The sequence below is a fragment of the Marinobacterium weihaiense genome, from assembly GCF_019061305.1.
GTDB classification, from domain to species: domain Bacteria; phylum Pseudomonadota; class Gammaproteobacteria; order Pseudomonadales; family Balneatricaceae; genus Marinobacterium; species Marinobacterium weihaiense.
This window is the reverse complement of the sequence record NZ_JAHQZT010000003.1, coordinates 114119-170836: the sequence shown is the minus strand read 5'-3', so window position 1 is coordinate 170836 and position 56718 is coordinate 114119. Positions and strand designations below refer to the sequence as shown.

At 60.5% G+C, this 56718-nt stretch carries 58 protein-coding genes and 1 other RNA gene (2 of these 59 only partly in view); 12 read left to right on the top strand and 47 right to left on the bottom strand.

Annotated features, from left to right (window positions below; all coding sequences use genetic code 11):
* Positions 1-291, bottom strand: partial view of a glutamate-5-semialdehyde dehydrogenase gene (locus KTN04_RS03620; protein WP_217333854.1) — the 5' end (the start) only. 966 nt of this gene lie to the left of the window's left edge; 291 of the gene's 1257 nt are visible here — the first part of the coding sequence; its start codon is at positions 289-291; its stop codon lies beyond the left edge, outside the window.
* A gap of 164 nt (positions 292-455) precedes the next feature.
* Between KTN04_RS03620 and KTN04_RS03615 the strand changes: the two genes are divergently transcribed.
* Positions 456-2159, top strand: coding sequence for a hypothetical protein (locus KTN04_RS03615; RefSeq protein WP_217333853.1), 1704 nt, complete (start codon positions 456-458; stop codon positions 2157-2159).
* 21 nt (positions 2160-2180) lie between these two features.
* Here KTN04_RS03615 and parC read toward each other — a convergent pair whose 3' ends face one another.
* The gene (gene parC / locus KTN04_RS03610) at positions 2181-4427 is read right to left on the bottom strand and encodes a DNA topoisomerase IV subunit A (protein ID WP_217333852.1); all 2247 of its coding nucleotides are present in this window, start codon (positions 4425-4427) and stop codon (positions 2181-2183) included.
* A 253-nt stretch (positions 4428-4680) separates the two neighbouring features.
* Here parC and KTN04_RS03605 point away from each other — a divergent pair, with 253 nt between their 5' ends.
* Together KTN04_RS03605 and KTN04_RS03600 are read left to right on the top strand one after the other, a co-directional pair.
* The gene (locus KTN04_RS03605; protein WP_217333851.1) at positions 4681-5010 is read left to right on the top strand and encodes a hypothetical protein; all 330 of its coding nucleotides are present in this window, start codon (positions 4681-4683) and stop codon (positions 5008-5010) included.
* Positions 5007-5885: a ChaN family lipoprotein gene (locus KTN04_RS03600; protein WP_217333850.1), complete on the top strand. Its 879-nt coding sequence runs from the start codon at positions 5007-5009 to the stop codon at positions 5883-5885. The genes KTN04_RS03605 and KTN04_RS03600 overlap by 4 nt, the downstream gene beginning before the upstream one ends.
* Here KTN04_RS03600 and KTN04_RS03595 read toward each other — a convergent pair.
* A complete protein-coding gene (locus KTN04_RS03595; protein ID WP_217333849.1) occupies positions 5882-6358 on the bottom strand; it encodes an LEA type 2 family protein in 477 nt (158 codons plus the stop codon). The genes KTN04_RS03600 and KTN04_RS03595 overlap by 4 nt on opposite strands.
* A 160-nt stretch (positions 6359-6518) precedes the next feature.
* Between KTN04_RS03595 and KTN04_RS03590 the strand changes: the two genes are divergently transcribed.
* Positions 6519-7340, top strand: coding sequence for a TlpA disulfide reductase family protein (locus KTN04_RS03590; protein ID WP_217333848.1), 822 nt, complete (start codon positions 6519-6521; stop codon positions 7338-7340).
* On the opposite strand, the gene KTN04_RS03585 is transcribed toward KTN04_RS03590, so the two are convergent.
* Complete coding sequence (locus KTN04_RS03585; RefSeq protein WP_217333847.1) at positions 7325-7915, bottom strand: DUF882 domain-containing protein; 591 nt, start codon at positions 7913-7915, stop codon at positions 7325-7327. The two genes, KTN04_RS03590 and KTN04_RS03585, sit on opposite strands and share 16 nt — an antisense overlap.
* A 76-nt stretch (positions 7916-7991) precedes the next feature.
* Entirely contained in the window at positions 7992-9650 is a 1659-nt protein-coding gene (locus KTN04_RS03580) for a L,D-transpeptidase family protein (protein WP_217333846.1), read from the bottom strand.
* Positions 9651-9782: 132 nt separating this feature from the next.
* On the opposite strand from KTN04_RS03580, the gene KTN04_RS03575 reads away from it, so the two are divergent.
* Positions 9783-11876 carry a hypothetical protein gene (locus tag KTN04_RS03575; RefSeq protein ID WP_217333845.1) on the top strand — a complete coding sequence of 698 codons (2094 nt, stop codon included), beginning with the start codon at positions 9783-9785 and terminating at the stop codon, positions 11874-11876.
* A gap of 69 nt (positions 11877-11945) precedes the next feature.
* Here the strand turns inward: KTN04_RS03575 and parE are convergent, their stop codons facing one another.
* The 19 genes from parE to ffh form a co-directional block, all read right to left on the bottom strand.
* Positions 11946-13841 carry a DNA topoisomerase IV subunit B gene (gene parE, locus KTN04_RS03570; protein WP_217333844.1) on the bottom strand — a complete coding sequence of 632 codons (1896 nt, stop codon included), beginning with the start codon at positions 13839-13841 and terminating at the stop codon, positions 11946-11948.
* A gap of 13 nt (positions 13842-13854) precedes the next feature.
* Complete coding sequence (locus KTN04_RS03565; RefSeq protein WP_217333843.1) at positions 13855-14478, bottom strand: YqiA/YcfP family alpha/beta fold hydrolase; 624 nt, start codon at positions 14476-14478, stop codon at positions 13855-13857.
* On the bottom strand, positions 14475-15263 hold the full coding sequence (locus KTN04_RS03560; protein WP_217333842.1) for a metallophosphoesterase: 789 nt from the start codon (positions 15261-15263) through the stop codon (positions 14475-14477). The genes KTN04_RS03565 and KTN04_RS03560 overlap by 4 nt, the downstream gene beginning before the upstream one ends.
* A complete protein-coding gene (locus KTN04_RS03555) occupies positions 15260-15703 on the bottom strand; it encodes a DUF1249 domain-containing protein (RefSeq protein WP_217333841.1) in 444 nt (147 codons plus the stop codon). The genes KTN04_RS03560 and KTN04_RS03555 overlap by 4 nt, the downstream gene beginning before the upstream one ends.
* Positions 15693-16325 carry an NUDIX domain-containing protein gene (locus KTN04_RS03550; protein WP_217333840.1) on the bottom strand — a complete coding sequence of 211 codons (633 nt, stop codon included), beginning with the start codon at positions 16323-16325 and terminating at the stop codon, positions 15693-15695. Before KTN04_RS03550 ends, KTN04_RS03555 begins: the two co-directional genes overlap by 11 nt.
* A gap of 77 nt (positions 16326-16402) precedes the next feature.
* Entirely contained in the window at positions 16403-17251 is an 849-nt protein-coding gene (locus tag KTN04_RS03545; RefSeq protein WP_217333839.1) for an EAL domain-containing protein, read from the bottom strand.
* Between the two features lie 67 nt (positions 17252-17318).
* Positions 17319-18164, bottom strand: a complete 846-nt coding sequence (gene nfo / locus KTN04_RS03540) for a deoxyribonuclease IV (protein WP_217333838.1) — start codon at positions 18162-18164, stop codon at positions 17319-17321.
* Positions 18165-18175: 11 nt separating this feature from the next.
* On the bottom strand, positions 18176-18355 hold the full coding sequence (locus KTN04_RS03535; protein ID WP_217333837.1) for a hypothetical protein: 180 nt from the start codon (positions 18353-18355) through the stop codon (positions 18176-18178).
* Between the two features lie 149 nt (positions 18356-18504).
* Complete coding sequence (gene recJ / locus KTN04_RS03530) at positions 18505-20238, bottom strand: single-stranded-DNA-specific exonuclease RecJ (RefSeq protein ID WP_217333836.1); 1734 nt, start codon at positions 20236-20238, stop codon at positions 18505-18507.
* A gap of 107 nt (positions 20239-20345) precedes the next feature.
* The gene (gene thrC, locus KTN04_RS03525) at positions 20346-21740 is read right to left on the bottom strand and encodes a threonine synthase (protein WP_217333835.1); all 1395 of its coding nucleotides are present in this window, start codon (positions 21738-21740) and stop codon (positions 20346-20348) included.
* A 10-nt stretch (positions 21741-21750) separates the two neighbouring features.
* Positions 21751-23052, bottom strand: coding sequence for a homoserine dehydrogenase (locus tag KTN04_RS03520; RefSeq protein WP_217333834.1), 1302 nt, complete (start codon positions 23050-23052; stop codon positions 21751-21753).
* Positions 23053-23184: 132 nt separating this feature from the next.
* Complete coding sequence (locus KTN04_RS03515) at positions 23185-23919, bottom strand: DsbC family protein (protein ID WP_217333833.1); 735 nt, start codon at positions 23917-23919, stop codon at positions 23185-23187.
* Between the two features lie 60 nt (positions 23920-23979).
* Entirely contained in the window at positions 23980-24909 is a 930-nt protein-coding gene (xerD, locus tag KTN04_RS03510; RefSeq protein WP_217333832.1) for a site-specific tyrosine recombinase XerD, read from the bottom strand.
* A complete protein-coding gene (locus KTN04_RS03505; RefSeq protein ID WP_217333831.1) occupies positions 24906-26309 on the bottom strand; it encodes a hypothetical protein in 1404 nt (467 codons plus the stop codon). The genes xerD and KTN04_RS03505 overlap by 4 nt, the downstream gene beginning before the upstream one ends.
* Before the next feature lie 142 nt (positions 26310-26451).
* A complete protein-coding gene (gene rplS / locus KTN04_RS03500) occupies positions 26452-26808 on the bottom strand; it encodes a 50S ribosomal protein L19 (protein WP_217333830.1) in 357 nt (118 codons plus the stop codon).
* Between the two features lie 9 nt (positions 26809-26817).
* Positions 26818-27576 carry a tRNA (guanosine(37)-N1)-methyltransferase TrmD gene (gene trmD, locus KTN04_RS03495; RefSeq protein ID WP_217333829.1) on the bottom strand — a complete coding sequence of 253 codons (759 nt, stop codon included), beginning with the start codon at positions 27574-27576 and terminating at the stop codon, positions 26818-26820.
* 3 nt (positions 27577-27579) lie between these two features.
* On the bottom strand, positions 27580-28119 hold the full coding sequence (rimM, locus tag KTN04_RS03490; protein WP_217333828.1) for a ribosome maturation factor RimM: 540 nt from the start codon (positions 28117-28119) through the stop codon (positions 27580-27582).
* A gap of 15 nt (positions 28120-28134) precedes the next feature.
* Complete coding sequence (rpsP, locus tag KTN04_RS03485; RefSeq protein ID WP_217333827.1) at positions 28135-28386, bottom strand: 30S ribosomal protein S16; 252 nt, start codon at positions 28384-28386, stop codon at positions 28135-28137.
* A gap of 180 nt (positions 28387-28566) precedes the next feature.
* On the bottom strand, positions 28567-29949 hold the full coding sequence (ffh, locus tag KTN04_RS03480) for a signal recognition particle protein (RefSeq protein WP_217333826.1): 1383 nt from the start codon (positions 29947-29949) through the stop codon (positions 28567-28569).
* A gap of 151 nt (positions 29950-30100) precedes the next feature.
* On the opposite strand from ffh, the gene KTN04_RS03475 reads away from it, so the two are divergent.
* A complete protein-coding gene (locus KTN04_RS03475; protein ID WP_217333825.1) occupies positions 30101-30898 on the top strand; it encodes a cytochrome C assembly family protein in 798 nt (265 codons plus the stop codon).
* 86 nt (positions 30899-30984) lie between these two features.
* The gene (locus KTN04_RS03470) at positions 30985-32259 is read left to right on the top strand and encodes an HlyC/CorC family transporter (RefSeq protein ID WP_217333824.1); all 1275 of its coding nucleotides are present in this window, start codon (positions 30985-30987) and stop codon (positions 32257-32259) included.
* 20 nt (positions 32260-32279) lie between these two features.
* Here KTN04_RS03470 and KTN04_RS03465 read toward each other — a convergent pair whose 3' ends face one another.
* Both KTN04_RS03465 and KTN04_RS03460 read right to left on the bottom strand, forming a co-directional pair.
* Positions 32280-32471, bottom strand: a complete 192-nt coding sequence (locus KTN04_RS03465) for a DUF1289 domain-containing protein (RefSeq protein WP_217333823.1) — start codon at positions 32469-32471, stop codon at positions 32280-32282.
* Positions 32455-33066 carry a CoA pyrophosphatase gene (locus tag KTN04_RS03460; protein WP_217333822.1) on the bottom strand — a complete coding sequence of 204 codons (612 nt, stop codon included), beginning with the start codon at positions 33064-33066 and terminating at the stop codon, positions 32455-32457. Before KTN04_RS03460 ends, KTN04_RS03465 begins: the two co-directional genes overlap by 17 nt.
* A 121-nt stretch (positions 33067-33187) precedes the next feature.
* On the opposite strand from KTN04_RS03460, the gene KTN04_RS03455 reads away from it, so the two are divergent.
* Entirely contained in the window at positions 33188-33751 is a 564-nt protein-coding gene (locus KTN04_RS03455) for an NUDIX hydrolase (RefSeq protein ID WP_217333821.1), read from the top strand.
* Positions 33752-33754: 3 nt separating this feature from the next.
* Here KTN04_RS03455 and KTN04_RS03450 read toward each other — a convergent pair whose 3' ends face one another.
* The 12 genes from KTN04_RS03450 to grpE all read right to left on the bottom strand — a co-directional run bounded on the left by KTN04_RS03450 (position 33755) and on the right by grpE (position 46401).
* A complete protein-coding gene (locus tag KTN04_RS03450; RefSeq protein WP_217333820.1) occupies positions 33755-35566 on the bottom strand; it encodes a V-type ATP synthase subunit A in 1812 nt (603 codons plus the stop codon).
* Complete coding sequence (locus tag KTN04_RS03445) at positions 35563-36279, bottom strand: hypothetical protein (protein WP_217333819.1); 717 nt, start codon at positions 36277-36279, stop codon at positions 35563-35565. The genes KTN04_RS03450 and KTN04_RS03445 overlap by 4 nt, the downstream gene beginning before the upstream one ends.
* Positions 36279-36959, bottom strand: coding sequence for an ATPase (locus KTN04_RS03440; RefSeq protein ID WP_217333818.1), 681 nt, complete (start codon positions 36957-36959; stop codon positions 36279-36281). The genes KTN04_RS03445 and KTN04_RS03440 overlap by 1 nt, the downstream gene beginning before the upstream one ends.
* An 11-nt stretch (positions 36960-36970) precedes the next feature.
* Positions 36971-37417, bottom strand: coding sequence for an ATP synthase subunit C (locus tag KTN04_RS03435; protein WP_217333817.1), 447 nt, complete (start codon positions 37415-37417; stop codon positions 36971-36973).
* Positions 37405-39198: a V-type ATP synthase subunit I gene (locus KTN04_RS03430; protein ID WP_217333816.1), complete on the bottom strand. Its 1794-nt coding sequence runs from the start codon at positions 39196-39198 to the stop codon at positions 37405-37407. Before KTN04_RS03430 ends, KTN04_RS03435 begins: the two co-directional genes overlap by 13 nt.
* Positions 39195-39800, bottom strand: a complete 606-nt coding sequence (locus KTN04_RS03425) for a V-type ATP synthase subunit D (RefSeq protein WP_217333815.1) — start codon at positions 39798-39800, stop codon at positions 39195-39197. The genes KTN04_RS03430 and KTN04_RS03425 overlap by 4 nt, the downstream gene beginning before the upstream one ends.
* A gap of 6 nt (positions 39801-39806) precedes the next feature.
* Positions 39807-41168 (bottom strand): V-type ATP synthase subunit B, encoded by a 1362-nt coding sequence (locus KTN04_RS03420; RefSeq protein ID WP_217333814.1) that lies wholly within the window; start codon positions 41166-41168, stop codon positions 39807-39809.
* Between the two features lie 27 nt (positions 41169-41195).
* Positions 41196-41507 (bottom strand): NGG1p interacting factor NIF3, encoded by a 312-nt coding sequence (locus KTN04_RS03415; protein ID WP_217333813.1) that lies wholly within the window; start codon positions 41505-41507, stop codon positions 41196-41198.
* Between the two features lie 161 nt (positions 41508-41668).
* Positions 41669-42478 (bottom strand): 4-hydroxy-tetrahydrodipicolinate reductase, encoded by an 810-nt coding sequence (gene dapB, locus KTN04_RS03410; RefSeq protein WP_217333812.1) that lies wholly within the window; start codon positions 42476-42478, stop codon positions 41669-41671.
* A 49-nt stretch (positions 42479-42527) separates the two neighbouring features.
* Positions 42528-43667 (bottom strand): molecular chaperone DnaJ, encoded by a 1140-nt coding sequence (dnaJ, locus tag KTN04_RS03405; protein ID WP_217333811.1) that lies wholly within the window; start codon positions 43665-43667, stop codon positions 42528-42530.
* 113 nt (positions 43668-43780) lie between these two features.
* Positions 43781-45700: a molecular chaperone DnaK gene (dnaK, locus tag KTN04_RS03400; RefSeq protein WP_217333810.1), complete on the bottom strand. Its 1920-nt coding sequence runs from the start codon at positions 45698-45700 to the stop codon at positions 43781-43783.
* 116 nt (positions 45701-45816) lie between these two features.
* Positions 45817-46401: a nucleotide exchange factor GrpE gene (grpE, locus tag KTN04_RS03395; protein WP_217333809.1), complete on the bottom strand. Its 585-nt coding sequence runs from the start codon at positions 46399-46401 to the stop codon at positions 45817-45819.
* A 194-nt stretch (positions 46402-46595) separates the two neighbouring features.
* On the opposite strand from grpE, the gene recN reads away from it, so the two are divergent.
* Positions 46596-48263: a DNA repair protein RecN gene (gene recN / locus KTN04_RS03390; protein ID WP_217333808.1), complete on the top strand. Its 1668-nt coding sequence runs from the start codon at positions 46596-46598 to the stop codon at positions 48261-48263.
* Positions 48264-48282: 19 nt separating this feature from the next.
* Here recN and fur read toward each other — a convergent pair whose 3' ends face one another.
* Positions 48283-48717, bottom strand: coding sequence for a ferric iron uptake transcriptional regulator (gene fur, locus KTN04_RS03385; RefSeq protein WP_217333807.1), 435 nt, complete (start codon positions 48715-48717; stop codon positions 48283-48285).
* Positions 48718-48805: 88 nt separating this feature from the next.
* On the opposite strand from fur, the gene KTN04_RS03380 reads away from it, so the two are divergent.
* A complete protein-coding gene (locus KTN04_RS03380; protein ID WP_217333806.1) occupies positions 48806-49144 on the top strand; it encodes an outer membrane protein assembly factor BamE in 339 nt (112 codons plus the stop codon).
* Between the two features lie 27 nt (positions 49145-49171).
* On the opposite strand, the gene KTN04_RS03375 is transcribed toward KTN04_RS03380, so the two are convergent.
* Genes KTN04_RS03375 through KTN04_RS03365 form a run of 3 tightly spaced genes read right to left on the bottom strand, consistent with a single transcriptional unit; the run spans position 49172 to position 51324 of the window.
* On the bottom strand, positions 49172-49492 hold the full coding sequence (locus KTN04_RS03375; protein WP_217333805.1) for an RnfH family protein: 321 nt from the start codon (positions 49490-49492) through the stop codon (positions 49172-49174).
* A gap of 8 nt (positions 49493-49500) precedes the next feature.
* Positions 49501-49932: a type II toxin-antitoxin system RatA family toxin gene (locus KTN04_RS03370; RefSeq protein WP_217333804.1), complete on the bottom strand. Its 432-nt coding sequence runs from the start codon at positions 49930-49932 to the stop codon at positions 49501-49503.
* A gap of 27 nt (positions 49933-49959) precedes the next feature.
* Positions 49960-51324, bottom strand: coding sequence for a sodium-dependent transporter (locus KTN04_RS03365; protein ID WP_217333803.1), 1365 nt, complete (start codon positions 51322-51324; stop codon positions 49960-49962).
* Between the two features lie 164 nt (positions 51325-51488).
* Between KTN04_RS03365 and smpB the strand changes: the two genes are divergently transcribed.
* Together smpB and ssrA are read left to right on the top strand one after the other, a co-directional pair.
* Positions 51489-51968 (top strand): SsrA-binding protein SmpB, encoded by a 480-nt coding sequence (gene smpB / locus KTN04_RS03360; RefSeq protein WP_217333802.1) that lies wholly within the window; start codon positions 51489-51491, stop codon positions 51966-51968.
* Positions 51969-52022: 54 nt separating this feature from the next.
* Positions 52023-52381, top strand: a transfer-messenger RNA (tmRNA) gene (gene ssrA / locus KTN04_RS03355).
* A 500-nt stretch (positions 52382-52881) separates the two neighbouring features.
* On the opposite strand, the gene KTN04_RS03350 is transcribed toward ssrA, so the two are convergent.
* From KTN04_RS03350 to KTN04_RS03330, 5 genes are all read right to left on the bottom strand, one after another.
* Positions 52882-53316 carry a helix-turn-helix domain-containing protein gene (locus KTN04_RS03350; protein ID WP_217333801.1) on the bottom strand — a complete coding sequence of 145 codons (435 nt, stop codon included), beginning with the start codon at positions 53314-53316 and terminating at the stop codon, positions 52882-52884.
* A gap of 50 nt (positions 53317-53366) precedes the next feature.
* Positions 53367-53693, bottom strand: a complete 327-nt coding sequence (locus KTN04_RS17365) for a DUF4258 domain-containing protein (RefSeq protein WP_217333800.1) — start codon at positions 53691-53693, stop codon at positions 53367-53369.
* Positions 53694-54098: 405 nt separating this feature from the next.
* Complete coding sequence (locus tag KTN04_RS03340; protein WP_217333799.1) at positions 54099-55121, bottom strand: coiled-coil domain-containing protein; 1023 nt, start codon at positions 55119-55121, stop codon at positions 54099-54101.
* 113 nt (positions 55122-55234) lie between these two features.
* Positions 55235-56374, bottom strand: a complete 1140-nt coding sequence (locus tag KTN04_RS03335) for a DnaT-like ssDNA-binding domain-containing protein (protein ID WP_217333798.1) — start codon at positions 56372-56374, stop codon at positions 55235-55237.
* Between the two features lie 107 nt (positions 56375-56481).
* A protein-coding gene (locus tag KTN04_RS03330; RefSeq protein WP_217333797.1) for a hypothetical protein crosses the window boundary here: on the bottom strand, positions 56482-56718 show its 3' portion. 162 nt of this gene lie beyond the right edge of the window; 237 of the gene's 399 nt are visible here — the last part of the coding sequence; its start codon lies off the right edge, out of view; it ends in the stop codon at positions 56482-56484.

Here is a 56718-nt window from a genome sequence, read left to right as displayed (position 1 = left end):
ACCGCCGATTGGGTCCGGCAACGCCGCCACCTGGCGCAATCCCTCGATCATGCCGTCGATGCGCCCCGGGGTCAGTTCCAGACGGTCCAGCATGGCCGCATCCAGGCCCTTGTCACGGCCGTTCTGCATATCCTGCGCGTTGGCGGCAGCCAGTGCTTCGCGGCTGGCATCAATGGCATCGGCCATGGCAGCCAGCGCCTTGTTCTTGCGGGCAGTATCGGCACGCGCGATCAGGCGCGAAGCAGTCCGGGCACGCTGCCCCAGTTCGGTCATGTAAGTTTCTACATTCATCTCATCTATCCGGGTCGATGATTTAAGCGGTACAGTATAACCTTAACCCGGATCAAAGATCTTTGAGATCCATGCAAATTCGGCAACACTGTGCCCAAAACAGAAGTGTTGCTATTATAAAACACCCTAATAAAGCATCTGCCTGTTTCGGATGTGGAGCCCCGATGGAGCCGACTGACGACACCGTGTCCTGTACGCCTGTTTTGCCCCTGCGCACCCTGATCTCCGTGCTGCTCATCCTGCTGCTCGGCTTGGCAATGGGCGGCGCCCTGGAGTATCTGCGCCTGCAAACCCGCGCCGCCGAACAAGCCGCCGAGATCAGCCGCGGACTGGGGCGCAGCAGTGCCATCCTGATTCAACCCCTGGTACTGTCGGATGACCGCATCAGCCTCAACTATCTGCTCAACGAGCTGGTGGACCAGCCGCTGATCAATGGCCTGCGCCTGAGCACACCGGACCAGACCCTGATCGCGCTGGCCGGGTCCCAGCAGGGGCGCACGCACACGCTGGAGCTGGTACAGGGTGAGATGCCCATTGGTCGGCTGACCCTATGGAGCAACCCGGCGCCCCTGCGTGCCGCCTTGCAACAACAGTTGCTTGAGATCGCCCTGCTGGTCATGCTGTGTCTGGGCATTGCCGCGGTACTGTTGTCCCTGAGCCTGCGGCGACAGCGGGACCTGGCCGCCGCCGCTGTCGCCGCGCCGGCGCCAAACACAGCGGATCGCCCGGCGCCTCCCTTCAGCCTGCCTCAGGACAGTGATAGCATTCCGGATTTCAACTTCAGCGCTCTGCCCCCAGAGCCTGCCTCACCGCCGGCACCCGCTGAAACGGGCCGGTATGCCGCGCCGACCGCCAGCCGCTCGAGACCGGTCACGCCCGCTCCGCAGGCCGACAGCGCACCCGCGAGCCCCCCGATCGACGAACCGCCGACACCGCCCGCTGAGCCGCAGCCAGAGCAACCACCGGTTCCCGATATCACGCCGGCACCGCTAGCGGAGAGGACACCGGACGCGGACAGCCGGTCGCCACTGGACGCCGATGACCTGGTCTCGCTGCTCAAGCCCGCACCGGACCACCATCAGGTTCCGCGTTTCACCCCTCGCTCGGCCGATCAGGATGAGTCGGACGCTGCCCTGGTGCCGGACCTGGACGAGCTGACCTTCAGCCAGCCGGATGTCCCACCTGATGAACCATCCCCCACCGAATGGACCAACCCGCTCAGTCTGGTGGAACCCGATGCCGGCGGGCTGTATACCCTGGAACAGGAACTGGAGCTGACGCTGACACCGGAGGATGCGGGCTACCTGCTGCTGATCGATACCCGTAGCGCACACTCCGACAATGTGGATGAAGAGGAGCGGGAACACCTGCTGCGCAATTACCGAACCCTGGCGGCGTCCGCGGCACGCATCTACAACGGCGACATCGAAACCCTGCGCAACGGTGATCTGCAGATCCGCTTCTGCCACAGCGATGACAAGGACAGCCACGGCATCAATGCCCTGTGTTGCGCCATGCTCTTCACTTGGCTGTACACGCAATACAACCAGCAGCAGATTCGGGCCTTCCAACCGGTGATGAATCTGCACATGGCACTGGTGCGCGGCCCCCGGGAAGGCATCGAACGCATGCAGGAGGAAGCAGCCTTCCTGACCCGCACCACCCAAAGCAACGCCCTGATCAGCCATACCGCCGTGACCGAGGCACCGCTGTTGAAAGCGAACCCGCTGGAGCAGGCGGATATTCGCCGCGAAGATGAAGACAAAGTGCTGATTCTGAGCATCAGCCCGTCATACCAGGCGCTGCTGGAGAAACAGGCAGATCACCTGATGCAGAAGCTCAACGAGCGCGAACGCGGGAGCGCCTGAGCAAGGCACTCCCGCGCGGGATCAGCCGGCCAGAATCTCAAGGCTGTCGACCTTCTGATAGCCCCGTGGCAGCTTGCTGCCGCGACGGCCACGCTCGCCACGATACTGATCCAGCTCCGCCCCCTTGAGCTTCAGATGCTGGCGCCCGGCATTGACCACCAGGGTATCGCCCGGATTCAGCAGGATCACCTGGGTCATCAGTTCTTCCCCTGTGGCCGCCTTGGCGCCGGGGATATTGATCACCTTGTTGCCTTTCCCGCGGGCCAGCTCCGGCAGTTCTGCCACCGGGAACACCAGCAGGCGCCCTTCGCTGCTGACAGCCGCCAGCAGCGCATCCTCACCCGGCACCAGTACCGGCGGTAACACCCGGGCCGCTTTGGGCAAGGTCAGTGCCGCCTTGCCGTTCTTGGTTTTACTGGTGAGTTGCTCGATGCGGGTGATGAAACCGTATCCGGCGTCGGATGCCAGCAGCACCGCGGCCTGTTCGGGGCCACATACCAGCGCATCCACCATCGCGCCCTTGGGCAGGCTGACGTGACCGGTGACCGGCTCACCCTGGCCCCGGGCCGAGGGCAGCTTATGAGTTTCCAGCGTGTAGCTGCGGCCGGTGGAGTCGAGCAAAATGCAGGGCTGATTCATGCGCCCGGCGCTGGCCAGCTTGAAACCGTCGCCGGACTTATAGCTGAGCCCTTCGGCATCAATGTCATGGCCCTTGGCCGCCCGGATCCAGCCCTGCTTGGACAGCACTACGGTCACCGGGTCGGCACTGAGCAGATCCTTCTCGCTGAACGCCTGGGCCTCGCCGCGTTCCACCAGCGGCGAGCGCCGCGCATCTCCGAACTCCTCGGCGGTGGCTTCGATCTCTTCACGAATCAGTGCCCGCATCCGCGCGTCGGACCCCAGAGTGTCTTCCAGGTACTGGCGTTCTTCGTTGAGTTCGTCCTGTTCGCCCCGGATCCTGATCTCTTCGAGCCGGGCCAGATGGCGCAGCTTGAGATCCAGAATCGCATCAGCCTGGACATCGCTCAGTTCAAAGCGGCGCATCAGCTCTTCTTTCGGCTTGTCTTCCTCACGGATGATGGCTATGACCTCGTCGATATTGAGGTAGGCCACCATCAGACCTTCGAGCACATGCAGACGGTCGCGCACCTTCTGCAGGCGGTATTCGAGACGGCGACGCACCACGCTGGTGCGCCAGCTCAACCATTCCACCAGAATCTGGCGCAGATCCTTCACCTGCGGGCGGCCGTCAATGCCGATCATGTTCAGGTTGACGCGGTAACTGCGCTCCAGATCCGTGGTGGCGAACAGGTGCGCCATCAGGGCATCCAGATCCTTGCCCCGCTTGGGCACGATCACCAGCCGGGTCGGGTTTTCATGGTCCGATTCGTCACGCAGGTCCACCACCATCGGCAGTTTTTTCTGCTGCATCTGTGCGGCGACCTGCTCCAGCACCTTGGCCCCGGACACCTGGGCCGGCAAAGCCGTAATCACGATTCCGCCCTCTTCCCGACTCCAGATCGCACGCATGCGGAAGCTGCCCTTGCCGCTGGTATAGAGCTTTTTCAACTCGGCCGCCGGCGTGATGATTTCGGCTTCGGTGGCCATGTCCGGCCCGGGAATCAGCGCACAGAGGTCATCCAGCGTGGCTCCGGGGCTGTCCAGCAGATGACAGCAGGCCGCAGCCACCTCACGCAGGTTGTGCGAGGGAATGTCCGTGGCCATGCCCACGGCAATGCCGGTGCCGCCATTGAGCAGCACGTTGGGAAGCCGTGCCGGCAGCACCTCCGGTTCGTTCATCGTGCCGTCAAAGTTGGGGACCCAGTTGACTGTACCCTGAGCCAGCTCCTTGAGCAGCACCTCGGCATAGGGCGCCAGCCGTGACTCGGTGTAACGCATGGCCGCAAACGATTTGGGATCATCCGGCGACCCCCAGTTGCCCTGACCATCAATCAGCGGATAGCGGTAGCTGAACGGCTGTGCCATCAGCACCATCGCCTCGTAGCAGGCGGAATCCCCGTGCGGATGGAACTTGCCCAGCACGTCACCGACGGTACGCGCCGACTTCTTGTACTTAGCCGTGGCCTTGAGCCCCAGCTCGGACATAGCATAGACGATACGCCGCTGCACCGGCTTCATGCCGTCGCCCAGATGCGGCAGGGCGCGGTCGAGAATCACGTACATGGAATAGTCCAGGTACGCCTTTTCGGTAAAGTCGCGAAGTGACAGCTGCTCGGTATCGCCGTCAAAAGTGGTTTCTACACTCATCAACTGGTCCTTGAACACTGGATGCCGCCAGCACGGGCAAGCCCCCGAAACGGATGCCGTACCGGCCAGCCGGTTAGGGCAGGAGTATGCCAGCTCGGTGCCTGTTGCGCATCCGTTCACCGGCCCCGGCTGCAGCAAGTGATCGAATACCCGGCCTGCATCAGTACATTGATTGTCCGCCCACACAGCAGGGCTCCTCGGCGGGCGTCTCCATGTGCTAGATTCAGATCAGGACCTTAGCGAGGATACCGCCATGTCAACCGATAACAACCGCCTACTGCTGGAGTTGGACCGGCAGCGCCGCGACATCAACCGTGACATCATCAACCCGAGATTCCCCCAGCTCAGTCTGGAGGATCTCAAGCCGGTCCTGACGCTGGTTGCGCATGCGCGGGCCGAATATGTGGCAGAGCTACTGGCGCTGGCCAATGAAGCCGATGGCCAGATGCCCTCGCCGGAGCAGGTGGCGGCCCTCAGGCAGCGCCGTGAAACCTTTGACGAGCTGGTCGCCGCCGTCAACGCCTTGGAAAGCGTGATTTCCCGTGACTACCTGGATGTCTCCAGCTCTCGGGGGGCTTCATGAAAACACGCCTGTCGGCTCTGTTGATGCTGCTGATCGTACCTCTGGCAGTACCTCTGGCTCACGCCGATGCCACACTGGAGGGACGCTTGTGGTCCGTGGCCCAACAGCAGTTTGTCAGCCAGCACGACCTGCTGGAGCAACTGCCCCGCGGCGGCTGGGTACTGTTGGGCGAGCAGCACGACCATCCCGAGCATCATCGTATTCAGGCAGACTGGATACAGGCCCTGTCACAGCGTGACCAACTCGGCGCGGTGGCGCTGGAAATGGCCGATCACAGCCAGCAGCGCCTGCTGGATGCGGCCCTGGGACGCGACGACGTCCTGCCCGAGGCTCTGCAGTGGCAACCGGGCTGGCCTTGGCGCCTGTATGGCGAGGTGGTCAACACGGCCCTGGCCCGCGCCACCGCCGTGGTTGGTGCCGACCTGACCCGCGACGAGCAGCGTCAGGCCTATGCCGAAGGTGCTCCCCGGGGTGATCTGGGCGAGTCACACGCGGTGTACATGCGCGACCTGCTGTTCGAAAGCCACTGTGGACAGCTGCCGCGCCAGTCACTGAACGGTATGCGCCAAGTCCAGCTGGCACGCGACCAACAAATGGCAGCACAGCTTATCAAGCACCAGCAGCCACAACGCATCGGCATCATGCTGACCGGTACCATCCATGCCCGTCGGGATCTGGGCATTCCCCGCTGGCTACAGCAGGTACCGGCCCTCAGTATCCTGATGATCCCAGTCGACAACGGCACTGATCCGCTCCACTACGTGCCGAATGCCGTGGACGGCCTGCCGCCGGCCGATTACCTGCTGTTCACGACGGCGCTGCCCGTCAAGGATTACTGTGCCGAACTGGCCGCCCAGGGACACGGCAAGGGTTAACGCGCGGTCGGCCCCAGCGACAGCCGGCCCCTGTCCTCAACCCGCACCGGCCACTGCAGCCCGCCGCCATCGAGCTTGGCCTCAACCCGATATTCCAACGCGTCCAGCTGCGGCTGATTCATCAGATCCACCAGCAGGCGCATGCTGCCGAACAGGGCAGGCGAGGCGGCCACCTCGAAATTTCGATCACTGTAGCCCGCCACCTGCGGGATCTTTGAACTCACCCCGCTGAGCACACGCTGATTCTGCAGGTACAGGTTATAGCTGACACCGTCCAGCTGCAGCGCCCGGCGGTTGGGGTTGATCACGCGCAGCCCGATCAGGAAACGGGGCATGCCCGACGCGGCCTCAGGGTCCAAGCGCACGCCCGTCACTTCCAGAGTGGGCGCATCATAACCGGGCTGCAGTCCGGCACAACCGGACAGAAGTACGGCAAACAGCATCAAGGGCAATAACTGAAATCGCGGCCACATGCGGATATCCTCGTTGACAACAAAACGGTATTGGACCGGCCAACGGCTGAAGCCCGACTGAACGCAGTCCGACTGAACGCAGTCCGACTGAACGCAGCCCGACTGAACATCCGCGCCGGCACGGGGTCAACCTCTGTGCCCGTATTATAGGAGACATACCATGCAATCCCTGGCCCTGGGGCCCTTTGCCCTGTCACTGGACCGCCTGTTGATCATGATCGCCGTGGCCGTTGCCCTTTTCGCCGGTTGGATCAGCAGCCGGCGCGGAGGTCGCAACCCGGAAGCGGCACTGATCACTATCGTGTTGCTGGCGCTGGTCGGCGCCCGTCTCGGCTTTGTGCTGCGCTTTGGCAGCGACTATCTGGCCGATCCGCTGCAGATCATCGACATTCGCGATGGCGGTTTCTGGTGGCTCAGTGGTGTACTGACCGGAGCGCTGGCTGCCTTGGTTTACACCTGGCGTCAGCCGGAGCTGCGCCGCTCGCTTGGCATTGCGCTGCTGTGTGGCGGAATCACTTGGGGCAGCACGGCCATTCCCCTGGCGCAGATCCAAAGCAGTACCCGCGCCTTGCCGGACATGGCACTGATGACGCCCCAGGGGCTGCCCGTCAATCTGCAGGATTTTGCCGGCCGGCCCATCGTGCTCAATGTTTGGGCCAGCTGGTGCCCCCCCTGCGTGCGCGAGATGCCGGTGCTGGAACAGGCCCAGCATGATTACCCGCAGGTCACTTTCCTGTTTGCCAATCTGGGGGAGGATGGCGCCACGGTCAACGCGTTCTTGCGGGAGCTGGAAGTGGAACTGGAGCATGTGCTGCTCGATCAACAGAACCTGCTCGGCGAGCACTACGGCTCGCGTGCCCTGCCCACCACGCTGTTCATTGATGCCAGCGGACAGTTGCGCGATTCGCACCTGGGCGAGCTGTCGGTGGCCAGCCTGAAGGACCGCCTGGCCACCATTCGGGAGCCTCAGCCGCCCCAGTAGCGCACCCGCCCGGTATCGATGTGGATGAAGTTGGAACGGGTGTACAGCCCGACCCCGCCCACCTTGGCATCACAGGCCAGACGGTGCAGCTCCTTGAGCGGCGTGCCGGGCAGGCGAATGTCCAGCGCCTGGCCCTGCATGTGCAGACTCTTCTGGGCCACGCCGTTGCTGGCAGCTCGCAACCGGGCATTGGTGCGGGGCGAACGGTAGCCAGAGATGATCTGGAACGGGTTGTCGTTGCCGCTTTGCTGCTTGAGTCGGTGCAGCAGGTCCAGCAGACGCGGATCAATCGGGTGCTCCTCGCCGGTCCGGAAGTCACGCAGCAGGTGGTTGATGTCCGCCAGGCTGTCGCGGACGTAATCGCCTTGGGCCCAGTAGGTGGTGTGCAGCCGCTCACCGGTATGCAGATGGTCGAAGCGCAGCTCGCGACCAAACAGCGGCTGGATGTTGGCATGCGCCTTGGGCAGATGCAGCAGGGTCGCGGCTCCGGCGATGCCGCCCAGCAGACGTCGGCGCTGACGGCAGCGCGGCTCCGCAGTGGCACCCGGCTTGCGCCGGCGGGGGGTTAACAGCATGGTCACCTCAGATGTTTACAGCTGTACACAATACAAACAGATCTGTGTGGATTTTACCCAGCTGTACACAGCCTGACTAGTGTTTCAGTACCCTTTGCGCCATGTGCATGAGCTGTTGAGCCGGCGGTGGTGGCGGCGGTCCCAGCACCGCCGCCAGACGGGCATCCAGCCCGTAGATATCACGATGGTAATGCACTCCACCCGCTTCATCGACCCACAGCGTCAAGTACACCAGGTGCACTGGCAGCGGGTGCTTCAACTGCAGCGTGTGAGTCTCCTCCCCGTTTACCGCCTCTGCCAGCGCGTCTTCATCGACCAGACGGGCCGCCAACTGCTCGATGGCCTCGACCCGAATACACCCGGAACTGAACGCCCGGCTGGGCGCCGAAAACAGGGATTGCTGAGGTGTATCGTGCAGAAAAATGCTGTGCGGATTGGGCATGCCGAAACGATAGCGCCCCAAACTGTTGTCCGGCCCGGGACGCTGGCGCAGCAGGTAATGAAAGTTGCGTTTTGACAGTCCCTGCCAGTCGATGCTGTCATGGGCAACCGGCTGCCACCGTCCCTGCTGCTGTGCCAGCACCTCGATGCCCAGCCGAGTGAAGTACTCACCGTCCTGTTGCTGCTTGGGCAACAGGTCTTCCACGGCCAGTCGGAACGGCACAGTCCATGGTGGATTGATGATCAAGCGGTCGATGTTGGCGCTGAAGGACGGGCTGGGGCGCTGGGGCCGGCCGCTGATAATGTCATGGCGCTGCACGGTCTCGTTGTACTCGACCAGGTCCAACGTAAAAGCAGCCGTGCGCACCAGCAGATAGCGCCGCCCCAGGGCATGTGGCAAAGCACGCCAGCGCGCCAGATTGATACGGGCCTGCTGTACCTTCTGCTGTGGACTGAACAGCATGGCGGCACGGGTATCCGGGCCGTAAATGCCGTCCACATCCAGCCCCTGCTGTTGCTGGTACAGGCGCACAGCCGCAGCTAATGCCGGCGTGTACAAGCCAGTCTCGGTCTCGCCGGCCAGACGTGATAACAACCCTTGCTGCTGTAGCCAATGGCGCAAAGACGGCAGTTCAGGATGCCGGTCCCCCACCCGCAACAGGCCCGAAGGCAGAGCCGGCGGCATATAAGGCAGCTGCGCCTGCATCACCAGCTCGACATGCAGCTCCACCAGCCGCCAATACTCGCCCGCAACCGGCAACAACCGACGCAGCAGCGTATCCACCTGGGCGCCACGCGCCAGCTGCTCCAGCAAAGCCTGGGCATCGAGCGTTCGAGGCGGCAGGCGCCAGAGCGGGTCATGCTGTGCCAGCGAGAAACGGCTGCCGGAGAAGTCCCGCGCCAGCTCGATAAAGGCGTGGCTCATCAACAGATCATTCAAATATGCCTCGCTGCTAAGACGCAGCTGCCCTGGCACCAGTTGCAGACGTCGATAACCATAATCGCGCGGGTCCAGGCCATGTTCATGCGAGAGCGCAATCCAGGCAACCAGCGGCTGCTGGCGGTCTCGGTAAGGGCGCCCCTGAGGGTCCGACCAGACCATTTGCCAGTCACGTGCGGCATAGAACCTTTCCAGCGTGTTCCAGTCCCGAATTTCCACCCCCGGCAACAGCCCCTGGCGTCCCGCGTCGACCAATTGCTGCAACGGCCGCCCCAGCGCCCATACCGGCCAGGCCAGCAACAGCCCGCACAGCAGTATCAAAGCCCGGCGGTACAAGGCTCCTGCATGGGTCATACAACCTCCCCCTTTCACCTCAGATTCACTATAGCCCGTTTTCAGTTGATGCTATGATCTCGCCTGGAATACGGGCAGGGATGGCCATGCGGTGGTGCCTGTCAGCACAACAACCCAAACAGGGAGCTAAGGATGCAGAAGTGGATAGGTGCAGGGGTGCTGGTTGCCGCTGCAGGCGCGGGTCTTGCATGGCAACAGGGCTGGTTCGGCAGCAGTGTCGAACCGATGGCTGCGTATGTACCGGCCGATACCGTGCTGTACGCCGGCGGTCAGGTTGACCAGGCACAAGTTGAACAGATGCGCCAGCTACCGCTGTTGGCCAATTCGCAGTTTCAGGTCAAACAACTGCTGGATGAACTGGAATCGTCAAGCCGCCACGAGACACCTCAGGAGGCTTTTGCGAAAGCACTGCTGCGTGACTTCCTGGGCAATGCCAACACCTATGGCGATATGGTCGATCATTATGGTCTCGACTTGGCCCGGCCACAGGCCGTGTACATGGACGGCATGGTACCGGTGCTCCGCTTTGGGCTGAAGGATGAAACCCGCTTCTGGAACGTGCTGGAGCAGGCCTCCGCCGACAGCGGCCTGACCGCACGGGAAATCAGCCTGGGCGATACCAGCGTCAAACTGTGGCGCCTGACCCCGGAGAATGAGGACAGCCTCGAACTGGCAATCAACGTTCGCAACGGCGTTGCCACCCTCACCGCCTTCCACTTCCTCGATCAGGATACGGACAAGCAGGCGCGTATGGCGCTGATCAAGCCGGCGCGTTCACTGGCAGACAGTGGCGAACTGGACCAGCTGCAGACAGCCTATGATTTCCAGAACGGCATGCTGGCACTGGTGCACCTGGAGCGCCTGGCACAGGGCTTCCTGACCCCAGACAGCAACGGCTTCGGGCAGGACCTCAAGGCCCTGATGAGCGCCAAGGACGAATCCCTGCCGACCGCACGCATGGATGAAGCCTGCCGCACTGAAGTACTGAGTCTGGTCAGCCAGGTCCCCCGTATGGTCGCGGGCAATACCGCGCAGAGCGCCACAGCCACCACCAGTCGCACGGTACTGGAAATCAAGAATGCAGACGTGGTCGAGGCGCTGGCCTCCCTGCGTGGCCACATTCCGGGTCATACGGCACCTTCCGAGCAGCAGCTCCTAGGCCTGGGGGTGGGCCTGAATGTAGACAACCTGATCCCGGCCGCCACCACTCTGCTCAACAAGGCCAAGGCCACCCCATCTCAGTGCAAAGAGCTGCAACGCTTGCAGCGCCAGCTGGGCAACGCCAACCCGGCCATGGCCGGCATGTTCACCGGCATGGTACAGGGCACGCAGGGCGCTGGCTTCTCGCTCTACAACATCGATTTCGAGGGTGAGCGCGGCCTGCCGAAAAACCTCGACTTCCTGTTCAGTATCGCTACCAGCAACCCGCAGCCGCTGCTGGGCATGCTGTCCATGTCTCCCATCGGACGTCAGCTGCAGATCCCGACCGATGGCACGCTGACCGACGTCGACCTGTCCTTTGCCGTACCGGGCCTGAGCCTCAAAGCCGGTCTGCAGGGTGATCATCTGGTAGCCTTCACCGGTGAACAGGCCGGCACGGCCGCCGAAGCGCTCAAGCAGGAAAGCCTGGATGCAAACGGCCTGGTACGCCTGGGCGCCAACTATGGACGCTTCGCCGACCTGATTGATGCGCTGCCCGGTGAGGTGGCACGTGAGATGGATACTGGCTACGGCCGTCACGACGGCTGCGTCAACCGGGCCAAGCTATCACAGATGCTGCGCAGTCAGGGCGCCGGTATGGATTACCGCTTCGATATCATCGAACAGGGCCTCAGCACCGATGTGCAGATCAGCCTGGACGGCTCCAGCCAGGCCAGCATCAACCCGGTTGGCCGCTATCACGTAACAGGCACCAGTTACGACTGCAGCATTGATGACAACGCTTTTGCAGAAGACGATATCCGTGCCGACAATACCGGTAGTTACCGTTATCTGGAAGGTGGCTGTGCACGCTTCCGCAGCGAGTATACCTGGAGCCAGGAGGGCAACGTCTTCAGCACCCAGACAACCAAGGCAGAAAGCCGACAGAGCTGCGAAGACAACTGGACCCCGTCCGGGGAACTGGAAGCGACCGGATGTGCCATGTTGCCAGCGGAAAAGGGCTTCCGTTGTATCTACAGCGATGACGACGGAGAGAAGCTGCTGCATTACGTGCCGCGTTCATAACCGACATCGGTACCCATCAAACGCCGGGCAGAGCCCGGCGTTTTTGTATCAGACTTGCCCAACAGGGCGTCAGATCACCTCGGCCAGATTACCCTTCTGCTCCAGCCAGCGCTTGCGGTCACCCGAGCGCTTTTTCGCCAGCAACATATCCATGATTTCCAGGGTGTCATCCCCGGCATCCAGCGTCAGCTGTACCAGGCGGCGCGTATCCGGCGACATGGTGGTCTCGCGCAGCTGCAGTGGATTCATCTCGCCCAGTCCCTTGAAGCGCTGCACGCCGATCTTGGCATTCTTGCGCTCGGCCCGGATGCGTTCAACGATGCCATCCTTTTCGCCGTCATCTAGGGCGTAATACACCTCCTTGCCGAAATCGATACGGTATAGCGGCGGCATCGCCACATAGATGTGACCGGCCGCCACCAGCGGCCGGAAATGGCGGACGAACAGGGCACACAGCAGGGTGGCGATGTGCAGGCCATCAGAGTCGGCATCGGCCAGAATACAGACCTTGTTGTATCTCAGCCCGTCCAGCTTGTCGGAACCGGGATCCACCCCAATCGCCACTGAAATGTCATGGATCTCCTGCGACGCCAGTACCTCGGCCGGATCCACCTCCCAGGCATTCAGGATCTTGCCGCGCAGCGGCATGATCGCCTGGAACTCGCGATTGCGCGCCTGTTTGGCAGAGCCGCCGGCGGAATCCCCCTCCACCAGAAACAGTTCGGACTGGCTGGCATCGGCGCCGGAGCAATCCGCCAGCTTGCCCGGCAGGGCCGGTCCCTGGGTCACCTTCTTGCGCACCACCTTGCGCCCGGCCCGCAGCCGCCGCTGGGCGCTGGCGATCACCATTTCGGCCAGCCGTTCGCCCTCTTCCACATGACGGTTGAGCCAGAGCGAAAACGCATCCTTGATGGCGCCTGAAATGAAGGCCGCAATCTGACGCGAGGACAGACGCTCCTTGGTCTGGCCGGCAAACTGGGGGTCGCGCATCTTGGCAGACAGCACGTAACAGCAGCGATCCCAGATGTCATCCGGGCTCAGCTTAACGCCACGCGGCAGCAGGTTGCGGAACTCGCAGAATTCGCGCATGGCCTCCAGCAGGCCGGTGCGCATGCCGTTGACATGGGTGCCGCCCTGCGCCGTGGGAATCAGGTTGACGTAGCTTTCGGCGGTGACGTCACCACCATCGGCCAGCCACTGTACAGCCCATTCCACCGCATCTTCCTCGCCCTGAAGGCTGCCGCTGAACGGCTCCAGCGGCAGCGTCTCATAAACCTGGGTGGTGCCGCGCAGGTAGGCCACCAGGCCGTCCTCGTAGTACCACTCTTCCTGCTCCTGCTTGCCGCTGCTCAGATCGGTGAAGATTACCTTGAGGCCGGGACACAGGACCGCCTTGGCACGCAGGTTGTGCTTGAGCTTGGCCACACTGAAACGAGGACTGTCAAAATACTTGGGATCCGGCAGAAAGCGCAAGCTGGTCCCGGTGTTGCGCTTGCCGCACGTACCGACCACCTCCAGCTCGGAGACCTTGTCGCCATCGGCAAAGCCGATGCGATAGACCTGCCCGTCGCGCTTGATTTCCACGTTGAGCAGCTTGGACAGGGCATTGACCACCGACACCCCGACGCCGTGCAGGCCGCCGGAATAGTTGTAGTTGTCATTGTTGAACTTGCCGCCCGCGTGCAGCTTGGTGAGGATCAGCTCGACCCCGCTGACGCCCTGCTCCGGATGGATATCCACCGGCATGCCGCGACCGTCGTCGGCCACGCTCAGGGAGCCGTCTTCATGCAGGCATACGTCGATCTGCCGGGCATGGCCGGCCAGGGCTTCATCGACCGAGTTGTCGATCACTTCCTGCGCCAGGTGGTTGGGGCGGTCGGTCTCGGTGTACATGCCCGGACGGCGACGGACCGGATCCAGGCCACTGAGAACTTCTATCGCTTCCGCGTTGTATTGCTTCGACATCGGGGTTTCCTGTTCAGAGAGAGGCCACCGGCAGCGGCCTAGCTTCGGGCAGTTCTATCCTGCCCTCGGCGAACGCCAGCACAGCCGGGATCAGCGCCTCGAACTGTTCAAATCCGTGACTGCCGCCGGGCTGGATGAACCGGGGACAGTCAGCATACTTGTCCACAGCCTCGCGGTAATCGAGGGTTTCATCGGCCGTCTGTACCAGCAGCAGATACGCCGCGCTATTGTGCAGCGCCGGACAGTCCAGTGCCTTGAGCTGCGCCAGGTGTTCCGGCGTCAGCTGATAGTGTTCATCGGTGTAGAGGTTGGCGTTTTCACCCAGCCAGGCCTCCAGCAACCGGTAGGGGGTCACGGCCGGATTGACCAGCACCGCCCGCACGCCGGGATTGTGTTCCACCAGCCAGGTGCTGTAATAGCCGCCCAGAGAGCTGCCCACCAGGGTGACCGGTGCCGCCGCCGCATCGATCTCGGCCTGCAGCTGCGTGATCGCCTCGGCCGGCCAGTGCGACAGCTTGGGCGCCCTGAACCGGTGCGCCTGGCCCTGTGCAGCCATATGAGCCTGCAGCTGACGCGCCTTCCAGGACTGGGGCGAGCTATTGAAACCGTGCACATAGATAACCTGCCCATCACTCATGCCGACAGCACCTCCTCGCATGTGGATAACCTCAGCAGGTGAGCCTCGATCCGGCCATCGTCATGAAGCGCATACCAGCGACACCCGGGTGTGGATAACACCGGATCCGTTTCCAGCGCAAGCACGTCACGACCCAGGGCAAACTGCACCACCGTGGAAGGCGCGCTCCACACCGGACGCCCGGCATACTCCAGCGCCAGCGCCTGATGCAAGTGTCCGCACACCAGTCCCTTCACCTGTGGCGCAGGTTCCAGAATACGCCGCAGCGCGTCAGGGTTGCCCAGCCGAATCGCGTCCTGCCAGCGACTGCCGGTGGCCACCGGGTTGTGATGCAGCGCCAGCAGCACGTGGCGCTCGCGCAGAGTGACCAGAGTCCGCTGCAGCCAGTCCAGCTCCGCCGCGGCCAGCGAGCCGCCGCCACGGCCATCCGGGCTGGCCGTGCTGTCCAGCTGCAGCAGTGTCCAGTCTCCCCCCAGATCAACCTGCTTGCGCCCCAGAGTGCCTTCGGCATCCGCCGCCTGCATGGTCGAGTGCACATCATGGTTGCCGGGCAGCCAGTGTCGCGTGCCGGTCAGCGGCGCGATGATAGACAGCAGCCGTCGGTAGGCCTCGACGCCGGCATGGTGCGTCAGATCGCCGGTCAGCAGCAGGTGATCGAACGCCGGCAACTCGACCAGCTGCGCCACCAGCGCCGCCAGCGTACGATCCGCGTCACGGCCCCGAAAGGGCTCGCCGGCCTGCTCCGGCAGATGACAGTCACTCAGCTGAAGAATGCGCAGGCTCACTCGGCAAAGACCTCTTCCATCAATTGACCATGGGCCAGGCAGTGGTTGAGCCACTCGCCCAGAAAAGCGTTGAGCTGAGCCTTTTCATCCGGCTGGTGCATCTGTTGATTGGGGTAGGGATAGACACCGGACAACTGGCGGCGCTGCCGGGTGCAGATCACCTCCGCCACACGGGCATCATGGTACATGCGTACCACCAGGCGCGGCGCTTCCAGCCAGGCCGAGGCGTTTTCATACTGCTGGGACACCACCACGCTGGTGGTGTAGGTAAAACGCTCGTCGATCGCCAGCCGTACCCGGGCGCGCTGTTGATCCACTTCGACCTGAAACTCGCGCTGGTCGCAGTGGTCCAGGTCCGGCAGCAGCTTGAGCAGCCGCATGTAGTTGGCTTCCCCCTGCGCCATCTGACGCTTGAGGTCGGGGACGTATTTACGTTTCATCGGACACCCGCATCTGTTGCAGCCGTCCATGGTTCAGTTGTAGCCACTGCAGGGCAATGATGGCAGCGGCATTGTTGAGCCGGTTGGCCTCGACCAGCGCAAAGGCATCGGCCGCAGCCAGGACATGCACCTTAATGTCCTCGCCTTCGCTGTCCAGGCCATGCACCCCGCCTACGCCACGGGAGTCGATCAGGGCACAGACCACGTCGATCCACTCGTCACAGCCGCCCGGACTGGGCAGGTAGCCGGTGATCGGGAATATTGCTCCCAGCTCGACGCCCGCTTCTTCCACGCTCTCACGCCGGGCCACGTCTTCGGCACTCTCGCCGGGCTCGACCACTCCGGCCACCAGCTCCAGCAGCCAGGGACTGTCGGTCTTGCCCATTGCCCCCACGCGAAACTGCTCCACCATCACCACGGCATCCTGCAGGGGGTCGTACAGCAGTACGCACACCGCATCACCCCGGTCAAGCAGCTCGCGCTGCACGCGGACCCGGCCACCCTCGAAGCGGGGATGGCTCAGCGTCAACCGGTGCAGGCGAAAAAAACCCCGGTACAGCGTTTCGTCCTGCTCCAGACGCACGTCGCGTTCGTCAAAAACGGGGTTCCAGACAGTGGACATGAGCAACACCTCAGCACGCGTTAATCAAAACGCGACTATACCACTGCCGGGCGGGAGACCCCAATCGGAGGCCAGAGTCAGGCCGTGCGCAATCCCAGCGCCTGGAACATGCGCCGGGCTCGGCTTGGCCGGGTAGCACGTACCTGCGCCGGGGTCAGCGCGGCACTGGGGACGGCCGCGGGACGGCCGAGCAGAAACCCCTGCCCCAGCTCAATGCCAAGCTGCTGCAGCACGCGCAATTCATCCGGCTGTTCGATCCCTTCGGCCAGCACACGACAGCCCAGATTACGGCCGACCTGGCAGATGGAACGCACGAACGCGCGCTTGACCGGATCCTGGTCAAGCCTGTGGATAAAGTGGCGGTCGATCTTGACGAACTCCGGCTGCAGCTCGGACCAAAGCTTGAGGCCCGAATAACCGGTACCCAGATCGTCAATGGCAATCCGAAACCCCATGCTGCGGTAATGCTCCACCGCCGCTCGGGTCAGGCCCTGCTGATCGAAGGGATGCTGTTCAGACAACTCGATGACGATGCTTTCCACCGCAATGCCCAGCTGGCGCAGCAGCTCAACGGTAAAGCCGTGTTCATGACCGGGAGAACTGAGCAGCGAGGCGGTCACATTGAGAAACAGGGTATTACCCACCGGCAGGCGAGCGAAGTGCTGCAAGGAGAGCTGACGGCACAGCCGCTCCAGCTCCAGCTGTCGACCTTCACGAATGGCGGCTCCGAAAAGTGCCGCCGGAGTGTGCAGCAAGCTACCCTTTGGGCCGCGGATCAACGCCTCGTAGCCCAGCATGCGGCCCTGTTTCAGATCCACGATCGGCTGAAAGTGCGGATAAAGGCGCTGCTCGGCCAGAATCTCGTTCAAAGCCTGACGCTGCAGTGCCTGCTGGGCATCAAAGTGTCGCGAGGGCCTGTACTGCATGTTGAACTACCGCTGACTGATGAAACCGGCGCAGTCTATGTCATCGAGATGACAGCCGCATGACACCTCAGGCGGCAGCCAACGCGCGCAGCTGCTGAATCTCGTCGGCCCAGATCTCCGGTTCGATGGTTTCCAGCACCAGCGGGATGCCCTCGAAGCGGCTGTCCTGCATGATGAACTCGAACGGCGCCCAGCCGATTTCGCCCTGCCCCAGGCTGTGGTGACGGTCGATGCGACTGTCCAGCGCGCCCTTGGAATCGTTCAGGTGCATGCCGCGCAGGTAGTCGAAACCGACGATGCGCTCGAACTCGGCAAAAGTGTGAGCGCAGGCCTCGGGGGTGCGCAGGTCATAGCCCGCCGCGAAGGTGTGGCAGGTATCCAGGCAGACACCCACACGCGACTTGTCCTCCACCTGATCGATGATCGCCGCCAGCTGCTCGAAGCGAAAGCCCAGGTTGGAGCCCTGACCGGCGGTGTTCTCGATCACGGCGACCACGCTGTCGGTCTCGGCCAGTGCCAGGTTGATCGACGTGGCGATGGTGCTCAGACAGGTGGCTTCATCCACCTTGCGCAGGTGACTGCCGGGATGGAAGTTGAGCAGTTTCAGCCCCAGCTGTTCGCAGCGCTGCATTTCGTCGAGAAAGGCGGCACGGGATTTTTCCAGCGCCTCGGTTTCGGGATGACCGAGGTTGATCAGGTAACTGTCGTGAGGCAGGATCTGGTTGGCACTGAACCCCAGCCGCTCGCAGTTGGCCTTGAACGCCTTGATGCTCTTGCTGGTCAGCGGCTTGGCCTCCCAACGACGCTGATTCTTGGTGAACAGGGCAAAGGCATTGGCGCCGAGTTTGGCCGCATTCAACGGGGCGTTTTCCACCCCGCCGGAGGCGCTGACATGAGCTCCGATGTAGTACATCCGTCTAATCCTCAGAGCTTACAAGCACCGCCCAGGCAATCATCAAAATCCATCGATGCCAGCTCTTCCTTCTCGGCATGCTGCGCTTTGATGCGCGCCAGCAGATCGGCTTCGATGGCATCCTGGCCGGCACCGGCACGGTCAAAGACATTCAACAGTGCAGTCAATTCTTCCAGGGTGAGTTCGTGCATGGGGTACTCCTCGGCCGACGTAAGGCCGGTTGAATTAGCGATCGAAACAGGGCGCGTATCCTAGCTCAAGATGAGGCAAAACGACACTTATCAGGCATAAGCGAAGCAGGCCAGCGTGGCCGGACCGGCTTAAGCTATGGAGCCTTCCGTCACTCCACACCGATCCAGTCCACCATCAGCTGCAGGCTGCGTTGACCGCGGAACTCGTTCACATCCAGCCGGTACACCAGGCGCACCTTCTGAACTGATTCGTCGGGCCAGACCAGAGTGTCCACGTTGAACGCGATCGCATCCAGCGCCAGGGTGCCACCTTCGGGCATCACCACCAGCTTGAGGTGGCGCTGGCCGACGATGCGCTGCTGCAACAGGTGAAAACGGCCTTCAAACAGCGGCTCAGGGAACTGATGCCCCCAGGGGCCGGCGTTGCGCAGGGCTTCGGCCAGTTCCATGCTGAACGCGGCTTCCGGCAGTTCGCCGTCGGTGAGGATACGCTGGGTCAGGTCATCGGCATCCAGCTGACGGCGCACCTCGGCATCGAAGGCATCGCTGAAGGCGGCCAGGTCCTCGGCGGCGATGGTCAGACCGGCCGCCATGGCGTGGCCACCGAACTTCTTCAGCAGCCCCGGGTGTTTGGCCGCCACGGCATCGAGGCCGTCACGGATATGGAAGCCGTTGATCGAGCGTGCCGAGCCCTTGATCTCGCCCGCGTCACCGGGGGCGAAGGCAATCACCGGGCGGTATACCCGTTCCTTGATGCGCGAGGCCAGAATGCCGATCACGCCCTGGTGCCAGTATTCGTCATACAGACAGAGGCCGAACGGCAGTTCCCGATCATTGAGGCTGAGCTGCCCCAGCAGTTCCAGTGCCTGCTGCTGCATCTCCTGCTCGATGCCACGGCGCTCGCGGTTGAGTTCATCCAACTCGCGCGCCATGGACAACGCCCGGTCGTAGTTTTCTTCCAGCAGACACTCGATGCCGATCGACATGTCCTCAAGACGGCCGGCAGCGTTAAGCCTTGGCGCGATGGCAAAGCCCAGGTCGCTGGCGACGATGCGGTCACGGCGACGACCGGAGACCTCGATCAGCGCCAGCAAGCCGGGACGCGCCTGACCGGCACGGATACGCTGCAGCCCTTGCCACACCAGGGCGCGGTTGTTGCGCTCCAACGGCACTACATCGGCGACGGTGCCCAGGGCCACCAGATCCAGCAGACTGGCCAGATTGGGGGCTTGGCCGTTAAACCAGCCGCGCTCATTCAAGGCTCGGCGCAGAGCAATCAGTACGTAGAAAATCACCCCCACGCCACAGGTGGACTTGGCAATGAAGTCACAGCCCGGCTGGTTGGGGTTGACGATGGCGCAAGCCTCGGGTAGCTCGGCACCGGCCAGGTGGTGGTCGGTGACGATGACATCGATGCCCAGCGCATTGGCACGCGCCACACCTTCGATGCTGGAGATGCCGTTATCCACGGTGATGACCAGGTCCGGCCGGGAACGGGACGCAACCTCGACAATTTCCGGACTGAGGCCATAACCGTATTCAAAGCGGTTGGGCACCAGGTACTCGACCTCAGCAGCCCCCAGCATGCGCAGCCCCAGCAGAGCCACGCTGGTGCTGGTGGCGCCATCACAGTCGAAATCGCCGACGATAAGAATCTTCTGCCGCTGCTCCAGAGCGGTCAGCAGACGCGCCACCGCGGCAGGCACACCCTTCATCTGGCTGTCCGGCAACAGCTCCTGCAAGCGGCGCCCCAGCAAGGCCGGATCGTCGATGCCGCGGGCGGCATAAACACGAGCCAGCACCGGATCAAGCACAGTCAGCGGTGGATGGGCGGGATCGACCAGCAGCGGCCGTTGTTCGATGATCGGGTCGGATACACTCATGCACGGGTCCGGGCGGGTGAAAAGAGGAAAACGAACAGCAACAGCAGGCATTGCGCCCGCTGCAGGCAGACCGGCTAAGCCGGTCTGCCCATCGGTCATGCCGAGCCTCAGCCGCGGTGGGCGTTGGTGGCGATGTAGCTCTGTACCTTGGACAGGTCGTTGGCCAGCACTTCGAAACGCTCGTCACGCTCGAACAGATCCGCCATGTGGGTCGGCAGCTGCGGCGATTCCAGGCCGGCCTTGACCACCGGTTCCGGGAACTTGACCGGATGTGCAGTAGCCAAGGTGATCATCGGCACCGCCTTGTCACGCCAGCATTCACGGGCCGCTTTGACACCGATGGCGGTGTGCGGATCGAGCAGATAGCCGGTTTCGGCGTGCACGTCCTTGATCACCGCGCAGGTGGTCTCGTCATCGACCGCATGGCTGTCGAACAGTGCACGCACCTTCTCCCAGCGCGCACCATCCAGCTGTACCGGCTCCTGCTTGAAACGCGCCATCAGATCGGCAATGGCGGCACCGTCGCGGTCGTAGACGTCGAACAGCAGACGCTCGAAATTGGAGCTGACCATGATATCCATCGACGGTGACAGGGTGTGCTCAAGTGTGCCCTTGGACATGTCGTTGCCGCTGATCACGCGGTGCAGGATATCGTTGCGGTTGGTGGCCACCACCAGCTGTTCGATCGGCAGGCCCATCTGCTTGGCCAGGTAGCCAGCGAAAATGTCACCGAAGTTGCCGGTCGGCACGGAGAAGGACACCGGGCGGTGAGGACCGCCCACGGCCAGGGCAGCCGAGAAGTAGTACACGATCTGGGACATGATGCGCGCCCAGTTGATCGAGTTGACCGCACCCAGCTTGAGGCCGTTGAGGAAGCCCTGGTCGGCAAAACTGTCCTTGACCATTTCCTGACAGTCGTCGAAGTTGCCTTCCAGCGCGATATTGAACACGTTGTCCGCCTTGATGGTGGTCATCTGGCGGCGCTGCACTTCAGACACGCGGTTGTACGGGTGCAGAATGAAGATATCCAGGTGCTCGGAATGGCGGCAGCCTTCGATCGCTGCGGAGCCGGTATCACCGGAGGTGGCGCCCATGATCACTAGACGCTCGCCGCGCTCGGCCAGCACGTGATCCATCAGACGGCCCAGCAACTGCAGGGCAAAGTCCTTGAACGCCAGCGTCGGGCCATGGAAGAGTTCCAGCACCCACTCATTGGTGCCCAGCTCTTTCAGCGGCGCCACGGCACTGTGATTGAAACCGGCATAGGTCTCGTCAACCATGCGCTTGAGATCGGCTTCGCTGATGCAGTCGTCCACGAACGGCTTGATCACCTTGAACGCCAGCTCGGCGTAGGACAGGCCGGCCCAGGAGGCAATTTCGTCCTGCGAGAAAGTCGGCAGGGTTTCCGGTACGTACAGGCCGCCGTCGCTGGCCAGGCCAGCCAGCAGCACGTCGGCAAAGTTCAGTTTCGGCGCCTGGCCGCGGGTAGAGATATAGTTCATGACTCAGTCCTCAGTCTGCCAGCTGCTCGACACGAATACGTACGATTTCGCCAAGGATATCCGGCAGGGCTTCGATCTCGCGGATCGCTTCATTCATCATCCGCTCTTCCACGCGCTGGGTGAGCATGATCACCGGCACCTGAGCTTCGGTGGTCTGTTTCTGGATGATCGCTTCAATGTTGATGCCTTTTTCACCCAGGATCCGGGTGACGTGTGACAGCACGCCCGGGCGCTCGACGGCCTGCAGACGCAGGTAGTAGGCGCTGGTGGTCTGGTCAACCGGCAGTACCGGTGCATCTGACAGGGCGGACGGCTGGAATGCCAGGTGCGGCACGCGGTTGTCGCGGTCGGCCGTCAGGGTACGCACCACATCCACGACATCGGCCACCACCGCCGACGCGGTCGCTTCGGCACCGGCACCCGGGCCATAATACAGGGTCTGGCCGACGGCATCGCCATCCACCAGCACGGCGTTCATCACGCCGTTGACGTTGGCCAGCAGCACATCTTTCGGGATCAGGGTCGGGTGCACGCGCAGCTCGATGCCTTTGTCGGTGCGGCGAGTAATACCCAGATGCTTGACCCGGTAGCCCAGCTCTTCGGCGTACTGGATATCCTGCGGGGTGATCTTGCTGATCCCCTCGGTGTATCCCTTGCTGAACTGCAACGGGATACCGAATGCCAGCGACGACAGGATGGTCAGCTTGTGCGCCGCATCAATACCTTCAACGTCGAAGGTCGGATCCGCTTCGGCGTAGCCCAGTGCCTGCGCTTCCTGCAGTACATCGGCAAACTCACGCCCCTTCTCGCGCATCTCGGTCATGATGAAGTTGCCGGTACCATTGATGATACCTGCCAGCCAATTGATCTGGTTGGCCGCCAGACCTTCGCGAATCGCCTTGATGATCGGAATGCCGCCAGCAACGGACGCTTCGAACGCCACCATGACGTTCTTTTCCTGTGCCGCTTCGAATATCTCGTTGCCATGTACCGCGATCAGCGCCTTGTTGGCCGTCACCACGTGCTTGCCGTTTTCAATCGCGGTCATGACCAGGTCACGTGCGGTATCGTAGCCGCCGATCAGCTCAATAACGATATCGATCTCAGGGTTGGTCGCAACCTCGAACACGTCCGTGGTGATCTGCATGCCCGTGGTGTCGCAGTTGGGATTGTCGCTGCGCATGGCAATCTGTTCGATCAGAATATGACGCCCGGCACGCCGGGAGATCTCCTCTGCATTGCGCATCAAGACATTGAAGGTACCGCCACCGACGGTTCCCAGACCACAGATCCCTACTTTTACCGGTTTCAAGCCAACACCTCGCAGATTGTTCGGTCAGATCAGTCACCGCCGACGGGCGGCCAAAAATGGGGTCCAGTATAGCGAAAAGGCGGGTCATACACTATGTATGCCCGCCCTGTTGCGATAACCGTGTTGCGTCAATCAGTCCAGTTTCATGATCTGCTGCAGTCGTGCAGCCGGCATGTAACCCGGCAGCAGCGTGCCATCATCCAGAATCAGGGCCGGGGTGCCGGTGACACCCAGCTTTTGCCCCAGCATGAACTGGTCCAGTACCGGGCTGTCGCAGGTCTCGTTGTCCAGGCGCGCGCCTTCCTTGATGCTGTCCATGCGCTCGCGACGTTCGTCGGCATCACCACACCAGATGGTCTGCATCTTGGCGTGAGCCGGCGAACTGGGTCCGCCACGGGGGAAGGCCAGGTAGTTGACCTGAACGCCCATCTTGTTGAGGGCCGGCACTTCTTCGTGCAGCTTGCGGCAGTAGGGGCAGTCCACGTCGGTAAACACGTGAATGGTGGCCTTAACCTCGCCACTTGGCGGATACACCACCATGTCAGCCGGATCCAGCGCGGCAATCGCGGCCTGGCGGGCCACATTGCGCTTCTGCTCAGTCAGATTGACCAGCCCCTGATCTGCATCCACCCTGAACAGCTGGCCAGCCAGCAGATACTCGCCTTTCATGTCGGAATACAGGGTTTCACCGCTGCTGAGCATGACCTCATACAACCCCGCCACAGGGGCCGGTTCGACACTTTGTACCTGCAAGCGGGCGTCAACCTGCTTGAGCTGCTGGCGGATAGTCTCTTCAGCGCCATCCGCCGCCCAGACAGAACCTGTCAGGAGCAGCATCATCGCCGATGTCAGGGTAGTTGATCGCATGTGTGCCTCAAATTGAAATGTGCGTGATTAATATTTGAACGCGTTGACGGCAAATGGTTCCTAGCCACGCGGATGATGTTCGCGGTGCAATGACTGTAACCGGTGGCTGGCCACATGGGTGTAGATCTGTGTGGTTGACAGATCACTGTGTCCCAGCAGCATCTGCACCACCCGTAGGTCGGCACCATGGTTGAGTAGATGGGTGGCAAAAGCATGGCGCAGCACGTGCGGTGACAGCGGCTTGTCGATGCCGCTTTCCAGCGAGTAACGCTTGACGCGATACCAGAACGTTTGCCGGGTCATCATCTGGCCGCGCTGACTGAGAAACAGGGCTTCTTCCAACGTGTTTTTCTGCAACAGCGGACGCCCTTGCACCAGATAGCGCGACAGCCAGCGCAGAGCTTCATCGCCGACCGGCACCAGGCGTTCCTTGTCGCCCTTGCCCACCACGCGAATGACGCCGATGCGCTGGTTAACCTGCTCCAGCTGCAACCCCACCAATTCACTGACACGCAGGCCGGTGGCATACAGCAGCTCCAACATGGTGCGATCCCGCAAGCCCAGCAGGTCCCGGGTATCCGGCGCCATGAGTAGCGTTTCCACATCCTGCTCGGTCAGGGTTTTCGGCAACGGACGGCCGCTACGCGGGTTGTCCAGATTCAGAGTCGGATCAACCTGAACATGCCCTTCGCGCAGCAGATAGCGATAAAAGCCGCGCAAACAGGACAATAGCCGGGAGGTTGAACTGCTCTTGAGCTGCTGTTCCAGGCGCCAGTTCAGGTAGCGCTGCAGCTCGGATCGTCCCGCCTGCGCCAAGTGCTGCTCCTGCTCGTTCAGCCAGAGCGCATACTGGCGCAGATCCCGCCGGTAGGATGCCAAAGAGTTTTCACTCAGGCCCTTTTCCAGCCAGAGCACGTTGATCCAGTTCTCAATCAGCTCATGATCGACCGCCTGCGGCAGGCGCGCCGAACGGCGACCGTCCGGTTTCAACGATACACCTCGGCCTGCTGGATACGCGCCCGATCCAGCGGATATTCCGCCATGCCCTGCTCCATGCGCTGCATGACACGAATGCCCTTGGCATCAACGGACATCAGGCGCCCCTCAACATCATTGCCGAAATAGGTAAAGATACGTACCGGCTTGCCCAAATACTGTCCCAACTCATCCAGTGGTGTCACCCGATAGCGCTTTTTCACCGGAACGCTGCGCCGAGACGATGCCACGGCTGCCAGGGGTGAATCGGCAGCCTTGAGCTTTTCATCTGTCATCGCCGCTGACGAAGGCTCAACAACGGCCGCGTGCTCGTCTGATGCCGCCGAACGCTCCTGCGCTGCCCCAGCCAGACCCTCACGCGCCACGCGAGTGCCACTGCCGGCCTGCCCTACCTGCTGCAGCAGCTCATTCCACTGAATACCGGCCAACTCTACCGGCGTATCATTGATACTTAAAATCGGGTTGAGCTTTTCAATCAGGTACGTCGGGTCCTGTAGCATCATCAGCTCGGCCGAGCCAAAGCCCCCAATTGGGTGCAGGGCCAGTGACAGGCTCATGCCCTCCTGCTGCACCTGCTTGTAGGCGTCGAGCAGCTCACCCGGCATCTCAATAGCGTTGGCCGCCAGCCAGCGCTCGAACAAGGCCTGATGATATGACGGAAAGTCAGATGGCCGCATTTCGGCTTCACGCGCGCACATGGCCGTGACACGCTTGTTGTACCCACGGTCCTGGTAGTCGACTTCAAACTGCTCCAGGCGCGCGGTACCGGTTGCCATCATTGGATTCTTCAGTTGTGCCGGGTCGGCACTGAACGCCATCTTAAGCCGGGTGTCACCCATTTTGTCGACATCCACACGAGCATCAAAGAGGATGCTCCGCGCCTCTTCGTCTCCTCGGTAGTGCAGATCAATATCCATGCGCAGGTCACGATAGCCCATCATGCGCAGGCTATTGATATCGAATTGGCGCACGGAGCCACAGCCCAGCGCCGTCGGACTGACATACAACGGGCTCTGTTCCAGCACTTGCGACATCTGTTTCTGCATGTCGTGAAACAGGGCTGAATCCAGGCTTTGCTCGACTCCGCCAAGATTAATGAACAGCTCTTCCGGTGGCTCATCACCACCAAACAGCAGGTACAAAGGACTGCCAACGCGCACGCGCACCTGATCGATACTGACCGGCGCATGCACCTGATGCGGCGAGATGGTCAGCGAGTTGACGCCGACGGTCCCATTGGGGTGTGCGTGAATGGCGCCATATTGCACGCTGGCGAACGGCGACAGCTGCGCGACCATGTCGTCAATATTGCTTTTGACCTGATACCAGTAAAAGCCATATGCCGCAGCCGCCATCACTACCGGCGCACCCAACCATGTTCCCAGCCTACGCATGCAACACTCCGCTGTCTGTTCAGTTGCTATTCATACTGGCGTTGATTCTAGGGACTGACCGCGCAAATGGCGAGAATCCAGATCAACAAAAAAGGCAGCCGTTTCGGGCTGCCTTTTTTGAAGGTGCAGGGAGAGACAAGTCTCAGCCCAGCTTTTCCTTGATACGTGCAGACTTGCCGCTGCGCTCGCGCAGGTAGTACAGCTTGGCCTGGCGCACGTCACCGCGACGCTTGACTTCGATCTGTTCAACTGTCGGGCTGTAAGTCTGGAAAGTACGCTCAACGCCCACGCCGTGAGAGATCTTGCGTACAGTGAAAGCAGAGTTCAGGCCGCGATTACGCTTACCCAATACCACACCTTCAAACGCCTGCAGACGGCTACGGCTGCCTTCTACTACACGTACCTGTACGACTACGGTGTCACCCGGTGCAAAAGCCGGGACTTCTTTGCTCATCTGTTCAGCTTCGATCTGCTGAATAATCAGGCTCTTGTTGCTCATTGCTCGCTCCTAAGATATTGCTTCCGCCGGCCCCTGGGCCTCGCGGATATATTCGCTTAACAACGTCTGCTGTTCCGGGTTCAAGTCAATCTTGTCCAGCAGGTCAGGTCGCCGCTCCCAGGTTCGCCCCAGTTGCTGCTTCAAGCGCCAGCGTCGGATCTCGGCATGATTGCCGCTCAGCAGCACCGCCGGCACCCGCTGACCATCCAGTTCCTCGGGACGGGTGTAGTGTGGACAGTCGAGCAAGCCATCGAAAAAGGAGTCTTCCACTGCCGATTCGCTATGCCCCAGCACGCCGGGCACAAGACGGGCAACGGCATCAATCATGACCATTGCCGGCAGCTCACCGCCACTGAGGACAAAATCACCCAGTGACCACTCCTCGTCAACTTCGCTCTGCAGCAGACGCTCGTCAATACCTTCGTAGCGCCCGGCTACCAGAATTAACTTGTCGCTTGCCGCCAGTTCACACGCCCCGACCTGATCCAGACGGCGCCCCTGAGGTGACAGGTAAATCACCCGGGCCCCATCACCGGCCGCCACTCTGGCAGCACCGATGGCGTCGCGCAGCGGCTGGACCTTCATCAGCATGCCGGGACCACCGCCATAGGGGCGATCATCCACGGTACGGTGACGATCATGCGTGAAATCGCGAGGATTCCAGCACTCCACGTCAATCAGGCCGTTGCGCACCGCCCGCCCGGTGACGCCGTAGCGAGTAACCGCTTCGAACATCTCCGGGAACAGGCTGACGATCCCGAACCACATGACTCAGAAATCCGGGTCCCAATCGACCCGCATCTGTCCCGAATCAAGATCTACTTTTTTCACCACCTGATCGGGCAGCCAGGGAATCAAGCGCTCTTCGCGATCGATACTCTCGGCCGTCCCCTTGACCACCAACACGTCATTGGCGCCGGTTTCCATCAGGTGGCTGACCCGACCCAGCAATACGCCGGATTCGGTGTATACCAACAGGTTTTCCAGCTGGCTCCAGTAATACTCACCGGTCTCCAGTTGCGGCAGCTCGGATCTGGGCACCTTGATTTCACGCCCATTCCACCGTCGCGCCTCTTCTGGAGTATTCACACCGGCCAATTTGGCGATCAGACCTTTCCCGTGACGCTTGCCAGCTTCCAGTTTGACCGGCGTTATCCGCCCGTCGCACTTCACCTGCCACGAGTTGTATTTCAGTATGTTCTCCATGGGGTCGGTATAAGAATAGACTTTGATCCACCCCTTGATACCGTACGGAGACGTGAAACGACCCAGTACAACCAGGTCTTCACTGTTTTCACTTTTTACTGACACGGTCTGTATCCGACCTTACTCTGCTGCCTTGCGTGCTTCTTTGAGCAGCTGAGCAACACGCTCAGAAGTCTGAGCACCCTTGCCAACCCAGTACTCAACACGTTCCAGGTTGACGCGCAGACGCTCTTCCTGACCACGAGCAACCGGGTTGAAGAAGCCGACACGCTCAATAAAGCGGCCATCACGCGCATTGCGTGAATCGGCTACAGTGATGTGATAGAAAGGACGCTTTTTAGCGCCACCACGAGACAAACGAATAGTGACCATGCGCTGGACCCCTTTATTTCGCTGGATGGGTTTTAGGATCGCCCATCGTTCTTGTTTCTTCGTTTCCCCAGCCAGACTGCCCAGGTAAACAAAGGCCAAATTAAACAGGGCGGCAATTTTACGGGAAATCACCGCCCGTTAAAAGCAAAAAGATCAGTTTTTAAACAAACCCCGCCGCTATCACATGCGCGGGAAACCACCGCCGCCGCCCATGCCCGGCGGCATCATACCCTTCATGCCGCGCGCAAGCTTGGCCATGCCCGACTTGGAGCCGAATTTCTTCATCATCTTAGCCATCTGCTTGTGCTGCTTGAGCAGACGGTTAACATCCTGTACCTGGGTGCCGGAGCCCAACGCGATGCGACGCTTGCGCGAGCCGCTGATCACGTCCGGGTGGCGACGCTCATGCGGGGTCATCGAGTTGATGATGACGCACATCTGCTGGATCCCCTTCTCCGCCTGGGCTGCCTGGGCCGCCTGGGCCATCTGGCCCATGCCGGGGAGTTTTTCCAGCATCGACATCATGCCGCCCATGTTCTGCATCTGCTGGATCTGCTCACGGAAGTCTTCCAGGTCAAAGCCCTTGCCCTTAGTGACTTTCTTGGCAAATTTCTCGGCTTTTTCCTTGTCGATCTTGTGTTCGGCTTCCTCAATCAGCGACAGCACGTCACCCATGCCAAGAATGCGCGAGGCCACACGATCCGGGTGGAAGGGTTCCAAGGCGTCAGTCTTCTCGCCCACACCCAGGAACTTGATCGGCTTGCCGGTAATGTGACGCACCGATAGGGCGGCACCGCCACGAGCATCACCGTCGGTCTTGGTCAGGATGACACCGGTCAGCGGCAGCACCTCGTTGAACGCCTTGGCCGTGTTGGCCGCGTCCTGGCCGGTCATGGAGTCGACCACGAACAGAGTTTCCACCGGTTGGACCGAAGCGTGCAGGCGCTTGATCTCCTGCATCATGTCATCATCGACATGCAGACGACCGGCGGTATCGAGAATCAGCACATCGAACGCCTTGACCCGCGCGTGCTGGATCGCCGCTTCGGCGATATCGACCGGGTCCTGGTCGGCACTGGAGGGGAAGAACTCGACGCCCACCTCACCGGCCAGGGTTTCCAGCTGGCGAATCGCGGCCGGACGGTACACGTCCGCGGATACCACCAGTACTTTTTTCTTCTTGCGCTCTTTTAGGAAGCGCGACAGCTTAGCCACGGAGGTGGTTTTACCGGCACCCTGCAGACCGGCCATCATCAGCACGGCCGGCGGCTGGGTGGCCAGGTCGAGCTCGGCATTAGCCTCGCCCATCACCTTGACCAGCTCTTCATTGACGATCTTGACGAATACCTGGCCCGGACTCAGGCTCTTGCTGACCTCCTGGCCCACAGCGCGTTCCTTCACGCTGTTGATGAAGGCTTTCACTACCGGCAGGGCAACATCGGCCTCCAGCAGCGCCATCCGGACTTCACGCAGCGTACCCTTGATGTTGTCCTCGGTCAGCTTTGCCTGACCGGTCACCGAGCGCAGCGTCTGCGTAAGCCGTTCTGTCAGATTATCAAACATCGAATACCTCTATCTGCCGGCGGCACCCTCCCGGCGCCTGCCCTGTAAACGCTTTGGCGACATATTATACAGAAGCCCCCGCCCGGGGGGCACCTATATTTCCTCCTCCCAGCATTTGTGCCACACTTGGCCGCCATTGAGGAGGATATGGATGCTGATCACCACGACGCTACTCGCCGTACTGTGCTATCTCGTTGCGACCGGGCTGCAATGGCGTCGCCTGTCGACCGGTAACCGTATCGATCTGCGCCTGCCCGTGCGCCTGCTGGGGCTGGGCGCGTTCGGGTTGCAGGGGTACAGCATCTATCACCTGCTGCACCAGCCCGGCGGCATCGACCTGAGCCTGTTTCCGGTCGGCTCGCTGATCGCCTGGGCAGTGGTCGGCATGGTCCTGCTGAGCAGTCTGCGCCAGCGCCTGGACAACCTGTTCATCGGCGTATTTCCGCTGGCAGCCGTGACCTCACTGCTGGCCGCTTTCATCGATACCGGTTCGGCGCCGCGCCCCTATGCCGGCGGGCTGATCACCCACATCCTGTTGTCCCTGCTGGCGTATAGCCTGTTTACCATTGCCACCGTGCAGGCCATTCTGCTGTCACGCCAGGAAGCCGCACTCAAACAGCACCACACTCGTGGCCTGGTCGCCTCGCTACCCCCACTGCAGATGATGGAGCGCCTGCTGTTCGAAAGCCTCTGGGCCGGCTTCATCCTGCTCAGCGCTGCACTGATCACCGGCTTCCTGTTTGTCGAAAATCTGTTTGCACAGCATTTGGCCCACAAGACGCTGCTGTCCCTGTTTGCCTGGGGCGTCTATGCGGTGCTGCTGAGCGGTCGTCACTTCCTGGGCTGGCGCAGCCGTACCGCCGTGCGTTGGACCCTGGGCGGCTTTATTCTGCTGATGCTGGGCTTTTTCGGCTCCAAGCTGGTACTGGAACTGCTGCTATCGCCCTAGCCAAAAGCATGCCCTGAGACAGCTTGACAGCCCCTGTTTCTGACCAGAAAATGAACGCCCCCAATCAAGTATAAGGTGTCTGTCCCTTGGACGATGCGTCGTTAAGCACATTAACTGCCATTCTGGTCATGCTGATCTTCTGTTCAGCCTTCTTCTCCAGCTCCGAAACCGGGATGATGTCCCTCAATCGTTACCGGTTGCGCCATTTGGTGAAAAACGGTCACCGTGCCGCCCGCAAGGCTAACGGTCTGCTGGAACGCCCGGATCGTCTGATCGGTCTGATTCTGATCGGCAATAACTTCGTCAATATACTGGCTTCAGCCATTGCCACCGTCATCGCCGTCCGTATCTGGGGCGACGCCGGCATCATGATCGCCACCGCTGGCCTGACCCTGGTCATCCTCATTTTTGCCGAAGTGTCGCCCAAGACCATGGCCGCCCTGCACCCGGAAAAGATTGCGTTCCCCGCATCTTATGTGCTGCAACCGATGCTGAAAGTGGCGTACCCGCTGGTCTGGATCATCAACGGCATCACCAACAGCTTCCTGCGCCTGTTCGGCGTCAACGTCAACGAGGCCGGCAATGAGCACTTGAGCACCGAAGAGCTGCGCACCATCGTGCACGAGGCCGGCTCATTGCTGCCACATCGCAACCAGTCGATGCTGCTGGGCGTTCTGGAGCTGAACGAGGTCACGGTTAACGACATCATGATTCCGCGCAACGAGGTGGAAGGAATCGACCTGGATATGGAGATGGAGCAGATTCTGGAACTGCTGTCCAAGACCGGGCATACCCGCCTGCCGGTCTACCGCGGGGATATCAACAACATTGTCGGCATCCTGCACATGCGCAACCTGGCACAGCTGATCCAGCAGGGCAACGTCACCAAGCCGGCGATCATGCAGGTAGTGCACGAGGCTTACTTCGTGCCGGAAAGTACGCCGCTGCAAACCCAGCTGCTCAACTTCCAGAAGCAGAGCCGCCGCATCGGTGTCGTGGTCGATGAGTACGGTGACATCGAGGGTATCGTCACGCTGGAAGACATTCTGGAAGAGATTGTTGGCGAGCTATCCAATGATCATGATGACACCAACCAGGATATCCACCCGCAGGAGGACGGCAGCTTCTTCATTGACGGCAGTGCCTACATCCGCGAGATCAACAAGGCACTCAACTGGCACCTGCCCACTGACGGCCCCAAGACCCTGAACGGCCTGATCACCGAAATTCTGGAGTCCATTCCCAACGCCAACGTGTGCCTGGATGTTGAGGGCTACCGCATGGAAACCCTGCAGATCTGTGACAACCTGGTGAAAACCGTACGCGTTACCCGCACCGCACGGGCTCGTGACAGTCTCTAACGCGTGACATGGGCGGGCGGTTAAACCGCCTCGCCCTGCTCACGACGCCGAATCAGCGCCCACACCGCGCGTTTTTCTTCGTTGCTCATGCGGCCCCAGCGGCTGATTTCCTCGCCGCTGCGGTGGCAGGCAATGCAGATATCGCCCTTGCCCAGCGCACAGACGCTGACACAGGGACTGGGAACGGGCTTGTCTTCAACAGCTTGGGTCATGCGGATGAGTCTCCAGATGTTCAGGTCGCGGCCGCATCGGGATGCCAGCATCAAAGCCGACATTCAGCAGCTCAGTCAGGATATAGGCGGTCAGGCCCCAGATCACTTCGCCCTGCCAGCGCCAGGCCGGTACCTGACGCACCTGGCCGCCGAAACGGATCGATTCGAGACAGCGATTCTCCGGTGCCAGCAGGTAGCTCAGCGGCACGCGGAAGATGCGCGCGATCTCATCCGGGTTGGCCTGCAGCGGCTGGTTGGCCGCCATCACCCCTACCCAGGGCATTACCTGCAGACGGTGCTTGGATACCACTTGCCCCAGGGAACCGATGATCTCCACCTGCTCCGGCCACAGATCGACTTCCTCCTGTGCTTCACGCATGGCCGTGGCCAACAGGTCGATATCCTCGGGGTCGCGCTTACCGCCGGGAAAGGCCACCTCACCACTGTGCGTCGACAGATGCGGTGAACGCAGGGTCAGGATTACCTCCGGGTCGGCACAATCGGTCAATGCCACCAGTACGCCAGCCTCGCGGCCACGGGTTCGCAGGCGCCAGGGGCGGTGGTGTTGCAGTCGTTGTCGCAGCTGGTCGAGCATGGGGAGATCCGATTACCGCAGAGGCGCTTATAATACCCCTGCAGCGGGGCTGTCGCGACCCCACACAACCTGTCACAATCAGGGATCTTGAATTCTGCGGACCTGAACAAGCGAGCCGATCATGAACTACTGCAGCCATTGCGGTTCTGCCGTTACCCTGCGCCTGCCTGAAGGCGACAACCGCCTGCGCTACACCTGCCAGCAGTGCGGACGCATCCACTATCAGAATCCAAGAATCGTCGCCGGCTGCCTGCCGGTACACGGTGACCGGGTGCTGCTGTGCCGTCGGGCAATCGAGCCGCGCTACGGTTACTGGACCCTGCCGGCCGGCTACATGGAAAACGGCGAAAGCACCGAGGAAGCGGCCCTGCGCGAAACCCTGGAAGAAGCCCGCGCCAAGGTCGAGCTGCGCCAGCTGTACACCCTGACCTCCATCATTCACGTCAATCAGGTGCAGCTGATCTATCTGGCCAATCTACCCCATGCCGAGTTTGGCAGCAGCAACGAGACGCTGGAAAGCCGCCTGTTCAGCGAGGATGAGATTCCCTGGGACGAGCTGGCCTTCACCACCATCCGCAACGCGCTGCAGTACTACTTTGCCGATCGCAAGGCGTCACCGCCCGCCTTCCCGCTGCGACACATCGCCCTGAGCCCGGATCAGGACGACCTGATATTGGTCAAGTAGGGCTCAGGCGAGCCCCAGCTGTTGGATCTCCTGCCGATAGCGGCGATAGTCCGGACCGTCGTGGCGGCTATAGTTGAGGTTGCGAAACAGCCCGGTCAACTGTACAAAGTGAGCGCGCACGGCTTCTTTGTCCGGATACTCGCGCGGATGATCAAGGCACTTCAGCAGCAGGGTAAACAGCTCCTGCTGGCGCTCGATAGGGGTCGAGGCATCCACATCGTCAAACGCATCCTGCTGCAAATACACCTGGTCCAGGCACTGCGCCTTTTGCCAATCCAAGTAATCTTCCAGCGTCACCCCTTCTTCACCGGTCACCTGCATCATCTGCTGCACCTGCTCACCCTGCCGGATCAGCTCCAGCATGCGTTTGACGCTGCCCACCCACTGGGGCGACAGCGTCTGCGCAAACCAGTCGGCCAACTGATCCAGATAGCGCGACCAGGAGATCAGCGGATCCACCGCCGGGTAGGCGCGCTTGTAGGCGCGCTCGGCACTGAGGCCGAGGAAGGTTTTCACCGTGCGCAGAGTAGACTGGGTCACCGGCTCCTCGAAGTTGCCGCCCGCCGGCGATACCGTGCCGATCAGGGTCAGGCTGCCCTGAGAGTGATCATTGGTTTGCACCAGCCCGGCACGCTCGTACAGCGCGCGCACCGCCGAGTCCAGATAGGCCGGGAAGGCTTCTTCACCGGGGATCTCTTCCAGACGGCCGGACGTTTCGCGCATCGCCTGCGCCCAGCGTGAGGTGGAATCAGCAATCAGCAGCACATTGTAGCCCATCTGGCGGTAGTACTCGCTGATGGTAATGCCGGTATAGATCGAGGCCTCACGAGCCGCCACCGGCATCGATGAGGTGTTGCAGATGATCACCGTGCGGTCCATCAGCGTGCCGCCACGCGGGTCGGGCATATTGGGGAACTCGGTGATGGTTTCCACCACCTCGCCAGCCCGTTCGCCACAAGCTACGATCACCACGATATCCACATTGGAGTAACGCGAGATCAGCCCCTGCAGCACCGTCTTGCCGGCACCAAAAGGCCCGGGAATGCAGGCGGTACCGCCCAGCGCCACCGGGAAGAAGGTATCGATCAGGCGGATGCTGGTCAGCATCGGCTGTTGCGGATACAGGCGCTGATTGTACCCTTCTCGCAGCAAGTCACGGTTGACCGGTACTCGCACCGGCCAGTGTTGTTGCATGCAAACCTCGCGCTCGTCTCCGTTTTCCAGGCGCAGGCGCACCACCGGTGTGGTGACGGTAAAGCTGCCCTCCTGCACCCAGGTGACCTCGGCTTCACCGCGCAGATTAAAGGGCACCATGATCTTGTGGCTGAAACGGCTTTCCGGCACCCGTCCCAGCAGATCACCAGCCTTGACGCGAGTCCCCACCTTCACCACCGGCTGAAACGACCATTTCTGCTGGCCGTCAATGCCATCCACTTCCAGGCCACGCGGCAGGAAAAAGCCGTGCTGACCGGCAATCAGCTCCAGCGGGTTCTGCAAGCCATCATAGACCTGCCCGAGCAGCCCCGGCCCCAGGGCAACCGACAGCATCTGCCCAGTCTGCTGCACAGCATCCCCGATGGACACCCCCCGGGTGTTCTCGAACACCTGCACATCCGCCTCGCCATGGCGCACCCGCAGCACCTCAGCCTGAAGCTGCTCCTGGCGTTCGCCGTCATGGCGCTGCGGACAGATCAGCACCACTTCATTCTTGGTAATCGGGTGGTACTCGCCTTCGTCATCACGCAGCATGCGAATGCTGACAATATCATCACGGACCCCGATGACGCGTGCGGTAGGAATGTTGGGGGTTGTCATGGTTTCGCCTCTGTTACCGAACCTGTCCGACCTATGTCGATACTGGCGCCGGACATGACGCCGGCCAGGGCCTGATCGACCAGGTGTGAAAAGTGTTGTTGTGCCGCATCCGACTGCCAGCGCAAGCGATACTCGGCAATGGACCAGCGCAGCCGGTAGGCGGCCACAGCAATGAGGGAAAAGGGATGGCTCTGCTCAAGCATGCGCAGCTTGCGCCAGAGCCGGTCCAGAATCTGCTGTTCCAGCTCCACCCCCTGTTGCTGCCGGAGCTGCGCCAGCGACTCCACCAGCCAGGGGTACTGGCGCCCCAGACCGAAATCCGGCTGCTGCCAGTCACGCCGAATGATCCAGACCCGCTTGCCATAGCCCTGAAAGCTGTCGCCGTCCTGTTGTCCGGCCAGACGGTAGCGCTGGGCCGCGATCAGGCTGCGCCACTCAAGGTTTTCCGCCAATACCGCCCGCAGCGGCTTGTGCGGGATCGCCGCCAGTTCCTGCTGCCAGTGTTGTACTTCATCCTGATCGGACAAGGCCTCGTCCCCGCTGCGCTCGCGCTGAAACAGCCGCAGCGCCCGTTGCAGCAACAGCCGGTCCTGCTCGGACAGCATGCTCAGGCGCTGCTCCAGCTGCAGCACCGAAATCGGCAACTCCTTGAGCTGTTCCAGTCGCACCGGCAAGGCCGGCAGCGCCGGGATCAGGGTATAGTAGACCGACACTAGCGGATCACTCCCTCCAGAATGGCCCTGAAGCGCGGCTGCAGATGACGCAGCAGCAGTTCGGCCAACGCCCGATCACCGAGATCGATTTCGGCATCATCGCCGTTGCAACGGATGCGGATGCCGCGGCCGTCGTGCACATCCAGCGTCACGCCTTCGCGCAGTTGCAGGTTGAGCTGCTCCTGCACGAACTGACTCAGCTTGCCCTCGCGATAGGCATGAGGATTGCGGCGCAACTCTTCCAGCCCGACCACGCCGGCTGGCAGCAGCACCTCGACCTTCGGCATCGCGCACAGGGTGGCATCCTGACAGGCCTGAACCACCACTTCCCGAATGACCTCACGAATGAAATCCTGGCTATCCAACTGCTCGCTCACCTGCAGCTGCACCCGGGCGGCAAAGGTATGCGCCAGCTGTTCACGCAGCTGCAGGTTCATGTCTCGCGCCGCCATTTTCAGCGCGTCTTCTCCGGCCCGCTGCAGCCGCTCGGCATCCTGCTGCGCCTGACGGCGCACCTGCTCGGCTTCCTGCTGCGCCTGTTCCAGCAGCCAGTCCGCACGGCGCTGGGCTTCTTCCACCAGCGCTGCCGCTTCCTGTTGTCCCTGCTCCACCCCCTGCTGCCGGAGCCGCTCGATCAGCGCCTCGACACCGGATGCGGCCTGCTTGCCCTGCTCGCTCATGTGCGCCTCCGTCACGCCGGGATGCCGGCACTGATCACCAGCGCGAAGATGAATGCGAAGACCGCAAACCCTTCCACGATGGCCGCCGGAGCGATGGACATGCCGAAGATCTCCGGCTTGATCTTGGACACGTTGATGGCACTGGCGCAGCACTGTCCCTGGCGCACGGCGCTGAACAGCAGCGCCATCCCGGCGAGAATACCGACAGCAAACAGGCCCGGCGCGTTGTCCAGCGTGACCGTGCGGTTCAGCGAGAACATCACCACGATGCCGTAGATGGTCTGCGACGAGGGCATGGCGGCGATCCCGACATAACGACCGTGACCGGTTTCCGTTTCCAGCAGTGCACCACAGGCGGCCTGGCCGGCCAGTGCACAGCCGATGATACTGCCGATGGCGCCCAATGCCATAGGGCCATAGAGTCCTGCCCATCCCAGGGCCAAAATCAGGTTGTCCAAGGGTTCACCTCCCGCTTGGTGAAAGGTTGAAAAGCATAGCCTTCGTCGGCCAGGCTCCAGTTGTAGAACTCGATCAGATTCAGACGCAGGCCGTGGATCACGCCACTGACCACCGCCAGAACAAAGTTGAGCAAGTGCCCCAGCAGCAGGATCAACACTTCAAGAAACAGCCCCATCCCCGGCACTGCAGCCGCCACGTCGGTGGCCAGCTGATTGAACGTGATCGCCAACGAGGCACTGGCCAGCCCCAGCGCGAACAGGCGCAGGTAGCTGAGCACGTCGCCAAACATTTTCGACAGCCCGGTCAACGCCAGCAGGCCATCCACCAGTCGCCACAGCCAGTGCGTGGCGCCTGTCAACGGTCGATCACTGGAGCAGAGCAGAATCAGCACCATGCCCAGCGCCATCAGCGCCCACTCCACATCCAGCTGCTGACGTAGCCAGGCGCTGACCCCGGCCAGGATCAGCAGCACCCAGCCCAGCGGCGCCAGCATCTGCAGCCGCCCGCGGCTGCGCCAGGCCGTTATGAGGTTGGCCAGCACCAGGTGCCCGGCCCCCATCAGTACCGAAACCCGCATCATGCTGTCGAAGTCGTTCATGTCGAGCACCTTCAGTGGCGCCAGCATATCGGGGGGAGGCGCTCCGAAGTAGCTGCCGACCAGCACGCCCCAGACGGCCGAAAAGCCACACAGGCTGATGCCCAGCACCCGCAAGCGGCGGCCGGTCTCGCTCTGCCCCATGCGCGCCCAGTAGAACACCAGCACCCCGGCCAGCAGCAACGCATACCCGGCATCGGACAGAATCAGGGCAAAAAAGGCAGCAAAGGAAAAAAACACCACCCGCGAGGGGTCCCAGGCCCGGTAACCGGGCATCTGATAGAAACGCACGATCTCCTCGCCACCGCCCAGATGGGCCGGGTTGTCCAGCAGGGTCGGCGGCTGGTCATCCTCGACCACGGGCTCAAGCATCAGCACCAGGTCGTGCCCGGTTGCAAAGGCCTGCAGTGCCTCGGCGGCGGAGCGGGCACACCAGCCCTGAACCGCAAAGATCTCGCCGGCATCCAGTACCTGTTGGCTGACCCGGTCGCAGTCCGCCCTGTCCTGGCTGCCAGCCAACGATCGCTGCAGCAGATACAGCCAGCGAGTCTGGGCCTCGCGCTCGGCTTCCAGGGTTTCCTGTTCGATTTCCAGGTCTTCCAGCTCACGGCGTAACTGCGCCAGCGGTACCGAGCCGGTATGGGTACGCGGCACCGGCATCTGATTGGCACACGGCTCCTGCTCCGCAATCACGGCCACATAGGAATACCGGTTGTCCCGGTGCACCACCGCCCAGGGCAGGTCGGTTTTTGCCACGTCCTGCATGCGATAATTGGGCACCAGGTAAAACCACAGTCGGTACCCCAGCAGTCCCTGCTCGCCGGGCAGTTCGAAACTGCCCCAGGGTTCGAGGTCACGAATGCGCTTGCGCAGGAAATCGATCTTTTCACTCAGCGCCAGCCGCCGCTGGCGGTTGTCGAGCACGGCCGCCACCACCGATGACAGTTCAAAGTGACGCTCCACCACAACCTGGCGCCGCTTCTGCGGGCAACTGAGCAGGTAACGAATCGCCTGCTGCAGCGCCTCGGGCCCGACATCACCGGGCAGCGCAACCGGCACCTCGGGCTGCGCCTGAGCCAGCGGGATGATATGCAACAGCCCCAACGTCTGCAGCTGATCCAGCACCTGCGCCTTGTCGCGGGTCAGGCCGATCAGGGTGGCCTTTTCAAGGGTTTGAATACTCATGAGGCCGCTATCCTTGCGCGCTTGTTCTTGGCAATCTTGGCACGCACCACTCCGGCGCGCTCGGCATCGGAGAGGGCTATGCGGATACGACGAATATTGGCTTCGGTACGCGGGATCAGTACCTTGTCGAACAGATTCAGGCGCTGGGTGGTTTTCTGCAGCGCGTCTTCCAGCCGGGCCAGCCGCACTTCCTCCACCTGACGATACACGTTCAGCTCCAGCATCTGCTGCAGCCGCGCCGCCAGAATATCGACCCAAGGCGGCAGCGCCAGCCGGGAGTACTCACGGCGGTCGATCTCGATGGCTTCGATCACCGGCAGTTCGATACCGACCAGGTTGTCCTGGCGCTGGCGCACCGCGCGCAGCTGCACCAGCGTACTCAGATCCAGCGAGGTGCCGGCCAGCATGGGCAGCTGCCGCGCCACCTCCGCCTCGACCTGCTCCATCTGCTGCGCGTATTCAGCCAGGGCACGGCGCGACTTGAGCCGTGCCGCCAGAATCTGCTTGCGCTTGAGATCCAGCGCCGGCACGAACTGGCGAAACGACTTCAGCCGCTGGTTTTCATGGTTGAGTGTGCTCTTGTTCAGCGCCAGCTTGGCCATGACCGCTTACCCCGTTGCCTGATCCTTAGGGAAGTACTTGTCGATCAGGGGCTGTTTCATCAACAGCTCATGGGGCTGAAAGCATTCGGCCAGTGTCTGCCAGCACAGGTCCAGCGCCTGCTCCAGCGGCATGGACACGTTGATGTCCATGAAGCGGTCGTGGAAGTGCTCGCCAAAGCGCAGCAGCCGCTCGTCATACTCGGTGAGGTCGAACGACATCGCCTGTTTCTGCTGCGCATCCCTTGCTTCGGCGTAGAAACGCACCATGGTGTTCATGATCTGGCCGTGGTCCTCGCGGGTCACCTTGCCGATCACGTGCTGCTTGAGACGCGACAGCGAACCGAAGGGGTCCAGCACGCCGTTGTGCAGATAGAACTGACCTTCAGTGATGTAGCCGGTGTTGTCCGGAACCGGGTGAGTGACATCATCGCCGGGCATGGTGGTCACCGACAGGATGGTCACCGAGCCCGCCCCCTTGTAATCGCAGGCCTTCTCGTAACGACGGGCCAGCTGGGAGTAGAGGTCGCCGATGTAGCCTCGATTGGAAGGTACGTGCTCCATGGAAATGCCCACTTCCTTGAGCGCGTCGGCGTAGGCGGTCATGTCAGTCAGCAGCACCAGCACCCGCTTGCCCTCTTCCACGGCAAAGCGCTCGGCCACCGCCAGCGCCATGTCCGGCACCAGCAGGCCCTCGACCGTAGGATCCGAGCCCAGATGCACGAACATCACCGTGCGCGCACTGACCCCGGCCTCCTCGAAGGCATGACGGAAAAAGTGATAGTCGTCGAAAATCAGGCCGATGCCGCCAAACACCACCACATCGGCGTCGGCATGGGCGCCGATCTGGGCCAACAGGCGGTTGTAGGGCTCACCGGCGACGGAGAAGATGGGTATTTTCTGGCTTTCCACCAGAGAATTGAACACGTCGATCATCGGCACATCGGTGCGGATCATGCGCGACGCCAGAATACGGCGTGCCGGATTGACTGTCGGGCCGTCAATCTCGATGCGCGCCTCTTCGCTCAGGCTGGGACCGCCATCGATGGCGCGACCGGAGCCGGAAAAGGCGCGGCCGAGAATATTGGGCGAAAAAGTCACCTGCATCGGATGGCCGAGAAAGCGCACCCCCGCCTTGGTGGACAGTCCCTTGGTGCCGGAGAACACCTGCAGCGACACGCTGCTGCGCTCCAGCTGAATCACCTGAGCCATGTAGGGCGGCTGATCGGGGTCGAGCGTATTTTCGATCAGGGCCAGGTCACCGTAGCCGATGGCGGCCACATCCCCTTCATCGGGCTCGGGCACATGTACCTTGACGATGTCACCGACGATTTCCAGAATCCGTGAATAGCGCACCAACAGTTGTGTCACACCGCTCTCCCTTTCCGTGCTCGGGTCTCAGATATCCGCCAACTTATACACTTCGTAGGCCACCTCTTCATAGGGGTGCACCTGCTTGAGTGTTGCCACAGCCGTGTGGATAAGTTCATCCGCACAGACCATTTCCACTTTCAGTTCGGCCACGCGCTCCAGCTCGCCCGGCCGTCCCAGATGGGGGTTGGCTCCGGCCAGCGGACGAAACTGCCCCTGTCCAGCGGTTTGGAAGCAGCACTGGTCATAGTCGCCGATTTTGCCGACGCCCACGGCGAATAGCGCCGCCTTGACCGGCTCGGCCTCCGCTTCGGGGACAAAGAAACAGAACTTGTACATTCAGCCTCCCGCATCCTGAGTCAGTCCTTACCTTAGCCCCGAGTGTGCAGGTGCAGCAAGCATTATCCACAGCATGCATCACGCGAGTGACAGAAAGGTTGCGCTCGGGCATAAAAAAGCCCGCAACGAGGCGGGCAGAGGGAACAACAACAAGGTTGAAATCAGTGTAGACCCAGAACGTCCTGCATGTCGAACAGGCCGGTCTGCTTGCCTTCCAGCCAACCGGCGGCACGTACGGCCCCCTTGGCAAAGGTCATGCGGCTGGACGCCTTATGGGTAATCTCGATGCGCTCGCCTTCGGTGGCGAACAATACCGTGTGGTCGCCGACCACATCACCGGCTCGGATGGTCTCGAAGCCGATCTGACGCTCGGGCCGGGCACCGGTGATGCCTTCGCGGCCATACACGGCACATTCTTTCAGATCACGACCCAAGGCATCGGCCACCACTTCACCCATACGCAGGGCGGTGCCGGACGGAGCATCCACCTTGTGACGGTGGTGCGCCTCGATCACTTCAATGTCGTAGCCGCTGTCTTCGCCCAACGCCTTGGCCGCAATCTCCAACAGCTTGAAGCACAGGTTGACGCCCACGCTCATGTTGGGCGCAAACACGATGGCGGTTTTTTCCGCTGCCTGCTTCAACGCGTCCTTCTGACCGTCATTCAAACCGGTGGTTCCAATCACCACCTTCTTGCCGTGAGCGGCACAGAAGGCGACGTTCTGCATGGTCACTTCCGGCGCGGTGAAATCGATCAACAGGTCGAAATCGTCCACCACTGATTCCAGGCTGCCCGCCAGGGCCACACCCAGCTTGCCGACACCCGCCAGCTCGCCGGCATCGGCGCCGATCAGGGAGCTGTCCGGCTCGATGATGGCAGCACTGAAAGTGACGGCATCATTCTGCTGCAGTGCTTCGATAATGGTCTTGCCCATACGGCCGGCCGCGCCGGTCACCGCTACTCTGGTCATGCTGCTTTCCTGTATCCGTCGTTCCATACAGGCCCCGCAGGGCCTGCCATCAGGTCATATCTTCGAAGAACTTCTTCACCGAGTCAAAGAAGCCGTGCTTTTTCGGACTGTGCTTGCTGTTGCCACCATCTTCGGTGGTTTCGGCAAACTCACGCAGCAGCTCTTTCTGACGGCTGTTCAGGTTGACCGGCGTCTCCACCATCACCTTGACGATCAGGTCACCGGTACTGCCACCGCGCACCGGCGCAATGCCCTTGCCGCGCAGGCGGAACAACTTGCCGGTCTGGGTTTCAGCCGGGATCTTCAGCTTGACGCGGCCATCCAGGGTCGGCACGTCCAGCTCGCCGCCCAGCGCCGCATCGACAAAGCTGATCGGCACTTCGCAGTACAGATGCTTGCCGTCACGCTGGAAGATCGGATGCTCACGCACATGCACCTGCACGTACAGATCGCCCGCCGGACCGCCATGCGTGCCCGCTTCGCCTTCGCCGGACAGGCGAATACGATCGCCGGTGTCCACACCGGCCGGGATCTTGACCTGCAGCGTTTTAGTCTTCTCCACACGGCCCTGACCATGACAGGCGTCACAGGGGTCGGAGATGACCTTACCCTCGCCGCGACAGGTGGGGCAGGTCTGCTGTACCGAGAAGAAGCCCTGCTGCATGCGCACCTGGCCCATGCCGCCACAGGTAGAGCAGGTCTTGGCACTGGTACCCGGCTTGGCACCGCTGCCGTCGCAGGGTTCACAGCTCACCAGTGTGGGGATTTCCAGGGTTTTCTCGCAGCCGCGCACCGCTTCTTCCAGCGACAGATCCAGGTTGTAGCGCAGATCGGCGCCACGCTGAACACCGGAGCGACGGCGGCCACCGCCACCGCCACCACCGAAGATGTCACCGAACACATCGCCGAAGATGTCGGAGAAGTTGCCCTCGAAGCCGCCGCCACCAAAGCCGCCGCCCTGGCCATCGACGCCGGCATGACCAAACTGGTCATAGGCCGCCTTCTTCTGGGCATCAGACAAGACCTCATAGGCCTCACTGATTTCCTTGAATTTGTCTTCAGCCTCTTTGTCATCCGGGTTGCGGTCCGGGTGGTATTTCATCGCCAGGCGGCGGTAGGCCTTCTTGATATCACGATCGGACGCGTCGCGCGACACCCCCAAAAGTTCGTAGTAGTCCTGCTTTGACATGATCCGAATCTGACTCGTTAAGGTTTGGCCCCGGGGGGCCGGACATGACAACGCGGGCCTGAGCCCGCGCTGTCACACTGCAACGATCGACATGCGCGCACGCATTGAAGCGTTTACTTCTTGTCGTCGTCCTTAACTTCCTCGAACTCAGCGTCAACAACGTCGTCCGCTGCATCTTTGGCACCTTCAGCACCACCGGCCTGCTCAGCCTGAGCGGCATCCGCGTACATTTTCTGCGCCACAGCAGACAGGGCTTCGGTCAGCACCTCGGTCTTGCTTTCGATGGCCTCCTTGTCGGTACCCTTCAGCGCTTCTTCCAGGTCCTTGATGGCCGCTTCAATCTTCGCCTTTTCGTCATCGGTCGCCTTGTCGCCGGCATCCTTCAGCGTCTTGTTCGCGGTGTGGATCATGGCGTCACCTTGGTTACGGGCGCCGGTCAGTTCCTCGAACTTCTTGTCTTCTTCGGCGTGCGCTTCAGCGTCGCGTACCATCTGCTCGATTTCGTCATCGTTCAGACCGGAAGAGGCCTTGATCACGATGGACTGCTCCTTGCCGGTGGCCTTGTCCTTGGCGGACACATTCAGGATACCGTTGGCATCGATGTCGAAGGTCACTTCGATCTGTGGCATGCCACGCGGTGCCGGCGGAATGTCGGCCAGGTCGAAACGACCCAGAGACTTGTTCTGCGCCGCCTGCTTGCGCTCGCCCTGAACCACGTGGATGGTGACCGCCGTCTGGTTGTCATCGGCCGTCGAGAACACCTGCGACTTCTTGGTCGGGATGGTGGTGTTCTTTTCGATCAGCGGTGTTGCTACGCCACCCATGGTTTCGATACCCAGGGTCAGCGGGGTCACGTCCAGCAGCAGCACGTCTTTCACATCACCGGACAGCACGGCGCCCTGAATCGCTGCACCGATGGCCACAGCCTCATCCGGGTTCACGTCCTTGCGCGGCTCCTTGCCGAAGAACTCAGCCACTTTCTGCTGCACCATCGGCATGCGGGTCTGACCACCGACCAGGATCACCTCGTCGATCTCGGACACGGACACGCCGGAGTCCTGCACCGCGATGCGGCACGGCTCGATGGAACGTACCACCAGCTCTTCCACCAGCGATTCCAGCTTGGCACGGGACAGCTTCACGTTCAGGTGCTTCGGACCGGTCGCATCAGCGGTGATGTACGGCAGGTTGACGTCGGTCGCCTGCGCGGACGACAGTTCAACCTTGGCCTTCTCGGCCGCTTCCTTCAGACGCTGCAGCGCCAGCGGATCGTTGTGCAGGTCGATGCCGCTTTCTTTCTTGAACTCGTCGGCCAGGTAGTTGATCACCGCCAGGTCGAAGTCTTCACCGCCCAGGAAGGTGTCACCGTTGGTGGCCAGCACTTCGAACTGGTGTTCACCGTCGACATCGGCAATTTCGATAATGGAGATATCGAAAGTACCACCACCCAGGTCGTATACGGCAACGGTCTTGTCACCCTTGGACTTGTCCATGCCGTAGGCCAGTGCAGCCGCTGTCGGCTCGTTGATGATACGCTTCACGTCCAGACCGGCGATCTTGCCTGCATCCTTGGTCGCCTGACGCTGAGAGTCGTTGAAGTAGGCCGGCACGGTGATAACCGCTTCGGTCACAGTTTCGCCCAGGTAGTCCTCGGCGGTCTTCTTCATCTTCTTCAGGATCTCGGCGGACACCTGCGGCGGTGCCATCTTCTGGCCCTTTACGTCGACCCAGGCATCACCGTTGTCGGCTGCCGTAATCTTGTACGGTACCATTTTGATGTCTTTCTGAACGACTTTGTCTTCAAAACGACGGCCGATCAGACGCTTGATCGCAAACAGAGTGTTATCCGGGTTGGTCACGGCCTGACGCTTGGCCGGCTGACCGACCAGGGTTTCACCGTCGTTGGTGTACGCGATGATCGACGGGGTGGTGCGATCGCCTTCAGCGTTCTCGATTACCTTGGTCTTGTCACCGTCCAGGATGGCCACGCAAGAGTTGGTGGTACCCAGGTCAATACCGATAATTTTGCCCATGTTCTGCTCCGATATTTCTCGTGCCCGCCGGGCGGGCGAATAAACTGTCTAAAAAACGGGTTGCTCTTTATATGGGTACGCGTTGCCGTATTTCAACGCCCCTTGCACCCTTTTTCTCAGCCTTTTGCGACCATTACCATTGCCGGGCGCATCAGGCGACCATTGAGCAGGTAGCCCTTCTGCACCACGGTTACCACCGCGTTGGGCTCCACACCCTCTGCCGGCACCATGGACATCGCCTGGTGATGGTCCGGGTTGAAGGCATCGCCCTGCTCGGGGTTGATCTGCTCTACATTGAACTTGGCCATGCTGGCGAGGAACATGTTCAGGGTCATCTCGACGCCTTCACGGATCGCCGTGACCTGCTCGTCATCGCCCTGGCTGGCTTCAATGGCCCGCTCCAGACTGTCAACCACCGGCAACAGCTCGTTGGCGAACTTTTCCAAGCCAAACTTGTGTGCCTTCTCCACATCCTGTTCGGCACGACGGCGGATGTTCTGGATCTCGGCCTGAGCACGCGGCTGCAACTCGGCCAACTGCTTGCTCAGCGCGTCCACTTCAGCGCGGGACTCTTCCAGCTGCTGCAGCACATCCGCCTGTGTTGCTTCAGCCGCACTCGGCTCTGCGGTTTCAAGCTCCGCTTCGTTCAGGGTGTCGACCGTCTCAACGGGTTCCTGGGTGTTCTGCTGCTCTTTCGCCATCAGGTCTCTCCAACTGACTCTTGAGGTTACGCCTAGATGCCCATCTATATGGGGACCGGTACCGATGATTCAAGCGCCAGACACGCTTTTTTTCATGCAAGGATTGATGCGCACGGCAAAATGGCTTATACAGTAAATACTGTATAAATAACCACTGTATAGAAAACCACTATTTGACCCTGCAGGTGGCCAGCATGCTGACACAGCTTACGATTCGCAACTTTGCCATTGTTGATTCACTCGAAGTGGAACTGGATACCGGCATGACCGTGATCAGCGGCGAAACCGGTGCCGGCAAATCGATCATGCTGGACGCGCTCGGACTGTGTCTGGGCGAACGTGCCGACAGCGACAGCGTGCTTAAGGGAGCCGACAGGGCCGAGCTGACCGCTTGCTTCGATATCCGCAACCTGCCGCCGGCCATGCTCTGGCTCAACGAGCACGAGCTGGAGGGCGATCCTCAGGAATGCCTGCTGCGCCGCGTCATCACCCGCGAGGGGCGCAGCCGCAGCTACATCAACGGCCGCCCGGCCCCACTGGCGCTGCTGCGCGAGTTCGGCCAACACCTGGTGGATATTCACGGCCAACACGAGCATCAGCGCCTGTTGAAAAAGGACTACCACCGCATACTGCTGGATGAGTTCGGCGGTCATGGTGAGCTAGCGGCTCAGGTACGCCGACATTTCCACAAATGGCGCCGCCTCGACAGCGAGTGGCTGGAATTGACACAGGTTTCCGACGAGCGCAACGCCCGCATCCAACTGCTCAGCTACCAGGTCGAGGAACTGGACCAGCTCGGCCTGCAGGACGGTGAGCTGGCACAGCTGGAACAGGAACAGCAGGTACTGGAGAATGCCGGCAGCCTGCTGAGCACCGGCCATCGGCTACTACAGCTGAGCAGCGATGCCGACAGCGACAACTGCCAGTCGATGCTGCAGCACTGCCTACAGCTGCTGGAGCAGCTGCACAGCCGCGACAGCCGCATCGAGCAAGCCAGCGACATGTTCAATACCGCCCTGATCCAGCTGGACGAGGCCAGTCGCGAAGTCCGCCATTTCCTCGACAGTGTCGAGGTTAATCCCGCACGCCAACAGGAGGTTGAAGCCCGCCTGTCCGCCATATATGACGTGGCCCGCAAGCACCGCCTACTGCCGGAGCAGCTGATGGAGTTTCACCATGAACTGAAAGCGGAGCTGGACGGCCTGACCGGTTCCGATGAGGCGCTGGCACAACTGGAACAGGACGTACAGGCCGCGCGTGACACTTTCCTCAAAGCAGCAGCCGAGCTGAGCGAGGCGCGCCAGCAATGTGCCGGACGTCTGGACACGCTGGTCGATGAGCAGCTGCACGCACTGGGCATGCCTGCCGCTCACTTCAGCGCCTGCCTCACCCCGCTGGATGAAGAACGCTACAACGCCAACGGTCTGGAAGACGTAGAATTTTTGATCAGCACCAACGCCGGCCAACCGGCCCGTGCCCTGGCCAAGGTGGCCTCCGGGGGTGAATTGTCACGCATTAGCCTGGCCATCCAGGTCATCACCGCTCAGACCTCCAGTACGCCAACGCTGGTGTTTGATGAGGTGGATGTGGGCATCGGCGGCGGCGTGGCCGAGGTAGTCGGTCGCATGTTGCGTGAGCTGGGCCAGCGGGTGCAGATCCTGTGCGTGACGCATCAACCGCAGGTGGCCGCGCAGGGACATCAGCATCTGTTCGTGAGCAAGAATGGCCAGCATACCGGCACGCACACACGCGTCCAGCGGTTGGATCGAACACAACGGGTAGAAGAAGTTGCCCGGATGTTGGGCGGAGTGGACATCACCCGCACATCACTGAGCCATGCACGGGAGATGCTGTCAGCCTAACGGCTGACAGCAGACTGGTTTACTTTTTGTCGCTTTCTTCGCAGCCGCCCTTGCAGACGCCATAGAGGTACAATGTGCGGTCGGTGATACTGAAGCCCAGCTCATCGGCCACCTTGTCCAGAATTTCCGATACCTTGGGCTCGGTGAATTCACGCACACGGCCACACTTAACGCACACCACGTGGTCATGATGCTCGTCACGCGCCAGTTCGAACACCGAGTGACCACCTTCAAAGTGGTGACGGGATACTAGCCCGGCCGCTTCAAACTGAGTTAATACCCGATAGACGGTCGCAAGACCGACATCCTCGCCCTGCTCCATCAGGAGCTTGTAGATATCCTCAGCACTGAAGTGGTCGCCCTCTCCGGCACGCTCCAGAATCTGATAAATTTTGACCCGCGGCAGAGTCACCTTCAGTCCGGCCTTCCGCAGTTCCTGATTTTCCAGTGCCATATTAGGTCTCAATCACTATGCTGTTCGGGATTTGCAATGTTAGACTCCATTATCTTTGTTTAGGCATGAAAACGGAAGCCATTGTCCGATGCGAAAGGTTCTTCTCAGCGCTACAGTTGCACTTCTGATCGCCGGCTGCTCCGAATTTCCCGGTGTGTACAAGATCGACATCCCCCAGGGCAATGTTGTTACCCAGGAAATGGTCGACCAGCTGCGCCCCGGCATGACACCGGCCCAGGTACGCTACGTCATGGGCACCCCGCTGGTAAATGACAGCTTCAGCGCCAATCGCTGGGATTACATCTACAGCATCAAGGAAGGCGGCAAGCCGCGCTCTCAGGAACGCATCAGCCTGTTCTTCGAAGGGGGCAAGCTGAGCCGCCTGAGTGGCGATTTCCGCCCAGGCACCACGCCCGACACTCCCTGACAACATTTTCGGACAGGCAGAACGCAATTAACTCTGCTTGTCCTCGCCGGCCGCCTGCGCCGCCTTTTCCGCTTTCATTTTCGCCGCTCGCCGTGCCCGCACTTCCTTGGGGTCCGCGATCAGCGGCCGATAAATCTCGACCCGTTCGCCCTCCTTCAGCGCCGTGGATGCCGGATCCTTCACCGCCTTGCCAAACACCCCCATAGGCGTGCTGTCCGGGTCGATCTCGGGAAACAGCTCGACGATGCCAGAACGCACCACGGCCTCACGCAGCGTGCAGCCTTCTTCGACCTGTAGCGCTATGATTTTCTGCTCATGCGGCAATGCATAAGCCACTTCCACTTTCATGGCTGCTCCTAACCGTAGACCTGATCCGCACGGCTGACAAAGGCATCCACCAGCGTTGTTGCCACCGAGTTGAATACCTTGGACATCGCCAGACCGGTCAGTTTGCCTTTGAACTCGAATTGCATGCTGAGTTCAACCTTGCTGGCTTCATCGCTGAGCGGCGTGAATGTCCAGATACCGTGCATGGACGAAAAGGGGCCCTCGACGAGGGCAATATCCATTTTTTCAGGGCGATGCAGGCAATTGCGCGTGGTAAAGCTGTATTTAAGGCCACCCTTAGCTAGATGCAGGGTGGCCACCAGCTCGTCTTCGCGCTCCGACACCACCTCCGTGGCGGCGCACCAGGGCAGAAACCGGGGGTAGCTGCGCACATCGTTGACCAGATCAAACATCTGCTCAGCGGTGTGCAGCACCAGTGCGCTGCGATTCACTTGTGTCATAAAGGCAATACCCGGCTGGCCTGACAATCAGGCCAGCTTCTCATACAGTTTGGCGATAAAGATCACCAGCACCGCAACCGGTGCCACGAAACGGATAACCAGCAACCAGGCGGAATAGACCAGATCCGATTTCAGCGCCAGCTCGTCGCGCGTGATCTTCTGCTGCAGCTTCCAACCCGAGAAGAACGCGATCATCAGACCACTCAAGGGCAGCATGATGCTGGCAGTCGTGAAGTCGAGCAGATCGAAAATACCCATGCCGAACAGCTTGATCTCTGCCCAGTAGTTGAACGACAACAGCGATGCGATCCCCATGAGCCAGATAATGGCGCCCAGCACCAATGCCGCAACCGGGCGCTTGAGGCCAAAACGCTCCACTACCCAAGCTGTGGCCGGCTCCAACAGCGAAATGGCCGACGTCCAGGCGGCGACCCCTACCAGCAGGAAAAACAGGAAGCCGAACACCTGACCACCCGGCATCTGACCAAAGGCCACCGGCAGGGTTACGAACATCAGGCCGGGACCCGCACCCGGATCCATCTGGTTGGCAAACACCACCGGGAAGATGGCTAGACCGGCCACCAGCGCCACCAGCGTGTCCAGCACACCGATAGTCAGTACCGTCGCACCAATCGAGTCCTTTTTGCCCATGTACGAGCCGTAGGCCATGATCGCCCCCATGCCCAGTGACAGCGTGAAGAAGGCGTGACCCAGCGCTACCAGTACGGCATCCCAAGTCAGCGCCTCAACGTTGAAGCCGAACAGGAAATCCCACCCCTGCTGGAAGCCGCCACTGTTGACAGAGTAGCCCAGCAGCACCACAAGCAGCACGAACAGCGCCGGCATCATGATCTTGGTGGCACGCTCCAGGCCTTTGTTTACGCCGCCGGCCACAACGCCGACCACCATGAGCACAAACAGCGTGTGCCAGATCAGCATCTGCACCGGATTGGCCAGCAGGCTGTTGAAACGTTCGCCGGCCTCGTTGCTACCGATATTCACCAACTGCCCGGTGCCCATGGCCGCGATATAATCCAGCACCCAGCCGGCCACGACCGAATAGAATGAGAAAATAATGTAGCCGGCCAGCACGCCCAGCCATCCGATCAGGCTCCAGTTTCGGTTCAACCCTGCCTCGGCAGCGGTTTCACGCACGGCATTGATCGGGCTCTGGCGCGCACGACGTCCCACCAGAATCTCGCCCATCATGATCGGGATGCCCACCAGCATAATGCAGAACAGATAAACCAGAACGAAGGCTCCGCCGCCGTTTTCACCGGTTATGTAGGGAAACTTCCAGATGTTGCCCAGCCCGACTGCAGACCCGGTGGCGGCGAGGATAAAGATCCATCGACTCCCCCAGGAACCGTGAATTGACTGTTTAGACTGCATAGCGCTCTCAAGTAAAGAATTACACAAGAGGGCAATTGTTCATAAATCGGACAGGAGTGACAACCTTTTCAGGCATTTGTTGCAACGGCATGAAGCTGACAGGCAACCAAACGGCCACTTCGGGCGGCTTTCCTTGCCCTCTGCAGCTCTATATAATTGCTACCATGGCTAAGAAAAAGAAGGCTCCGGGCGGAAACACCATCTGCCTCAACAAACGTGCCAAGCACGAATACACCATCGAAACCCGTTTCGAGGCTGGACTGTCCCTGCAAGGCTGGGAAGTCAAAAGTCTACGCGAAGGCCGGGGGCAGCTGGTAGATTCCTACGTGGTACTCAAGAACGACGAGGCTTGGCTGGTAGGTGCCCACATCACCCCGCTGATCTCGGCGTCCACACACTTCGTGACCGACCCGCGTCGTGATCGCAAGTTGCTGATGCATCGTCGCGAGATCGACAAGCTGACCGTGGCCGTGGAAGCCAAGGGCTACACTAGTGTTGCCTTGGCGCTGTACTGGAAAAACGGCATGGTCAAATGCGAAGTGGCACTGGTGAAAGGCAAGAAACTGCACGACAAGCGCGCCGACGAGAAGGAAAAGGACTGGAATCGTCAAAAGCAGCGCGAAATGTCCGTGGCGGCACGCTGAACTTTGGCTCTTTCGTCCGGTCCATTTACTCGCTACAATGCGCGTTACATATCTGGGGGTGACTTGGCTTCGACGCTGATTACGAACCCTTGGGTGCATGCCGAGAACGTGATGATTCTCGTAAATCCCTCATCACACAGTTATAGTTGCAAACGACGATAACTACGCTCTAGCTGCATAAGTCAGCTAGCGCCGCGCTCTAAGGTGTCTGTAACTAAGAGATTTTGCGGTGTCATTCGAGACAGAATCGCCCGGATGCTTTGCTCTAAGCTGAACGGTTAAAACTAAAAGAGCTCGCCCATAGCACCCTGGCTCTCGGGTCGCGACGGGTTAACTCAATAGAGATGCCTAAGCATGTAGATCTTGAGGCAGAGGATTGGCGGACGCGGGTTCGAAACCCGCCACCTCCACCAAATACCAAGCAGAATCAACAAGTTACAAGGCTGATTTTGCTAGACTCCACATCCTTACCCACATCCCAGAAAGTGGTTAAAACGGGGTTATCTGCGGGAGCGGTTCTCAGTTTGAGCAACCGCTTTTACCCACCTCCACAACCGATCCCATTGACCATCATAGAGCGCACGCGTTTGCCTGCTCAGTACTCATCGACTGCGAGATTAGGCATTGATACGCCTGACCGGCACCAGGTCAAATAACGGGCAAAAATCCCCACCCTGGACAAACTCAAGCATCTGAATTCAAAAGGCTTTATACCATCTGGTGGTGAGGCCATAAGAACGCCAAAAAATAGCCGGAAACCGCGTGGTTGCGCCCGCCCGGCGGTTAGCCTAATCCCCTAGGGGCCCCAGCATTTAAATCGGCTCTAGACTTACCCCAACGGCTAGTGCATAGACACAAAAAAACCCGGCACTAAGGCCGGGCCTTTCTATTCAGGCTAACGAGCTAGAGGTTGTTACGCTGCTATAGCTTCCTTCCAACCGTGATCCGATTCTTCAAAACAGAATGATTCGTGATCCTTCCTATCCAGCTCTGCTAATTTTTCGATAAGAACCTTAACGTCGTCATCTTCGTAGTGCCCCATTGCAACAACACGTACGAAACGATCCGCCATCGAAGTCGGCCCTTCCTTTTCCCATCGAGCAACCGTCTGGTCTTCAACACCAAGTAGCAGACCCAGTCTCTTTTGCGAAAGATTAAGTTCTTTCCTAAGAAACTTGATCTCTTTCCCTGTCAGCTTTGAGGGGGATTCGATGATAGCCATAGCGATAGCTTTATGTAGGCCTGGAACATCTTCAATAGCAACGCCCTTGCCATAGGGAGTCTCGTATTCCTTGAACCCATTCTTCAAATAGATGTTCGGCAGACCACAGCTAGTGTAGTGATACATGCCTATTTCTCCTTCCTTAACAGAAGAATACCTTCTGGATTAGGTAAGCATTAGAACGTAGTTATAACTATTCCCACGCAGCTAGACTCCTCTAAGATCGTATAGTCTATTACTGCGACAACAGTGATAGCGCTTCCTGCCGAAACGCCCTCCACCGTCATTTTCCAGTTACCCTTCGGCTCTTGTGCCGGTCCTTCAACAATCTTACCCGTGGACAAAACCCTCAGAACATCTACTCGAGATATATCTCTTTCGTACATTCGCTGTTCTGCGTGGTCTGTAAAAATGACGCGACTAGAATCCTGAGCAACCGTAGAGAGAATCTCTTTGGCTTGCTTCACGGAAAGAGGGATCTTAACAACTTTACTTTGTGTCATGTCATTAGCCTTTAACTGACAGAGCAAATAGGCCTCTCCCCCCTTGGACCTATAAAATTCATACCATGAATTTTATAGGTCCAAGGGGGGAAGTGCAAACATTGAAATGACCAAATTTGCGAAGTAACAACCTATCCACAAACCAGCGCACCGAAAACAACCCTGGCAAACCAGACCCTCCTGAAGCATGGATCGCCAAAATCACACTCTAACCCAGCAGCCACGAGGCTTTGCGCTGCTCGAGACTGACTCCCCGGTCTCGCCTCTGTCTCGGTCCAAGCCCCCTTCCCCCCTCCCCCTATCGAACATTTGCGCGAATTTGTAGAACTGATTGCTCGCATCTAGCTTCGACACGAAACATCAAAAGGCTGGACCCGCCGAAACGGACCAGCCCGACACCCCCAGTTAAGCCAGCCCTGCAGCAGCCAAGTGCTTAACCTTGCGATCGCTGATCACCTCGCCTTTAGGCCTGAAACACTTTTCAGTGATCCCCTTTGGATCTACATGGCAATTGCCAAACTCGATCGAGACCGACTCAGCCGACCAGCTTTTGGTCTTCCGGTGCCCCTGCTCGTAACTGATCAGGTCCGCTGCTTTCATATCCAGGAACGCCTCTTTCAGCTGATCAAAGGCATCCACAGCACGCTTTGCCGCCTCGGCATAGACCTCGTCGGCGTAATTCTCGACCATCTGCTTCAATAGTTCTTTGGCCGCATGCAACTCCGCTTCAAGTTGCTGAATACGCAATTCATAACCCCGGTTACGGGCTTTCATCATTTCCTCTTCAGCGGCGACTTTGTCCAGCTTCGACTTGAGCAATTCCAGGGCCTTTTGCGCCTTCTGCAAATCCGCCTCTGTCGCTTCCCCCAGACCAACATCAGCAGCAATCAAGTCCCTGGTTGCCGTAGCTTCCTCGACCTGTCCACGTAGCTGTGCTGTCGCCGCTTCTTGCTCGGGATCGGTAGCAGCCTCTTGGGCCTTTTGAATGGATTCAATCTTGCCCGCAATACCATCAACCTCGGCCCGCACCGCCTTCAGATCAGCCTTGGTGGCTTTTGGTGGGTTACCGTGCAATTGCTTCAGTTCTGCTCTGATCTGCTGCATTTTCTGCTGTACCGGGGTATAGGCTGCGTTGGCTTGCTCAAGCTCAACCCGGCAACTGGTTACCTCATCCGCCCGCTGCTGGGCCACTTGCGGATCAGGGGAAAATCGACGCGAGCCTGACGCGGGCATGGATACATAGACGCTGTGTCGCTCCTCAGCATTTCGCAAAAGTGCTTCGGCCCGGCTGAACCTTGTTTGAAGCTCCGAGTGTTCTTCACTCAGCGCTAACTCTGCCTGCCTCAGCTCCTCGATCCGTGCTGCCCAGTCGGCAACGGCTTTCGGGCTTTTTTTACTTGAAAACAGCTTATCGATAATTGCATTCATGTTTTGAATATCCTCTGTTAACACATCATGATCACGAGGCTTGCTGGCTCGGAATGCCCTGCCTCGCCTAAACCTGTTGCCCCTTGCGGCAACGACCAAACCAATTCACTCAATCACCAGCTGGTGTCACCGATGTCCATGATGGAAGCCGTAATAGCAGCTCGATGCGTTCGACGGTCTGCAGCTGTTGCGGGCGGCGCACTTGGGGGCAACGCCTGGCTGCCGGGCAGGGTGGGCGGCTTGATTGCCTGGCTGGCCAGACAACGCCTCAACTGCTGAACCAGCTTGTGCTCCCAGCGGCCTTGCCGTTGAACGTCGGGGCGGTCGCTCCAGTAGCTTCGAAACTCTCCAACCCACGCCTCTACGTCCTGTGGAGACAGACTGTCCAGATCGATACCGGCTTGCCTGCAGCGGTCAGCAAATGATTCACCGGGCTGCCAGTTCCAGTGCATAGCAAACGCTTCCCTCTGCATCGACTGCAGACCGGTTGTGGGTCGCTGGTGTTGTGTATCCAGGGACACCCCGCCTACCCTGTCGAACACCTCCAGGGAGCTGCGTTCTTGGTCTCCATGAACCACCTCTGCAACCGGTTCGGGTGCGTGCGCTGTTGTTGGTGTAGATATATTGTTTTCTTGTATAGTGGCCCTTTTGGCCGCTTCGGTGTTGGCCCTTACGTTGGCCCCTGTGTAACCACTCATTTCGCTGGAGCCCGCATGTTTCGTGGACTCTGACTCCTCTGGGGTTTGGCCCTTCTGTTGGCCCAAAACTGTTGGCCCTTCTTGGCCCTGTGTTGGCCCTTGGCCAATACCGGAAACGCTGGAGCCCTTGTTATTACTGGCTTTTAACGCTCCAGACCGTTGGCCCTGCCCATCTTGGTATTGTTCAAAATTCAGGATCGTGAACACCGTACCGGCTCGGCTCCCAGCCCTGGCGATCATGCCTTCATCAACCATGAAATCCAGGATGGTGCGCATCTGCTTTTCAGTGACGCCCACGGTATTGGCCAGGGCTTTACGACCAGAAATGAACTGCCCAGGCAGCAGCTCAATACTGCGATTCCCCAGCATGGACCGGCGGCACTTATGGGTTGCCAGCATCAGCATGTGTATCCAGGTCGAAAGGTATTCGGGTTTGCCGGCAAAAGCCGCACTCTGGAGCGAACGAAATAGGCGGATATAGCCGCCCTTGGCAGCAGCTGCGACACCCTCAGGGCGTGCCTGTGCCAGGTGAATCACCTTGCTCGCTTGAGACATAGTGAAACCTCACTGTTTCGCGTGCGCGGTCAGACAATACGACCCCAGGCTTCACCTCTGGGGGCAACGCCAGACCACGCACTGCTTTAAACGTGTATCAGCTGATATCAGGCGCCCAGAACGGGACTCTCAACCTTTGCCGTAGATCCAACCCCTGAGGACAACAGGAGGTCACCCGCCGCCCTCAAGCCAGGCATCAGCCCGGATAAAGTGCGGTCGATGGCGGCCACGCCGTCAGGGCTCTGACCGAGCTGCAAACGCTGTTGATAGAGGGTGCTGACGGTCACCATGAACTCGCCGATCTCACTTCCTTCAGTCCAAAGGAGGTCCCCGGCCATTCTCAG

Bases quoted from the DNA above. Each gene is read 5' to 3' on its own strand.
- recJ (WP_217333836.1), bottom strand. From the start codon at position 20,238: ATGAGTGTATCCGACCCGATCATCGAACAACGGCCGCTGCTGGTCGAT.
- KTN04_RS03600 (WP_217333850.1), top strand. From the start codon at position 5,007: ATGAAAACACGCCTGTCGGCTCTGTTGATGCTGCTGATCGTACCTCTG.
- KTN04_RS03450 (WP_217333820.1), bottom strand. From the start codon at position 35,566: ATGACAACCCCCAACATTCCTACCGCACGCGTCATCGGGGTCCGTGAT.
- parE (WP_217333844.1), bottom strand. From the start codon at position 13,841: ATGTCGAAGCAATACAACGCGGAAGCGATAGAAGTTCTCAGTGGCCTG.
- nfo (WP_217333838.1), bottom strand. From the start codon at position 18,164: ATGTACTACATCGGAGCTCATGTCAGCGCCTCCGGCGGGGTGGAAAAC.
- KTN04_RS03615 (WP_217333853.1), top strand. From the start codon at position 456: ATGGAGCCGACTGACGACACCGTGTCCTGTACGCCTGTTTTGCCCCTG.
- KTN04_RS03375 (WP_217333805.1), bottom strand. From the start codon at position 49,492: ATGAAAGTGGAAGTGGCTTATGCATTGCCGCATGAGCAGAAAATCATA.
- fur (WP_217333807.1), bottom strand. From the start codon at position 48,717: ATGGCACTGGAAAATCAGGAACTGCGGAAGGCCGGACTGAAGGTGACT.
- smpB (WP_217333802.1), top strand. From the start codon at position 51,489: ATGGCTAAGAAAAAGAAGGCTCCGGGCGGAAACACCATCTGCCTCAAC.
- KTN04_RS03370 (WP_217333804.1), bottom strand. From the start codon at position 49,932: ATGACACAAGTGAATCGCAGCGCACTGGTGCTGCACACCGCTGAGCAG.
- KTN04_RS03475 (WP_217333825.1), top strand. From the start codon at position 30,101: ATGCTGATCACCACGACGCTACTCGCCGTACTGTGCTATCTCGTTGCG.
- KTN04_RS03380 (WP_217333806.1), top strand. From the start codon at position 48,806: ATGCGAAAGGTTCTTCTCAGCGCTACAGTTGCACTTCTGATCGCCGGC.
- KTN04_RS03440 (WP_217333818.1), bottom strand. From the start codon at position 36,959: ATGAGCGAGCAGGGCAAGCAGGCCGCATCCGGTGTCGAGGCGCTGATC.
- KTN04_RS17365 (WP_217333800.1), bottom strand. From the start codon at position 53,693: ATGACACAAAGTAAAGTTGTTAAGATCCCTCTTTCCGTGAAGCAAGCC.
- KTN04_RS03545 (WP_217333839.1), bottom strand. From the start codon at position 17,251: ATGCAGTACAGGCCCTCGCGACACTTTGATGCCCAGCAGGCACTGCAG.
- KTN04_RS03555 (WP_217333841.1), bottom strand. From the start codon at position 15,703: ATGAAACGTAAATACGTCCCCGACCTCAAGCGTCAGATGGCGCAGGGG.
- dnaK (WP_217333810.1), bottom strand. From the start codon at position 45,700: ATGGGCAAAATTATCGGTATTGACCTGGGTACCACCAACTCTTGCGTG.
- KTN04_RS03365 (WP_217333803.1), bottom strand. From the start codon at position 51,324: ATGCAGTCTAAACAGTCAATTCACGGTTCCTGGGGGAGTCGATGGATC.
- KTN04_RS03430 (WP_217333816.1), bottom strand. From the start codon at position 39,198: ATGAGTATTCAAACCCTTGAAAAGGCCACCCTGATCGGCCTGACCCGC.
- thrC (WP_217333835.1), bottom strand. From the start codon at position 21,740: ATGAACTATATCTCTACCCGCGGCCAGGCGCCGAAACTGAACTTTGCC.
- KTN04_RS03590 (WP_217333848.1), top strand. From the start codon at position 6,519: ATGCAATCCCTGGCCCTGGGGCCCTTTGCCCTGTCACTGGACCGCCTG.
- KTN04_RS03565 (WP_217333843.1), bottom strand. From the start codon at position 14,478: ATGAGTGATGGGCAGGTTATCTATGTGCACGGTTTCAATAGCTCGCCC.
- recN (WP_217333808.1), top strand. From the start codon at position 46,596: ATGCTGACACAGCTTACGATTCGCAACTTTGCCATTGTTGATTCACTC.
- KTN04_RS03415 (WP_217333813.1), bottom strand. From the start codon at position 41,507: ATGTACAAGTTCTGTTTCTTTGTCCCCGAAGCGGAGGCCGAGCCGGTC.
- KTN04_RS03550 (WP_217333840.1), bottom strand. From the start codon at position 16,325: ATGTCCACTGTCTGGAACCCCGTTTTTGACGAACGCGACGTGCGTCTG.
- KTN04_RS03335 (WP_217333798.1), bottom strand. From the start codon at position 56,374: ATGTCTCAAGCGAGCAAGGTGATTCACCTGGCACAGGCACGCCCTGAG.
- trmD (WP_217333829.1), bottom strand. From the start codon at position 27,576: ATGTGGTTCGGGATCGTCAGCCTGTTCCCGGAGATGTTCGAAGCGGTT.
- KTN04_RS03575 (WP_217333845.1), top strand. From the start codon at position 9,783: ATGCAGAAGTGGATAGGTGCAGGGGTGCTGGTTGCCGCTGCAGGCGCG.
- KTN04_RS03455 (WP_217333821.1), top strand. From the start codon at position 33,188: ATGAACTACTGCAGCCATTGCGGTTCTGCCGTTACCCTGCGCCTGCCT.
- dapB (WP_217333812.1), bottom strand. From the start codon at position 42,478: ATGACCAGAGTAGCGGTGACCGGCGCGGCCGGCCGTATGGGCAAGACC.
- dnaJ (WP_217333811.1), bottom strand. From the start codon at position 43,667: ATGTCAAAGCAGGACTACTACGAACTTTTGGGGGTGTCGCGCGACGCG.
- KTN04_RS03505 (WP_217333831.1), bottom strand. From the start codon at position 26,309: ATGCGTAGGCTGGGAACATGGTTGGGTGCGCCGGTAGTGATGGCGGCT.
- KTN04_RS03580 (WP_217333846.1), bottom strand. From the start codon at position 9,650: ATGACCCATGCAGGAGCCTTGTACCGCCGGGCTTTGATACTGCTGTGC.
- KTN04_RS03535 (WP_217333837.1), bottom strand. From the start codon at position 18,355: ATGCACGAACTCACCCTGGAAGAATTGACTGCACTGTTGAATGTCTTT.
- KTN04_RS03460 (WP_217333822.1), bottom strand. From the start codon at position 33,066: ATGCTCGACCAGCTGCGACAACGACTGCAACACCACCGCCCCTGGCGC.
- rplS (WP_217333830.1), bottom strand. From the start codon at position 26,808: ATGAGCAACAAGAGCCTGATTATTCAGCAGATCGAAGCTGAACAGATG.
- KTN04_RS03465 (WP_217333823.1), bottom strand. From the start codon at position 32,471: ATGACCCAAGCTGTTGAAGACAAGCCCGTTCCCAGTCCCTGTGTCAGC.
- KTN04_RS03585 (WP_217333847.1), bottom strand. From the start codon at position 7,915: ATGCTGTTAACCCCCCGCCGGCGCAAGCCGGGTGCCACTGCGGAGCCG.
- KTN04_RS03425 (WP_217333815.1), bottom strand. From the start codon at position 39,800: ATGGCCAAGCTGGCGCTGAACAAGAGCACACTCAACCATGAAAACCAG.
- KTN04_RS03350 (WP_217333801.1), bottom strand. From the start codon at position 53,316: ATGTATCACTACACTAGCTGTGGTCTGCCGAACATCTATTTGAAGAAT.
- parC (WP_217333852.1), bottom strand. From the start codon at position 4,427: ATGAGTGTAGAAACCACTTTTGACGGCGATACCGAGCAGCTGTCACTT.
- KTN04_RS03340 (WP_217333799.1), bottom strand. From the start codon at position 55,121: ATGAATGCAATTATCGATAAGCTGTTTTCAAGTAAAAAAAGCCCGAAA.
- ffh (WP_217333826.1), bottom strand. From the start codon at position 29,949: ATGTTTGATAATCTGACAGAACGGCTTACGCAGACGCTGCGCTCGGTG.
- KTN04_RS03605 (WP_217333851.1), top strand. From the start codon at position 4,681: ATGTCAACCGATAACAACCGCCTACTGCTGGAGTTGGACCGGCAGCGC.
- KTN04_RS03595 (WP_217333849.1), bottom strand. From the start codon at position 6,358: ATGTGGCCGCGATTTCAGTTATTGCCCTTGATGCTGTTTGCCGTACTT.
- KTN04_RS03515 (WP_217333833.1), bottom strand. From the start codon at position 23,919: ATGCGATCAACTACCCTGACATCGGCGATGATGCTGCTCCTGACAGGT.
- rpsP (WP_217333827.1), bottom strand. From the start codon at position 28,386: ATGGTCACTATTCGTTTGTCTCGTGGTGGCGCTAAAAAGCGTCCTTTC.
- grpE (WP_217333809.1), bottom strand. From the start codon at position 46,401: ATGGCGAAAGAGCAGCAGAACACCCAGGAACCCGTTGAGACGGTCGAC.